General features: G+C 62.5%; 31 protein-coding genes and 1 pseudogene. 8 read left to right on the forward strand and 24 right to left on the reverse strand.

Translation table 11 applies throughout. The features are described 5' to 3' along the window. Positions 1 to 106 precede the first annotated feature (106 nt). From P0645_RS18490 to P0645_RS18505, 4 genes are all read right to left on the reverse strand, one after another. Positions 107 to 592 carry a hypothetical protein gene (locus P0645_RS18490; RefSeq protein ID WP_284166030.1) on the reverse strand — a complete coding sequence of 162 codons (486 nt, stop codon included), beginning with the start codon at positions 590 to 592 and terminating at the stop codon, positions 107 to 109. Then, a complete protein-coding gene (locus tag P0645_RS18495; RefSeq protein WP_284166031.1) occupies positions 589 to 11160 on the reverse strand; it encodes a PKD domain-containing protein in 10572 nt (3523 codons plus the stop codon). Before P0645_RS18495 ends, P0645_RS18490 begins: the two co-directional genes overlap by 4 nt. Positions 11161 to 11397: 237 nt before the next feature. Beyond that, positions 11398 to 12450 carry a helix-turn-helix domain-containing protein gene (locus tag P0645_RS18500; protein WP_284166032.1) on the reverse strand — a complete coding sequence of 351 codons (1053 nt, stop codon included), beginning with the start codon at positions 12448 to 12450 and terminating at the stop codon, positions 11398 to 11400. 112 nt (positions 12451 to 12562) lie between these two features. After that, positions 12563 to 15445, reverse strand: coding sequence for a Tn3 family transposase (locus P0645_RS18505; protein WP_284166033.1), 2883 nt, complete (start codon positions 15443 to 15445; stop codon positions 12563 to 12565). 120 nt (positions 15446 to 15565) lie between these two features. Between P0645_RS18505 and P0645_RS18510 the strand changes: the two genes are divergently transcribed. Beyond that, positions 15566 to 16177 (forward strand): recombinase family protein, encoded by a 612-nt coding sequence (locus P0645_RS18510; protein ID WP_284166034.1) that lies wholly within the window; start codon positions 15566 to 15568, stop codon positions 16175 to 16177. Between the two features lie 24 nt (positions 16178 to 16201). On the opposite strand, the gene P0645_RS18515 is transcribed toward P0645_RS18510, so the two are convergent. Next, positions 16202 to 16432, reverse strand: coding sequence for a hypothetical protein (locus P0645_RS18515; protein ID WP_284166035.1), 231 nt, complete (start codon positions 16430 to 16432; stop codon positions 16202 to 16204). A 3-nt stretch (positions 16433 to 16435) separates the two neighbouring features. Here P0645_RS18515 and P0645_RS18520 point away from each other — a divergent pair, with 3 nt between their 5' ends. Beyond that, complete coding sequence (locus P0645_RS18520; protein WP_284166036.1) at positions 16436 to 17080, forward strand: RING finger protein; 645 nt, start codon at positions 16436 to 16438, stop codon at positions 17078 to 17080. 349 nt (positions 17081 to 17429) lie between these two features. Here the strand turns inward: P0645_RS18520 and P0645_RS18525 are convergent, their stop codons facing one another. The 3 genes from P0645_RS18525 to P0645_RS18535 form a co-directional block, all read right to left on the reverse strand. Beyond that, a complete protein-coding gene (locus tag P0645_RS18525; protein ID WP_284166037.1) occupies positions 17430 to 17600 on the reverse strand; it encodes a hypothetical protein in 171 nt (56 codons plus the stop codon). Between the two features lie 151 nt (positions 17601 to 17751). Next, complete coding sequence (locus P0645_RS18530; RefSeq protein WP_284166038.1) at positions 17752 to 18171, reverse strand: hypothetical protein; 420 nt, start codon at positions 18169 to 18171, stop codon at positions 17752 to 17754. 247 nt (positions 18172 to 18418) lie between these two features. Next, entirely contained in the window at positions 18419 to 19138 is a 720-nt protein-coding gene (locus P0645_RS18535; protein ID WP_250045590.1) for a ParA family protein, read from the reverse strand. Positions 19139 to 19699: 561 nt separating this feature from the next. On the opposite strand from P0645_RS18535, the gene P0645_RS18540 reads away from it, so the two are divergent. The 5 genes from P0645_RS18540 to P0645_RS18560 all read left to right on the forward strand — a co-directional run bounded on the left by P0645_RS18540 (position 19700) and on the right by P0645_RS18560 (position 28264). After that, a complete protein-coding gene (locus P0645_RS18540) occupies positions 19700 to 20302 on the forward strand; it encodes a helix-turn-helix domain-containing protein (protein ID WP_284166039.1) in 603 nt (200 codons plus the stop codon). Then, positions 20289 to 22640: a relaxase/mobilization nuclease domain-containing protein gene (locus P0645_RS18545; protein ID WP_284166054.1), complete on the forward strand. Its 2352-nt coding sequence runs from the start codon at positions 20289 to 20291 to the stop codon at positions 22638 to 22640. The genes P0645_RS18540 and P0645_RS18545 overlap by 14 nt, the downstream gene beginning before the upstream one ends. Further along, positions 22633 to 24579: a type IV secretory system conjugative DNA transfer family protein gene (locus P0645_RS18550; protein WP_284166040.1), complete on the forward strand. Its 1947-nt coding sequence runs from the start codon at positions 22633 to 22635 to the stop codon at positions 24577 to 24579. Before P0645_RS18545 ends, P0645_RS18550 begins: the two co-directional genes overlap by 8 nt. Positions 24580 to 24759: 180 nt before the next feature. Next, positions 24760 to 26037 (forward strand): AAA family ATPase, encoded by a 1278-nt coding sequence (locus P0645_RS18555; protein ID WP_284166041.1) that lies wholly within the window; start codon positions 24760 to 24762, stop codon positions 26035 to 26037. A gap of 130 nt (positions 26038 to 26167) precedes the next feature. Continuing rightward, positions 26168 to 28264 (forward strand): S8 family peptidase, encoded by a 2097-nt coding sequence (locus P0645_RS18560; RefSeq protein WP_284166055.1) that lies wholly within the window; start codon positions 26168 to 26170, stop codon positions 28262 to 28264. A gap of 15 nt (positions 28265 to 28279) precedes the next feature. Here P0645_RS18560 and P0645_RS18565 read toward each other — a convergent pair whose 3' ends face one another. Genes P0645_RS18565 through P0645_RS18635 form a run of 15 tightly spaced genes read right to left on the reverse strand, consistent with a single transcriptional unit; the run spans position 28280 to position 40064 of the window. After that, a complete protein-coding gene (locus P0645_RS18565; protein ID WP_349775098.1) occupies positions 28280 to 28627 on the reverse strand; it encodes a ubiquitination-like system serine protease family protein in 348 nt (115 codons plus the stop codon). Between the two features lie 11 nt (positions 28628 to 28638). Then, positions 28639 to 29664 (reverse strand): TrbL/VirB6 family protein, encoded by a 1026-nt coding sequence (locus P0645_RS18570; RefSeq protein WP_284166043.1) that lies wholly within the window; start codon positions 29662 to 29664, stop codon positions 28639 to 28641. Beyond that, positions 29664 to 30083 (reverse strand): hypothetical protein, encoded by a 420-nt coding sequence (locus P0645_RS18575; RefSeq protein ID WP_284166044.1) that lies wholly within the window; start codon positions 30081 to 30083, stop codon positions 29664 to 29666. Before P0645_RS18575 ends, P0645_RS18570 begins: the two co-directional genes overlap by 1 nt. 17 nt (positions 30084 to 30100) lie before the next feature. Next, positions 30101 to 31135 (reverse strand): ATPase, T2SS/T4P/T4SS family, encoded by a 1035-nt coding sequence (locus P0645_RS18580; RefSeq protein ID WP_284166045.1) that lies wholly within the window; start codon positions 31133 to 31135, stop codon positions 30101 to 30103. 1 nt (position 31136) lies between these two features. Beyond that, positions 31137 to 32462: a TraB/TrbI/VirB10 family type IV secretion system protein gene (locus P0645_RS18585; RefSeq protein WP_284166046.1), complete on the reverse strand. Its 1326-nt coding sequence runs from the start codon at positions 32460 to 32462 to the stop codon at positions 31137 to 31139. After that, complete coding sequence (locus P0645_RS18590) at positions 32459 to 33172, reverse strand: TrbG/VirB9 family P-type conjugative transfer protein (RefSeq protein WP_284166047.1); 714 nt, start codon at positions 33170 to 33172, stop codon at positions 32459 to 32461. Before P0645_RS18590 ends, P0645_RS18585 begins: the two co-directional genes overlap by 4 nt. Further along, the gene (locus P0645_RS18595; RefSeq protein ID WP_284166056.1) at positions 33169 to 33816 is read right to left on the reverse strand and encodes a VirB8 family type IV secretion system protein; all 648 of its coding nucleotides are present in this window, start codon (positions 33814 to 33816) and stop codon (positions 33169 to 33171) included. The genes P0645_RS18590 and P0645_RS18595 overlap by 4 nt, the downstream gene beginning before the upstream one ends. 26 nt (positions 33817 to 33842) lie before the next feature. After that, positions 33843 to 34640 (reverse strand): type IV secretion system protein, encoded by a 798-nt coding sequence (locus P0645_RS18600; protein ID WP_284166048.1) that lies wholly within the window; start codon positions 34638 to 34640, stop codon positions 33843 to 33845. Beyond that, entirely contained in the window at positions 34637 to 35803 is a 1167-nt protein-coding gene (locus P0645_RS18605; protein ID WP_284166049.1) for a lytic transglycosylase domain-containing protein, read from the reverse strand. Before P0645_RS18605 ends, P0645_RS18600 begins: the two co-directional genes overlap by 4 nt. Positions 35804 to 35807: 4 nt before the next feature. Beyond that, a complete protein-coding gene (locus P0645_RS18610; protein WP_284166050.1) occupies positions 35808 to 36023 on the reverse strand; it encodes a hypothetical protein in 216 nt (71 codons plus the stop codon). Continuing rightward, positions 36020 to 38404, reverse strand: a complete 2385-nt coding sequence (locus P0645_RS18615; RefSeq protein WP_284166051.1) for a VirB4 family type IV secretion/conjugal transfer ATPase — start codon at positions 38402 to 38404, stop codon at positions 36020 to 36022. Before P0645_RS18615 ends, P0645_RS18610 begins: the two co-directional genes overlap by 4 nt. After that, entirely contained in the window at positions 38394 to 38672 is a 279-nt protein-coding gene (locus tag P0645_RS18620; protein WP_107326157.1) for a VirB3 family type IV secretion system protein, read from the reverse strand. Before P0645_RS18620 ends, P0645_RS18615 begins: the two co-directional genes overlap by 11 nt. A gap of 21 nt (positions 38673 to 38693) precedes the next feature. Next, positions 38694 to 38984, reverse strand: coding sequence for a TrbC/VirB2 family protein (locus P0645_RS18625; RefSeq protein ID WP_107326158.1), 291 nt, complete (start codon positions 38982 to 38984; stop codon positions 38694 to 38696). Then, a complete protein-coding gene (locus P0645_RS18630; protein WP_502855293.1) occupies positions 38981 to 39685 on the reverse strand; it encodes a lytic transglycosylase domain-containing protein in 705 nt (234 codons plus the stop codon). The genes P0645_RS18625 and P0645_RS18630 overlap by 4 nt, the downstream gene beginning before the upstream one ends. Before the next feature lie 19 nt (positions 39686 to 39704). Then, complete coding sequence (locus P0645_RS18635) at positions 39705 to 40064, reverse strand: hypothetical protein (RefSeq protein ID WP_284166052.1); 360 nt, start codon at positions 40062 to 40064, stop codon at positions 39705 to 39707. Positions 40065 to 40260: 196 nt separating this feature from the next. Here P0645_RS18635 and P0645_RS18640 point away from each other — a divergent pair, with 196 nt between their 5' ends. Next, complete coding sequence (locus P0645_RS18640) at positions 40261 to 40536, forward strand: hypothetical protein (RefSeq protein ID WP_284166053.1); 276 nt, start codon at positions 40261 to 40263, stop codon at positions 40534 to 40536. Positions 40537 to 40912: 376 nt separating this feature from the next. On the opposite strand, the pseudogene P0645_RS19365 reads toward P0645_RS18640, so the two are convergent. Then, positions 40913 to 41305 (reverse strand): annotated as a pseudogene (locus P0645_RS19365) (LysR substrate-binding domain-containing protein); the annotation flags it as partial. Positions 41306 to 41383: the final 78 nt, after the last annotated feature.

Genomic DNA, 41383 nt, shown 5'->3' on the forward strand with positions numbered 1-41383 from the left:
TCATATTCCCGCCCCGTGAAGCCATAATCCTGCGCCGCCGTCTCCAGAAGCGCCGTCCGCCCGGCCAAAGGCGTCATTGGTATAGGCATAGGCGGTCGTCACCAAACTAATCGGCGGCTTGACTGCTCGTTGGCTTCCTTCTAAGATCAAGTGGCACAAGCATAGTAAGCAGATCGAGCCTAATCACCGCAATAAGTTGATGATGGCAGTCAATAGCCAAGATATTCATGCCAAGCATTAGATTTTCCGCGGCAGCCATTAATACCGTCGGCACATCACGACCATCGACGGCAACCCCGGATGCCCATGGCTCGGCAAGCACATAAATCAACTCTCCGGGTGACGCTATTTCGGTCTCTGCAAATATATCCTTCACCTCCTGAGAGCTTTCAGGCAGGACGACCTTCGCATTATGATCTACCTCGGTCAGGTAGAATTTATTCTTCTTGAAGTCATGATACTTGTCCGCCAGCTCTATTATTCTATCCCCAGCGCTCGGGGTGACTATTTCATACGGGATCGTATTTTTTTTCAATTCTAGCAAAAAATCATCCCAGCTCTCACGGTCCGGGAAAATATCTGCCTTCCTCATTTAGTAGCACTCCTAACCCATTTCGGCAAACCTCCCGTAAACGAGAAAGTTCTCTTCCCCTTCTTTTTGCACCCTGCATTTATGTGTGGCCCATGGTTCTTACCTGAGCGCGTAGGGTATCCGGTATCATCCTCTATGCGCAGATACGATCCCCCTGCACCAAGCAAAGTTATCCCTCCATCCTTGCTTGGCGTTGATCCGATATTGCAGAAAGGCTGCCCGGAGAGGTCCTCCACATAATCGAGTGCTTGGTTTAGCGCCTGCTCGAAGCTCGCATTATGCCCCCACGCCTCCAGCTCGCCCGCGAAGTAGGTGTGGGCACCGGCGACCTCGAGATTGTGGACGAGCCTCGGGGTGTTGTCCAGTTCCGTCGAGACGACCGTGATCACCCCGCCGTCGGCATCCACGATCCGGTCGCCGGGGACGAGTTCGCCCGCCTGCACCCAGCCCCGGCCCTCGACATAGAGCGGATGCTCCGCCGTCACGCCGAGCCGGGAGCTCTGCCCCGACGCCTCCAGCCCCAGCCAGACCAGATCCGTCGCCTGACGCCCCATGATCGCGGCCACGGGATAGGGCCCGACCTCCCCCGTCTCCTCGTTCCGCGCGATCACCAGATCGCCCTCGCGAAGGTCCTCGATCCGGACCTTGCCCGACGGCGTCAGAACCTCGGTCCCCTCCGGGAAGGACGAGCCTGCCTGCATCAGCGCGCCGACCATCTCGTCGAGCGCCGAGCCGCAGCCGCAGGACGGCACGATCGCCTCGACCGCGCATTCGGCCGCCATCTGGGTGATCTGGATCTCCGGACTGCCGCTCATCAGCGCTGGCCCGATCTCGGTCAGCGCCGAGCCGATGCGGTTCGCAACGCACATCACCCCTTCTTTCACCGTATCGACCGCCGAGCGCGCCATCGCGGCCGTCCCGGGCGACTGGCTGCTGTTCTCCGACGAGGAGGTCAGCCCCGACGGGTCCGACCAGTTGGCCGGATCGTTCCAGGTATAGGCGTAGAGGTTGACGTCGCCCGCCGCGAAGCCCAGCGGATCGGCCTGCAGGAACCGCCCCACGCCCGGGTCATAGACCCGCGCCCGGTAATGGTAGAGCCCCGTCTCGGCGTCATATTCCCGCCCCGTGAAGCCATAATCCTGCGCCGCCGTCTCCAGAAGCGCCGTCCGCCCGCCGAACGCATCATAGTCATAGCGCGCCGCGACCGTCCCCGTCGCCTGATCCGTCACCGCGATCACGGAACCCTGACGGTCGGCATGCAGCGCATAGGCCCGGCCCGCGCCGGGGTCGGTCGAGGCGGCATAGTCCTCATACCCCAAGGGCTCGTCGATCTCCTGCCCGTGCACCCAGCGCCGCGCCAGAATGCCGTCGCGATATTCCAGAAGACGGTCGTGCCCGGTCACATCATACATCGCGCCGATGTCATAGACATAGGCGGTGATTTCGGCGCCCGGACCCGGGGGGGGGAGGGGGGTGGGATCCGGGGCCACGGTGGCAGTGGAGGCGACAAGGCTCGTGCCCGCCGCGAGCGGCGCCGCGGCCGACGTGCCGGCCCGGTCGGTGACCGCCGTCGTGTCGCCGTCGAACCGGTAGAGCCGCAGGAGCCCCGCCGTCCCCGGCGTGACATAGGCGGACCGCGCGTTCGCGATCTCTGCCGCCGTGCGTTCGACCGTCCAGATGCGGATGTCGTCGAACTGCCCCGCCGTCACCCCGGCCGCCGTCTGGCCGAGAAGGCCCACGTTGAAGGGTGCCGTGAACGCGCCCGCCGTCGCATCCAGCACACCGTTCACATAAAGCTTCATCGTGCCGTCCGCCGCCCGCGTCACCGCGTAATGGGTCCAGACATTCGCCGCCACGGGGGTTGCCGCGACGATCTTGTCCACCGCACCCGACCCCGGAGAATAGAGCCTGAGGCGCCCGGCGTAGAAGTTCAGGTCCTGCACCGGCTGGCTGGGATCGGACCGCAACAGCCCGTCGCGGTTGTCGATGCCGGGATCCAGCCGGACCCAGCCCTCGATGGTGAAGGCACCGGTGAGCGTGAGGTCGGGAATATCGATCCCTGCCTGCGCCGTGAGCTTCAGCGCCAGCGGATCAAGCGGCGGCCGATCGATCGGCGCACCCGGACCGTCCAGTACCTTGGCGATCCGCCGGCCTAGCGCATCATAGGCATAGCGTGCGCTGAGCGTGGCGTTGGCATAGCCGATCAGCCGGTTCTGGCTGTCGTAGACATAGCGCTCTACCGACCCGTCGGCCTTCGTGGTCCGGCTGATCCGGTTGCCCTTGGCGTCGTAGCTGTAGGTGAACGTGTCATCCTCCAGCAGCCGATTATGTTCGTCCACCAGGTAGATTGCCGAAAGGTGGCTGGCCGTACGGTTGCCCGTCGCGTCATAATCATAGTCCTCAGTCGGGACAGGGACACCGCCGTCCGCGATGGGCGTGCCTTCGGCGACGCCGAGCAGGCGGTTGGCGAGGTCGTAGGTCAGCGTCTCGGACTGGGCCGGCTCGGCAAGGTCGCGCAGGAGCTCGATCTGACCGTCGGGCGCATAGGCAAAGCCGGAGCGGGCGATGGCGACACCGTTCTGGAAATGCTCGAGCTGCTCGAGGCGACCCGAGGCGTAGGTTGCCGCGCTGGCGCGGCCATCGTCGGAGGCGAGGCTCGTCCGGCGTCCCGCCGGGTCGTAGGCCATCGCATAGGCTTCACCCCAGGGTGCGGTAATCGAGGTGACCTGGCCCTGTCCGTCCAGCGCATAGGTCCAGGCGCCGCCCAGCCCGTCGTTCAGCGACAGGCGCTGGCCGAGCGCATTGTAGCTGTAGGTGAGCGTCGTCGCGGGCTGCAGCCCGGCCCCTCCACCGGTCGAGACCGTCTCAAGCCGGTCGCGCAGGTCGTATCCGAGCGCAAGCGCGCTGTCATTGTCGGTGGCGCCGGTCAGGTTGCCCTTCTCATCATAGCTGAATCTCAGAATATTGTCGGGCGTCGTGACCGTGAGCCGCTGGCCGAGCCGGTCATAGGTCGCGGTCTCGACAGTGCCATCTTCGCGGGTGATCTCCACAAGATTGTCGCGGACATCGTACGCCATCTGGATGGTCTGACCGAGCGGGTTGGTGCGCGAGGTCCGGCGCCCGAGAATGTCGTAGGTGAAAAGGGTGACGTTGCCCTTTCCGTCCTTCACGCTGACGAGATTGTTGGCGAGGTCGTAGGTGAATTCCGACACGTTGCCGACCGCATCCTCCATGCGCGTAACACGTCCAACAATGTCATAATCGTAGCTGTCGGTCGCTCCCTCCGCGTCGGTCTCTGCAGTTATCTCGCCCGCGAGGTTGTACGTGAATTCGCGTCGGCCCGCAGCGGGGGTGATCTCCGCGATCTGGCGGTTCATCGGGTCATAAACGAACTCTGTCCGCAACCCTGTCTCGTCGGTGACCCCAAGCGGATTGCCCGAAGCATTGTAGTGGTAGGTCAGCGTACCGCCGATGGGTTGGCCAGAAGCGTTAAGCACCTCTTCGGTCAACGGATTGTTCCGGAAGTCATAGGTCGTGCGGGCTGTCCGCTCCTCTGGCAGGCCTTCGGCATCCTTCCGCTCGGTTACATTGCCGCGACCATCATATGCGAAACGTGTCACCGTACCGTCGGGGTGTTGAACAAAGCTCAGATTGAAATTGGCATTGTAGCTGCGGTTCTCGGTATTGCCTCGCTCGTCGGTTATTGCCTGCAAGAGGCCGACAGCATTGTAATCATAGTTTCTGACCTTGCCCTCGGCATCAACCGTCGAGGTCAGTTCACCGAAGCCGTTGTAGGCATAGGTAGTCACGGCCCCATCGAAGTCGGTAAACTTGGTCAAATTGTTGAAGATCGCCTCATACCTGTAGAGTCGTTCTCGCTGCAGCGGCGTGCCCACCGCCATTCGCATGGCAGTCATATTGCCGCGAGCGTCATACTCGAACTCATCAACTCTGCGTGCGGAGTCGACCGGCGCCAGGGCGGTCATCTGGGAATTCGTGTTGGCTTCTCCTGTCGGAACACTGACGCGCACCGCCAGATTGTCCTCATTGCGCTCGATGAGCGTCTGCCTACCCATCGGGTCGATGGTTTCAACGATCGCGCCGAACGCATTTACTACAACCTTGGTTACACCGCCCTTTTCATCCGTGTGGTAGGAAACACGGTCTTCCGGTTGAACGAATGCCAGGGGTTGCGGCGCGCTGTTTAGGTCCGCGATCCCCACCGCTGCGCCAGCCTCATTGCGGATTGTAGCGCCGCTCGGGAAGAGCGATCCGGCGTAAGTGCCGATTGAGGTGTAGGTGTGCTCGGTCGTGTTGCCTTGCTGATCGGTTACCGCAACGAGGCGGCCATTGTCGTCATAGCGATAGCGGACTGAGCTTCCTGTCGGCTCAATGACATCGGTAAGCTGCGCTGCATCATCATATTCAAAGGACGTGGTGCGACCATCTGGGTAGGTGATCGAGGCAACCCGGCCATTGGTATCGTAGCTGAAGTTTGTAACGCCCCCTACCTGGTCGGTGATCGTCGCCAAACGGCCATTGTCGTCATAGCCATATGTGCGACGATTGCCCCAAGGATCTACGGCCGCGGTCTGAAGGCCATTCGCATCAAACTCGACGGTCGAGCCATCCTTATAGAGTCTGACCCAGCTCCCATCAGCTTGCTTCGTAAGCTTTGAGAACTGCCCATCTCGCGAGACCAGGACGCCACTTGTCGAAGGTTTCGAGAAGTGCACGCGGACGTTGAAGCGGTCGATAGAAACCAGATCGAGACCACCGTCTTGATCCATATCGACGATTTCCAAACTATGCAGCGGGTAGTTCACGAGACCGGTTTCGTAGGGTTGGAAGGTACCATCGCCATTGTTCTTGTGAACCTGGACACCGATGCTGTCGGAGAGGATGACATCGACAAGTCCGTCGTCATTGACATCGGCGAGACTGACGTCCGCCGAAGCGGTGATTGTCGGCGGACGAGGGATTGCCGCGGGCGGTCCAAAGGTCCTCCCGTCAGTATTCAGATATAGGTAGGTCTGGTTGGGCTCACTGGTAACGAGGTCGAGCTGGCCGTCCGAGTTGGCGTCCACCAGGCGATGAAAATCGCCCTTCAAGTTGATCTGGAACTCACCCAGATAGGGAAGTTTCTGTTGATAGCGTCGACCACCTTCGTTGAATACAAAGTTAATCCCGACGCGGTTGCTGCGATAGGCAATGTCGGTGAAGCCATTGCCGTCAATATCGCCAATATCAAGTGATACAGGGCCCTGGCCATTACTATCGGTAGAGATTATCACGGGCGGGGACGAACCGCTGGGGCCGCCGTAGCTGACCTTCACGCGATCGATTGCGAAGATCCAGAAACCTTCGTTGACGATATAGATGATGTCATCATAGCCGTCCCGATCTAGGTCTGTAACCTTTACGTCGTAAGCGTCGCCAACATTAAGCGTCTCAAAGGCCTTGGCTAGGTGCCCATTGCCATCACTTAGCAGGTACCCATATCCGCGGCCAAACTGCAGCGTGTACGCGGCATCGTCTGCGCCATCATTGTTGAAATCACCGCTTGCAACGCCAGTAACATCCGGCCCGTAGCCACCGGTTTGCGGAACGCTGACGGGAGTGCCAACCTCGATCGTTTGTGCTTCTCGGACGTCACGATTTCCGTAATTCAGGAATGTGCGGATACTGCCGCTTCCCGACTCCGTTACTGCTACATCCACCAAGCCGTTGTTGTCGAAATCCCCGGTATCGAGACCAACGCCACCGTCGTTCGCAAACACAAGCGGATCGCTTTCGAATTCGCTCAGCGTCGGTTCCGGATCGAATGTGGTGGTGGAGTCATCGTCGATGATCGCGACGGAACCGTCGGGACTTTGGGCGAGATGCTGGAGGCCATCAATCGCCCAACCACGGCCGAAAAGGCTTTGGGTTTCGTTGTGGACGTAGACTTCCGCCTTGTGGCTGGCGCCGACCGTAGAACAGTCATAGGTCGCGAGCGCGCTGAACGCATATTTGTAGCGGCCGCTCGCAAGGCCGGTCGCGTCGAGCGGCGTCGATTGACGCAAAGTCAGGGCTTGCCCAATGAGCGGTGGGGTCAGCCCGTTCGCACCAACGCGGGGGTTCCAGGTCACTGTGTCGGTGATGTTAAGCCCGCCCAGCAGGATACGGCTTGACAATGTAACCGGCAGGGAACTGTCAGCTGCGATTGTGACGTTACCTGCAAGAATTGGAGCGGGATCTGCTGCCACGGAATGGTAGGCCAGTGTGATCGACTGGTCCTGGTTGAAGGCTGTGTAGCCCGGCAATGAATAGGTCTGCGCCAGGTCGCCGCCGAACATGCTGAGCTGAGCCATACCCTGCGGCTGATCCTCCGCTACCTTCGTTATCGGCGCTTTTGGTAGGAACGAGAAAAGGTTTCCTGGTGCTGGGTTTGAGAGTTCGGCGGTTACATTGGCGGCACCTTGTTCGACGGAAGCAGGCCCTGTTTTGTGGAAGGCGGTTCCCGCGGGTCCGAGCTGCCAGAGTTCGAGATTGGCGGTCTCGGGCAGATGGTCGTCGTTGGGCGCGGCGAGGGAGATGGGTTGGGTGAAGATGGCGCCGGGCGCGTCGAGCGCGTAAATATGGCAGGCCTTGGTGTCCTGCGGCATGGCCTCGTGCTCAAACAGCTTGGGCAGGCTGCCGAGGCAGACCTGGCCGTCGTAGGCACTGCCGCTGGTGGTCGTGATGCTGTCGGCGGGGATCGACACTGTGACGCCCGATATGGTGCCGGTCAGGTTTGTGTCTTTGCCGGCGACAACATCGGTGCATCCATCGTTCAGCGGTGTCAGCAGGAACTCGGGGTCTAGATCGCGGCGCTGGTCGGCCGTGACGGTGATCGTGCGCGTCGCCGGTGCGTAGCCCCCCGGCCCTCCCGCCGCTGACGGCTCGATCAGCAAGAGGTCGGCGCCTGCGGTCAGGCTACCGAAGCTGAACTGGCCATTTGCGTCGGTCGTGGTCTGGAGCGCGGCGTTCTGCAGCCGCACCGGAATGCCAGCCAGCGGTCGGTCCACGCCATTGGCCTTGTCGATGGCGTCGAGCACGAAACCATAGACCGAAGTCTCGCCTGCATTGGCGGGCACAACATTCAAGACGAGAGTTTGACTGTCCGTGAAAATGCCGTCCGATGCGCCGACGGTCACCTGATAGGTGCCGAGCTGGCTTGCCTCGGGTCGAAAGCGGATCCGGCCGGTCGCGGCATCGAGCACCATGCCCTGAACGAGCGGCAGGGGGCTCGCAAAATAGGTTACCCGGCCACCGTCTGGATCGACAGCGGAGAGGTCCAGCGCAAGTTCAAGGCCAACCTCAACCGTGTAGGAGGGGTTGAGATCGGACAGGATTGGGGGTTGGTTGGGTCGTTTGGCGGTGACCACGACCGAAGCGGTCTCGGTAGCAAGCCCATCTGAAACTATAACGCCAAACTCGTAATCGCCGGATTGGTCGACGGTGACCTCCAACTTGCCGCCGCCAAGGTCGTTCAGATCGGGATTGGCCCCAGACGGGGCGTTGATGACAGAGAACTGGAAGCTCAGCGCATCGCCATCCGGGTCAGAGGATCCGTCGGCCAGGAAAATCGCCGGTTGGCCGACGAACAGCTGGGCGGGTGCGACGAAGCTGGCAACCGGCGCCCGGTTCGGGACGGTCAGAGTCACTTCCGCTGGCGCGGATGCCAGCTCATGATCCCGGACGACCAGCCGGAATGTGTAGTTTCCAACTTTGTCTGGGCTAAAGCTCGTCACCGGAGCGAAGGGATCGGCGATCGCGGCAACGCTCCCGGCGGGGCGGCTCTCGATTGTCCATTCATGGGTGAGGCTGTCTCCGTCAGGATCGAAAGAGCCCGAACCATCGAGGCTGACACTCTCCCTGACAAAGACTGTCTGGGGCGAAAGGCTGGCCGCAGCGACGGGAACACTGTTTGGCACGAAGATCTCGAAAACCACCGGAACTGCATTCCAGACGGCGTCGTGTGCTTCGAGCTGAACGAGATAGCGCCCGGACACGTCGGTCTGGATCAAGACAGAGGCGCCGCTTGTAGCGCTTATGACCGCGTTGCTGCGTGCAGGGGCGCTCAGGATCGACCATCTGAAGCTCAGCGCATCGCCATCGGCGTCGCTCGCAACCGCGTTTGCTTCCAGAGAAACCGTCTCGCCGCGCTGCGCTTCGACAAGGGCTGGCCGCGCCAGAACAGGTCGCAGGTTCTGATTGCCAATGTAGAGTGTGTCGGGTAGCGAGATACCGGCAGTATTCTTGACCACCAGTTGCATGACAGCGGCACCCGGGCCGGTGCAGACCGGATTGTTGCGGTTGAACGGGTTGTTCTTGGCGCGATCGCTCGCATAGGAGGTTGCGCCGATCAGGGCATTCATGGTCTTGTTGCCGATCGGTGCGGTGGTGACGAAAATCGCGACCCTTCCCGGCAGGCGCCAGGTGCCATGGATCACACCGGCGCTGTCCTTCAGCGTCACCGACTGAGTTACGGTCGTCTTGTTTTCGACCTCCCAGACGAAGATATCACCACCTTGCAGGCTCTGCCGACCACGCGAAATCAGGCTGACAGAAATGCCCTGGTTGGGACTGGATCCGGCGGCGTCATCAGGCGCCCGGGTATCGAACTCACACAAGCCGCCACGGTCCGACCGCTTGAACTGATAGACCGGCGCCGTGGCGATCACGTCACGGAAGTGTCCGCTCCTTTGCGAAAGGGTCACCGAAGTGGTCGCAGCGGCGGGACTTGCAATCGCCGGCGTGCCGCCGTCACCGGTCAGACCGATGCCGGCCCAACGGTAGGTAAGGCTCGATCCGCTGGATTGCGTTCCGCTGACCGTGACCGAGCCGAGATTGCCGGCCTTCTGGTCAGCGCCTGCTTCGGCGACCGGAAGCGGTGCACCAACCACGACCGCGAGGGTCGTCGGAACCGAAACCTGTGTCGTATCCGACGCTTGCAGCTGGAAAATATAGAGGCCCGCCTGATCGGGGGTGAAGCTGGCCACAGCTTCGTTAGAGCCTGTCAAGGCGACCGCGCTCCCGGCCGGTGTGCGAAGAACGGACCAGGCATAAGTCAGCCGATCACCGTCCATATCGAAACTCTGGGTACCGTCGAGCTTGGCTGGATTGCCGACGATTGCCGAAACCGGCGCGATACGCGCAAAGGGCCGGGTTGAGGCACCCGCCCCAACGCTTATGAGGATCTGATCGGCCGAGCGGAACATCCCATCTTCGGCGGTCACTGAAACAAGATAATCCCCGTCAACGTCCGGCGTCAGCGTGACCGCGCCGTCGCCCGCCGCCCCAAGGCTGGCCGCAGAACTCGCCGGACGTATCAGCAGATTGCTGGCCGGAATCAGGCGGTTACCATCAATGTCCGTCGAGGCATAGGGCTCGATCTGCACGACCTCGCCCACCGCCCCCTTCAGTTGATCGAAGCGCGCCGAAGCGACGGGTCGCACCTGGCGACCACCAACCCCCTCATAAAGATCGACGCTCGCGGCCTCGAGCTCGGAACGGGTCAGAAGCGCGCCAACCACGCCGCGCACGGTGACCGACCCCGCGTCTCCCCCAAAGATGAAGGTCAAATCGCTCGAGGCGGGATCGCTCGACATCTTGGCGCTGGTCTCGTCCGACGCGTCGAGCTCGAGCGCGTCTGCGAGGTGCAGAAAGCTTTGCGGTGTCGCGAGCTGATAGGCCGTCCCGTCAATCGTAACATTGATCGTGTCGAATGGGGCGCCGGTACCCGTATCAAGATCGAATCCGTCGATGAAATCATCGGTCGCAACGCTGGCGAGCGAGCGGTCGCCAAGATCATGCACGTCACTTCCAGAACTGTTCAAGAAGGTCTGGTCATAGCTGTCGCGATAGATGTCGGTGCGTCCGGTTCTCGGTAGAAACTCCACATCATAGGTCGTCAGCGGCGAAGTCAGACCCGCAGCATCCTGCACCCTCAGGCCAATGAGATACCGCCCTTCGAGGTCCATGGTGAGGCGCGGCATCGCCGCAGTCGTGTTCGAAATGCGTGCCACACTCCCGGCAGGCGCCGCCTCGATCGTCCATTGATAGGTCAGCGGATCGCCGTTGACATCATAACTCGCGCTGCCATCGAGTTGCAGCGGCGTCGCCCCCCCTGGCAGACCACGCCCGCGCACAACCGCGATCGGCGCCAGATTGTCAGTCCCAAAGTCAACCTCGACAATATGCAGAGGCGTCAAGCCTGTCGTGTCAGTCGTCGCGAAGAACGATGCCTGCGCCCTGTATGTGCCCGCCGCATCCAACATAACCGTTGGTCGCAAATCGGCTGGATCACTGAAGTCCGCGACACTGGCAGCCGGACGCTCCGCCCAGCTCCACTGTACTCTCAACGCTTCTCCCGGTGCCGCTTCAAACCCATCGGTAGGATCCAGCAACACGGACTGGCCCACCCTCGCCGTCAGCGGCGCTCCATATCCGAGTGCATTTGCGGAAGCGGTTTGAGCGCTTGAGAGGCTGGGGCAGGAGAAGCATGAGAACAAAAGAACAAATCCAACAACCAAACGCATCATCCCAACCACTCCGACGGAAAACTGTTTGTATGCTGAAAGATGCGAAGCGAACCGCTAGGTCAACCAATCAGGGAGTGACAATCTATCGCGAAGACGGAAACAGTGGCCGCTAAGCTAAACGCACCCGTTGTATCGTGCTCTGTAGCTGATCGACCTAAACCGTGCATCACGGTGCCTCGCCATCCTTGCCATTGCCCGCGCGCCCTTATCCAGACGCCAACCGTTGCCTGCAGACGGCTAAGGCCTTTGCACCGTCCAGAACCTGAACCTTCCCTGCCCCGTGATCTCGCGGACAAGGCCAGTGGCCTCCAGCCAGGCAAGGCCGCGCTGGACGGCGGCGCGACTTTGGCCCGTCAGCCGTTCCGCCATCGGGGCCGAGACCAGCGGCCATTCGGTGAGGGCGTCGAGGAGAAGTGGCGGGGTGCGGCCGGACAGGGGTGCGGCAGCCGCCCCTGCCCTGCCCCGCCAGTCTTCCAGCATGTCGAGCGTCAGCATCGTGGCAGCGATCGCCGCATCGATGCCGTCGAGCCAGTGGCGCAGGCGGCGGGCGGGGGTTCCGGTCGCGCGCAGGCCCCCTGCCCCGCCGGCGGTGAGAGGTGCGAAGAGCGCGCCGCTGCGGCAGTCTTCGGCCGCGATCCGGGCGGCAGTGACGGCGGCTTCCAGCCGCTCGCCTTCGGGGCCGATCCCGGCCATCGGCCAGAGATGGAAGCCCAAGCAGGCGCGGGTCAGCGGGTGGAGGTCATGGGTCTCGGCCATCAGCTCAGTCCAGCCGGTGATGCGGTCTGCGAGGGGTGCCCCTGTTGTGCTGGTGTCATGGCGTCCGAGGAACGCGGCAAGGTCCGCGTCGGGCCCCGGCCCGCCCGAAAGACGGCGGAAGGCCCAGCCGGTCTTGGCGAGCGTTCTGTCCTCCTCCTCGACTGATCCGGTCCTGAGCACGATCCAGAGCCCGAGCCGGTCGGCCGGGATGCGGGCACCGGCGAACCAGCCGAGGTCTGCGGCCTCGGTCAGTGCAAGCCGGTGTCGCCAGCCGGGTGGTCCGCGACGGAGCCGGTCGTCCAGTGCCCCAAGCCGCATCGCGACCCGGGCAAGGCGCTTGGCCTCCACTGCCTGCGCCACGCGCCAGGGGTCGGGCAGGGTCGCTTCGGTTGGTTCCGGTCGCGGAAGAGGCGGCAGGAGATCGGGTTCGTCCTCGGGCGGCCCGGGCAGGAACCAGAGGTCGGCCTCATCGCTCTCCTCGGCGAAGCCGGGAGGCGAAGAAATAGCATCATTGTCAGATCGTTGACGTCGCATATATGCAGAATATGCCAGAAATGAACATTAGATAAGTGTTTTCCGCGGCCACCCCTGCCCTACTAGGGGTCTGATGCCGGAGAGTGCAGAATCCTACGCTAAGGCGATTTGATCACTTTTTTGACCACCTGTATTCACCGGTGAGAAGGATGTGGGCCCATCCGAGTGGCGAGATGTGCGCTAGCAGATCTGGTGAACAATCCAGACGGTCGCGTTGGCGCGCCGTGACAGCTTGGCCAAGGTGCTTGGTGTTCCAGTAAATGATGATAGCGGCGAGCAGGTTCAGCCCGGCCATTCGGAAGTGCTGGCCTTGGGCTGTTCGGTCACGGATTTCACCTTGGCGACCAATGCGCAGGGCGTTTTTCAGCGCATGATGCGCTTCGCCCTTATTCAGGCCGATTTGGGCACGGCGCTGCATGTCGGCATCCAGCAGCCAATTGATGATGAACAGCGACCGTTCGATCCGGCCGATTTCGCGCAATGCTACCGCAAGTTCATGCTGTCGGGGAAATGCAGCGAATTTTCGCAAGAGTTGGCTTGGCGGCATCGCGCCAGCAACCATGGTGGCCGCTGCGCGTAGGAGGTCGGGCCAGTTCGAGCTGATGACAGGTTCCCTGACCTTGCCGCCTATCAAGCCCGTCAGCTCTTTCGGGCAGGATGCCGGATTGAAGAGGTAGAGGCGCTTGGATGGCAGATCCCGGATGCGGGGGATGAACTGAAAGCCCAGAAGGGCGGTGACGGCGAAGACGTGGTCGGTGAAGCCGCCCGTGTCAGCATACTGTTCGCGGATTTTCTGGCCTGCGTCTGTCATCAACAGGCCGTCCAGGATGTAAGGGGCCTCGTTCACCGTGGCCGGGATGGTCTGGGTGGCGAAAGGGCCGAACTGGTCAGAGACATGGGTATAGGCTTTCAGACCGGGTTCATGGCCGTATTTGGCGTTGATCAGGTTCATCGCCTCGCCCTGGCGCGTGGTCGGGAAGAATTGTCCGTCACTCGAAGCGGTCTGCCCTGCGCCCCAGAACCGGGCCATCGGCAAGGCAGATTGACCTTCGATCACCATGGCCAGGGCGCGTGCCATCGCCTCGCTTTCCACATGCCAGCGCGACAGGCGCGAGAGCTGGAAATAATCATGGGTGTTCGTGGCCCCAGCCATTTTGCTGAGGCCAAGGTTCAGCCCTTCAGCCAGCAGCACGTTCAACATGCCGACCCTATCTTTGCATGGAACGCCGGTGCGCAGATGGGTGAAGGCCTCGGTAAAGCCGATCTCGTCATCCACTTCGAGCAGGAGGTCTGTGATCCTGATCTCCGGCAGGCGGTTGTAAAGATCGAGCACCATGGCATCGGCCTCATCGGGGACAGCCGCCGTCAGACGGTCGATCTTGAGCACGCCACCTTCGATAGAACCTCCCGGAATGGCACCCGCCCTGGCGGCGCGGGCCAGTCGTTCCAAGCCGTCGGCCAGGCGAGATTTTCGATCCGTGAGCCAGAGCTCCGGTTCAAACGGCATGGCCAGTTTTGGCGTGGCCGTGGCAACTTCTGTCGGAACCAGCGCGTCCTTGAGATCGCCATATCGGCGGGAATGTGTGAGCCAGATGTCGCCGGCACGGAATGCGTCGCGCAGGTGGCACAGGACCGCCACCTCCCAAAGCCGGTTCCCATCGTCGTGATTCAAGTGTCGATGCCATTTCGAAGCCCGGCGCAGAAAGGTCAGTGGCCGGGTAGTCGTCGTTTCCGTACCCGCGATGATGTCGGCGGCGGCAAGCAACGGTTCGGCCACCGGCGCCGCCTGAATATCGAGCGCCCGCAGCATGCGCGGCGCATAGCGTCGGAAGCGATGATACCCGTGAACAACATGTGCCAGTGGATCAGCCGCCAATGTGTCGGTCAGTTGGGCGGCGGTGGAAACAAGCCCCCTCAGCGATGACCAGCCTCCGGCGTTTTGAATGGCCTCGATCAGGGAGGCCTGATCTTCATGTGCTTCCAGCAGAGCTGATCCAAAATTTGAGAAGCCCTGCAAGGTGTCTTTCAAAGCAGCCTTGGCGTCATCTGCCCTAGCATCGCATACGCGTTTCGCCTCGCGCCACGTCTTCCCCACAATCCGGTCATGGCTTTCGACCACGGCATCGGCAATGGCACTGCGCCATTCCAGAGCGCAGACCGCGAGGATGGCAAGGCGGCGGTCGCCGGAGATATCCCGCAGATCTCCAGCGAAGTAACGTTCACCTTGCCGTCGGAGGCGCGCGATACGGTGGGGCGGCACACCCGACAGGACGGTTCGGTCCACGGCCATGGTCTGCAAGAATTCCAACCGGCCGAGCAGCCGGTTCATGTCGGCCGAGTTCTGGCCCACCTCAAACTGGCGCAGCCAGACAAAGCGGGTGACAGAACCGTCCGCCATTTCCGTCAGCAACGCGTCAAGTCGGCTGCACATCTCATCGTCCAGCCGGTCGGCAATCCGAGCGTCGATCCGTCGCTCTGCAGCAACGAGTGCATCCGCGCAAAGGCGTTCGATAACCGTAATCCCCGGTAGAATGGTCTGGGTCGCCCGGCATTGTTCCACGAAACGCCGCGCCAAGTCCTCGTTCGACCGGGCAGTTTCGGCTGTTCTCTCCAGCCAGGCCTTCAGGTCGCGCGATCCTCGGCCAGTGAACATCTTGTAGCCATAGAGTTCCCGCAGGGCCGCCAGATGTTCATGACGCGTTTCTTCGCGGCTTGCATATCCAGCCAGATCGTCTGACTTCAGCCCAAGCTGCGCAGCCAGGAAGCGCGTGATCTCCATTGGGATGACCTCGCCCGGGGTCAACAACCGACCGGGATAGCGCAATGCGCAAAGCTGGAGAGCAAACCCAAAACGATTGTGGGGGCGGCGGCGGGCGCGGATGATTTCCAGATCGTCGTCCGCAAGGGTGTAGTGGCGCAACATCGCCGTTTCATCGGTCGGAAGATCAAAAAGTACTGAGCGCTGACGCTCGGTGAGGATAGTACGATGCGTCATGTTCCTTTTGCTTTCTGCATATGGTTTGCGTATTGATGATTAAGATACTGAATAAGGAATTGTTCGGATGGCTGAAAGCGCGTCGTTTTCCAGGTCGTCTCAAACGAACGTTTGTGAAACATGCTGATCGGATATGCCCGCGTCTCAAAAGCCGACGGCAGCCAGTCCCTCGACTTGCAGCGGGATGCTCTGATCGCGTCAGGCGTCGAAGAAGACCAGATTTACTCGGATCTGGCATCCGGAAAGAAAGATGACCGCTCCGGTCTGGAGGCCTGTCTCAAGGCATTGCGTGAGGGCGATGTTCTGGTTGTGTGGAAGCTCGACCGATTGGGCCGGAGCCTGCATCACCTGGTCAAGACTGTCAGCATGCTGTCCGAGCGCGGCGTTGGCCTCAAAGTGCTCACCGGGCAAGGCGCGCAGATCGATACCACGACTGCGGCTGGTCGCCTTTCATTTGGTATCTTTGCGGCTCTGGCTGAATTTGAAAGCGAGTTGATCCGCGAACGCACAATGGCCGGGCTCCAAGCCGCCCGCGCCCGTGGCAGGAAAGGTGGCAGGAAGTTTGCGCTGACAAAGACTCAGGTCCGCATGGCCCAAGCTGCCATGGCCAGCCGCGACACATCGGTTTCAGAACTTTGTAAGGAATTGGGGGTCAAACCGGTCACACTCTACCGATATGTCGACCCGAACGGCAATCTGCGCGATTACGGGAAACGGGTTCTCACCGCTTAGCGTAGGATTCTGCACTCTCCGGCATCAGACCCCAAGGAGGCAGAGCGGCTTCACTGTCCCGCCTGCGGCCATACCGATCATAGCGATCGCTGGTGGACGCAGCAGCAGGTCGAGCACGCCAAGGCCGCTGCCATCGCGCAGTTCAAAGCACAGTTCAGCAAGGCGCTCAAAGCCGATTCTGCCCGGTTCAACCGGAGCAGGCCGCGCGGCGGCTTTATTTCGATGACGATGAAAGTGGATTCCCGGCCGCAGCATGTCATGCTGCCCCCAGCCGCCACCGACCCGATGGCGCTGAAGATCACCTGTCCGTCCTGTGCGTGCCGCTACGCAGTGATCGGGGCTGCGTATTTCTGCCCCGCCTGCGGGCATAGCGCTGCCGAGCAGGTCTTCGAGCAGACCATTGCAGGGATCAAGGCCACCCTTGGCGCGCTCGACCAGGTGCGCGCCGCAATGCCGGATCGGGACACCGCCGAAACCACCGTGCGCGTCGTGATCGAAAACGGCTTGCAAAACGCTGTCACCGCCTTTCAGCGTGTGGTCGAAGCTCTTTTTGTGGAGCTTCCCGCGCCTCCGAAGGCAAGGCGGAACGCATTCCAGAACCTTGCAGAGGGCAGTACCCTTTGGCAGCAGGCGACGGGGCAGGGCTATGGTGCCCATCTCGACGCCCCTTCCCTCGACCAACTCGCGCGGGCGTTCCAGCAGCGCCATCTGCTTGCCCACCGACAGGGGCTTGTCGATGAGGAGTATATTGCCAAGAGCGGTGACACCCGCTACCAGCCCGGCCAGCGCCTTGTACTTCGCAGCGAAGGCGTCACCGAGGCCGTAGAGCTTGTCGAGAGGCTCGTTGCGGGGCTTCGGGATGATGCGAGCAGTGCCCGTTCAGGGCAGAGGTCTTCACCGTAGATACTGGTAGGGGCGCGGCGCCACCACATGAGAAGGCCACCGGCCTCCAGTCTGCCCTTGCCGCTCCGAGAACCGTGCGCGTGCGTTCACGGATGATCGATCCGTTGCCTCTATGATCCCTCGCCGCAAAAGCTACGCCTTCAAAGGAGCCGCAGTACTGCGGCTCGGTAGGTTGGACGGGGGGGCTGAAAGAAAAGAAACTGGGCCGGTCGGAATGGGTCCCGTTCCAACGCATGAGTTATAGAAGTCCAGTCTATAACTCATGACGCGCAGAATTTGGCATGGCCTGCTGTGCGACCGGCACTCCGCGCCGCCCTTGATTGCCTGGCCCGCAGTCAGATCATGCCTGTCAGGCGGCCTCGACCATCGGCTCGTAGCGCACGTCGGGCATGGCATCATCGAGCCAGGCAGGCTGCAGGTCGCCATTGTTCCATTGGTACAGGTAGCCCACAAGCGTGTCGGTCTTCTTGCAGAGGATGCGCATGATCGGTTCGGCCGTAAGCCGCGGAAAAGTGGTCACGATGTGCTCCTCTCAAACTGACCTCAGGACTTGTTAACAACGAGGCCGCAATATCGTTTTGAACGTCTTAGGGATGGGTTTCTGCAACTGCAAGATGAAGTCGGCGGCTTCGGCAAGAACCCACCGACAAAAGGACAAGTTGTCTTTATAGTCAGGTTTCTGGCGTATCCTTTTCTGCATTCTGCGCTGCAGCGCGAACGGCGATCTCGTCCAGAAGTATGTCGATCTCTGCCCAGACACGGGGCTCCAACTGCCCGCGGATCAGGGTCCATTTGCTGAGCACGTCGAGCGGGTCGTGGGCGCGCAGGAGGGCGGTCAGCGCAGGGGCATCGACCGCCAGCGAGGTGCGTGCGCGCCATTCGGTGATCCGTGTCCGCTGCTCTTCCGACGGGGGGACGAACTCGGACCCAAGCTCCCAGTTCTTGACCGCGCGGCGCAGGGCGGCGCGGATGACATGGGCGGGATCGACGCCGCAATCGATCAGGGCTTCCTCTTGCCGTTCCAGCGCATTCACCCGGATGTCGATCTTGCGCGTCGCCGGACTGTGCCGCGTTCGGGTTGGCGATGACATGACCGCATGCTCAGCGGGTCCAGTTGCCTCCTGTCTGGCTTGATGAGAGGGCGCAGGCTGCGTCCTTGGCGGCGAAGCAGCGTGATCGTCTAGGACTGCGGGCTGCACGCTACCAGGTTCTGGCATCACCTCCGCGAGCCGCACCTCTACCCTTCCCGGGTCTTCTTCCACCTCTGGACGCAGAGATGCGGCATAGGTCGGGTCGGGCCGTGTGATGGTCGGGATCTTCTTCCTCACCGCCCCGTCCTCAAGCCGCGAGGATGTTGTTGAGGATGTCGGTCGCTTCTTCGAGGGCCTCGACCACATGGCGCACATGGGGCCGCATGAGGGGGTTCGGATCGGCCTGCTTTTGTAACGCCACCGCGTGCAGGAGGCCTTTCTCGTCCATCTCCTTGTAGACGTTCCGCCGCATCATCACGGTCTCGACCACCGGGAACCGCGCGATCGCCGCTTCGATGAGGGCGGCATCGGCGCGCGTAGTCTTGGGGTCTACCATGTTCAGAACGACATGGTGGCGCGGCAGGCTTTCGGGGTCATCGACGCGAGCGCGGAGCTTTTCGAACCAGTCGGCGGTCTGCGCGCCGACATCGAGATCCGAGGTCGAGAGCATCACGGGCGTCACGATGTGATCGGCCAGAACGGCGATCCCGTCCGACCACTCGGCCCCGACGCCTGCCGTATCGATGAAGATGAAATCCGCCGAGTCCGCCGCATAGACTTGCTCGATCCGGCGATCCACGGCGCCCACGCTTTCGACAGTCGCCGAGCGCAGCAGGGGCGATCCCAAACCCGCGGCTTCAGCCCGCTTGTGCCATGTGCCGAGCACGCCGGTGCTGTCGGTATCGATCAGAAGGACGCGACGTCCGGCGGCAACGGCAGCGCTGATCAAGGCGCGCGAGAGCGTGGTCTTGCCACTCCCTCCCTTCCGGGCCATCGCAGCGATCACCACGAGATTGTCGTTCGGCATGGGTGCGGACCTCTCGCAATAATGGTGAAACGCAGCAAAGATGTTTGCGCGTCGCTAACCCCTGCGCGTGACGGCGTCAAGCAGAAGACGGGATACGGGCTGCCTCAGGCGGAACGCGGGGCGCATGGTGCGTCGCGCGGGGGGCGGACGACACGCTGCACGCGGCAGCCGACGTTATCCTGTCTGCGCGATGCAGGCTCCAGATGACGTGCGACTTTCGACATGGCCCATTGTCCGTGTTGCAGAAAACGCGACGCATTCCGCACAGGACGTGTGCCATCCGGCACCACGCGTGATGCAGGCGGCACATGCCATCGGGCACTCGCCAGAAGCCGTACTGCAGGGCGCGCAAAACGCAGTCCAAAGGACGCGATGCGGGGTGCAGGCAACGTGGGACGCGCTGCGTTGAGCGCCTTGCGCGCTGCATTTGCCAAAGGACGTCAAATCGGCCTGTCTGGCCGATTTTCTACATTGAGTACAAGCCCTTGGTGCCTTCTCCGCTTGTGCTGGGAGAAGGCGGGCTTGTACGAAGTTGGCAAGAAATAGGAACGTATACTTCACATGGGGCACAGTCGCAGACTGACCGATCAGGAGCGCCGTCAGATCGTCCGAGAGCGGGCGAAAGGCGTCTCCGTCAGTGCGATCAGTGCAGCACTGAAGGTCTCGCCCAAGACCGTCTACAATGTGCTCGGCCGGGGCCGTTCCGCCGTCTCCGCCAACGACAGCCGCACCCGCGTGCTGACCATGCGGGTCACCGAGCGCGACCTTCGCGGCTTCGATGCTGCTCTCGCGCGGCGTGGGATCGCGCATCGTTCGGACGCCATGCGATGCCTGATGCTCGCGGCCAACGATCTCTTTCGACCGGACAACGGCATGACAGATGAACTGAGGGGGTTGAGCGCGGCGCTGAACCGGGTCGGCAACAACGTGAACCAGGTTGCGCGCCGCCTGAACGAGGCGAAGCTCAAAGGGGAGCGTCTGCCCTATACCCCCGTCAGCCATGCCGAGATCCGCGATCTCGCGGTGCTCGTCTTCGACATGGCCGACCAGATCCAGGAGATGTTCCGCGCGCGGCGTCGCGATCTGGACCTCGAGGTCACCAAGGCGCTCGCCGGTCTGGCACGGCAGGAAGCGGCGCAGGTGGCCGAACATGGCGCGGAGTGAGGCGCACGGCGTCGGGCCCGCCCTCTTCGATCGCGACTGGAGCCGGGTCTCAGGCAGTTGGCAGGGGCTTGCGAAGAAGGCGCAGATGGTTCGGGCGGCGCGCGGCTACTCCCCGGCCATCTTCAAGCCGATCTCGAAGGGCGGGTGCCACACCGGCGCGCAGCTGAAGGCCCAGCTGACCTATCTCACCACCAAGTCGAGCCACATCCTCGACAGCCGCGGCACCCATGATGGCAAGAAGACCCTGACCGAGGCCGAGATCGACCGGGTTGTGCGGCGCTTTGAAAACCAGTGGGGCGAACGGCACAGCCCCAAGCTCGGCCATACCTCGCATCTTCTGATGGCCTTTCCCGTCGGCACCAGCGGCGAAGAGGTGCGCGCGATCACGGAAGCCGTTTGCGAGAAGTTCTTTCAAGGTGAGGGGTCGCAATTCGACTATATTGCTGCAATACACCAAGATCGCGCGCATCCACATGCGCATATCGTTCTGAACCGCCGCAGCAAGGATGGCGAAATGTTCTTTCTCGGGAAGGATCACCACTTCAACTACGACGCCTTCCGGATGGCGATGGTCGAGGCGGCGCAGGTCCACGGGATCCGGCTCGAGGCGACACGGCGTCTTGACCGGGGGGTCACGACCTACCGCGCCGAGATAGACGAGGTCTACAAAGCCCGTGACGAGGGCCGACCGCCGGTCGAGCGCCAGCGCACGGGGGCCGACCTGGCCGCAGCCCTGGAGACGGTGGCGCGAAACGCGCTGACGTATCGCGGCCTGTCGGTCGAGGCGTCCCGGTCGAATTTCGATGACGTGGCCGAGGCGCTCGAGCGGGCCAGCACTATCCTTGCGAGCGGCGGTCAGATCCAATCTGACGGAGCCATCTACATGTCCCAAGACGAAACGGCGTTCGACACGCTGATCACCGAGTTCACTCAAAACATCCGTCAGATCGAAGCGGCGATCGACCGGGCGCCCGCAGCCGAGCGGCCGGAAATCGAGCGCAAGCTCACCGATGTGCTGGCCTCGGTCGCGCATCTCAATCCGCTTGGAGACCGCTCGGCTGCGCTGCTCGATGCACCATCCCGGGACGGGGTCTATGTGCGGGCCAACATACGCGAGGACCAGATGGGGCGCCTCGACGACGATGCGGTTAAGGCGCGCCTCAGCGAGGCGCTGCAGGGCACGGGCATCGATCCCGAGGCGGTTGCCGCCCGCATGCGTGAGGGTGCCGCCAATGCAGCCCTCGAACGGCAGTGGCTCGCGCAGGATCTGCGCGCCATCGCCACGGCGGGCGACCTTGATCTGGAGAAGGGCGAGGGTCGCGAGGAAGCGCTGGACCGGCTGGAAGCCGTTCACGTCCGCCTAGGCGATACTCTGACCGATGCGCGCATCTTGCGGGCGGTCGAAGATGTCGATGAGGCGGAGGATGCCGAGGTCTCGCTTACCGAGCGTCTGACGCCACTGGGCCGCGATCTCGACCACGCGGGACCGGACGCCTTCGCCCCGTCCGAGCGGCAGGACTTCCAGCAGCTGGTCGCCCAGTTTCGCCGGACGGATTTCACTCATCCGTTCTCGGATGACCCGTCCGTGCGCAGGGCGGGTGCTGTCGAAGTGGAAGCAGCCCGCGCCGCCTTCAACGCCTATGCAAAGCGATCGCCCGATCACGCCGAATTGGCCTCGATGGCTTGGGACAAGATCACCGACAGCCGCAAGCCGCAGGAGTTCGCCGTCGAGGAGAAGGATCGCAGGCTCCACGCGGGCGACATGGACCTTGCTCTGCGCGATCCTTCGCAACATCTTGGTCCGATCACCGAGGATGACCGCACCCTCGCGCGCTACCGCGCGGAAATGCCCGATGAAGAGTTCGGTACCGCGGTGCAGGATGAGATCAACCGGCTGCGCGCCATGGGGGCCTCACGCGCCTTTATCAGTGAGCGTAGCTTCGACATCGAGGACCAAGCGCGGCAAGACTATGCCGAGCGGCGCTTCATGGCCGAGACCGCCCCTGATGTGATGACCTTCCTCCGGCGGGCCGAGGCCGAGAATGGCACAGCTCTCTCCGAAACAGCCGGGCAGCGCCTGATCGAGCAGGTCGACAGAAACCTCGCGCCAAACGCGGTCACCGCCCTGCGCGCCGGCCATGCAGATGTGCTGGACAAGTTCACCGAACATCCGCTGCGGCAGCTGGAGCTCGCGAAGGCCTATCTGGAGAGCAGTGAGGTGACTGCCCACGGACCCGCCATGGAGCGGGTTCTGGATGCCTTGGCCGAGGAACAGATCGAGGCGCAGCGCGCGCGTCACGCCGCGGCCCATGGCGAAAAAGGGATCACCCATGGATAAGGGCAAGATCGCGGGCGGGATCCTGAGCCTGACGCTGGTTGGCCTCGCCATCGGCTATGTCGTGGCAACAGGCTACCTGACCATCCGCTATGGGCTGGCGACGAACGCCTTCGACTTCACCCTGCTCGCGCGCGAGTATCGCGCCCTCGGAACAAACGCCCCTCGGGACTTCCTCTGGGTGAACCTGATCCTCTCAGGCTTTGGCATCGCTGCGTTCATGTTGAGCGTCACGCTTCTGGGGGAGGCCCTGACGCGCTTCGGCACGACCCATTGGCAGACCCGGAGCGAGATGAAGCGCAACGGCTTCTTCGCCAAGCCGGGCGGTGGCTTCCTTCTTGGCAAGCTCGGCACCCCGAATTCACGACGCCCCTTCCTCGTGTCCAAAACCTTCCCGCATGCGCTGATCGTGGCGCCCACGGGCCGGGGCAAGGGCGTGGGTTTCGTGATCCCGAACCTGCTCACCTACAAAGGCTCGGCCGTGGTGCTCGACGTGAAGGGGGAGAACTTCCGCGAGACCTCACGCTTCCGCGCAAGTATGGGCGACAAAGTCTTCCGTTTCGCGCCGACCGACTGGGACCGACCCACCCACCGCTACAACCCGCTGGCGCGCATCGCCGCCATGACCAACCCCGATCGGCAACAGATGGAGTTAAAGCTGACCGCGAAGCTCTTCCTGCAGACCGACAACGAAAAGCTGAGCGGTCTTCTGGCAGGCGGCATCGACCTCTTCGTGGCGGCCGGTCTTCTGGCCTTCGAGCGAGGCGTACCGACCATTGGCGAGATCTACCGCATCACCGCCTCGGGCGGTGACAAGCAGAAGGAATACCTCAAGCGCGCGCAGGAGGTGAAGAACACCTCGGCCAAGCTGATCTTCGAACGCATGGCCTCCACCAACAACGACACCCTGACCTCGTACCTGTCGCTTCTGATGACCTCGGGTCTCGACACCTGGGACAACCGGGCGATCGACGCAGCCACCGCGACCTCGGATTTCTCCTTCCGGGACATCCGGCGCCGCCCGCATGCGATTTATCTCGTGGTCGAGTCCGAGATGATCCGCCCGCTGGCCCCACTGATCCGACTCTTTTTTTCGGACCTGATCGCCTCGCTGCAGGCGCAAGAGCCGGGCGATGACGAGCCCTGGCCCGTGATGATCATGCTCGACGAGTTCGACCGGCTCGGAAAAATGCCGATCGTCGCCGAAAGCATCAAGACGCTGCGCTCTTTCGGGGGCAACCTCGCCATCGTCACCCAGACCATCCCTGCGCTGGACGAGATCTATGGCGAAAACACCCGCAGGTCGCTGCAGGGCGGCGCAGGCGTGAAGCTCTACCTCACCCCGTCCGAGCAGAAGACGATCGAGGAACTGAGCCAGGCTGTCGGCAAGACCACCAAGCGCGTTGTGACCAGGTCGCGTGCGGTCGGGCGCAACCCGTTCGAGGGGCGGAGCGTCTCCGAGCGGACAGAGGACACGCCGCTTCTGACCGAGGATCAAGCCCGGCGGATGGACCTCGACGAGGTGATCCTCGTGATTGATGCACAGATGCCGATCCGTGCGCGGCGGATCAAGTATTTCGAAGACCCGGCGCTGAAGGTGCTTCACGCGGGGCAGGCGGGGAGTTTCCCGTACCCGGATGAAGACGGACTGCGGCGGGATCGGCAGATGACCGAGACGCGGGAAACGGTGGAGAAGCTGAAGCAGGAGCTGCAGGAGGTGAGGGCGGCAAATGTCGCACGGGAAGCCGGCCCGAATCCGCCGAAGACTGATCCTGTCAGTTTAGCGAAGGCACGCGGTCGCGCGGCCCGCGCAGCTGCGAGTGGCGGTGGCCAGGGACAGCTGTCACTTGATATCGAGGGATTGGGTATTTCGAGCACAGACCGTACGGCGCTGGCTTCGGCAGTTCAAACTACGAGAGCAATTATCGCTCGGTACGGGTGATCTGCATTGGAGGCGGGATGCTCCCTTATCGGACGTCGAGAAAGACGTACGCCCGTAGGATAGTCGCCGTCCAGCCTATCGCCTTCCCATAAATGACGCGCAAAGCGGCTCTGGAGCCTCAACGCGCCGTCTGCCCTAACCCTCGGCATCTCTAGAGAATTCTGCACAGCGCTGGATAGATTGGAGATCGCGCGCCCCGCGCCCCACTCTGACGCCCAAGTCTGCGGGTGGGGACTTCCTCCACTGAGGCAACAACGTGGAAGAAAAATTGCTGGTATTTTAAAAATTCTTCCACTACAAGTGGCGAAAACCATCAAAAGATACAGGGCTCTATTAACGAATATGGCGGAATCAGAAAAAAAAGTAGACGATTTCATCCACCTGGCGCGGATCGCCTTATCTGATCGCCAGCAAGATGTGCACGCGTTTCTTCATCGCGTTGCCAAACGGACCGAAGATCGAGACCTGGCGAGCGCGCTTGTGGAGCTATTGCGCAAGCGCCCGACCCGCTCATCAACCTTGCGCCGCTCTCCGACTGTGGCCCTACCCGTAGATACGGATAGCCGGTTCCAGCTGTTGCGGCAGGAAGAACGCCCGATACTTCCGCATGAACCCATTTACGCCGACGCCGTGCGAGACATGCTCAGACGTCTGGTCAACGAACGAACGCAGATCGAAGCGCTGACGGATGCGGGGTTGGAGCCGACGCGTACGGTCCTATTCACAGGCCCGCCGGGAGTCGGCAAGACGATGGCTGCGCGCTGGGTCGCACGCGAGCTAGATAGGCCGCTTTTGATTCTGGATTTATCAGCGGTGATGAGCAGCTATTTGGGGCGGACGGGCACAAATTTGCGTCACGTTCTCGACTATGCGAAATCGATCGACTGCGTGCTCCTGGTTGACGAGTTGGACGCTATTGCCAAGCGCCGTGATGACGCAGCAGAAATCGGCGAGCTGAAGCGCCTCGTGACAGTATTACTGCAACAACTCGATGACTGGCCGTCGTCAGGTTTGCTCTTGGCAGCGACCAACCATGCCGAACTGCTCGATCCCGCCGTGTGGCGGCGCTTCGAGGAGCAAGTCGCGTTTGGCCTGCCCGAACGCGAGGCGGCGCGTGCCTTCGTCAACGGACTTCTGGAGCTTGTTGAGCCCAAGGCGAGCGAATGGTCAGACGTTCTGTCGGTTGCGCTGGCGGGGCAGTCATTCAGCGACATCGAGCGCAAGGTGAACAGCGCTCGACGCTCGGCCGCGCTCAATGGCAGGAACATCAGCGATCATCTGGCCACATTGTTGACGGTCAGCGATCGCTCCAAGAGTGAACGCATCGACTTGGCGGTGCAGCTCGCTGAATCCGGTCTCGTGTCACAGAGGCGTGCGCACGAACTGACAGGCGTGGCACGCGAGACAATTCGCGATCGCCTGCGTTCGAAAGAATTTCTAGGAAAAGATTTGGGGTAAGGCGTTGGCGAAGCAGAACTTTCTTCTAGGTCGCGGCGAGCGCCTGACTTCGGATGTGACGGTCAAGAGCGGGGGTGGCCCTAAGGCCGCTCCCTACACGTTCGAAGAGGCGAGGCGCCGTCTGGTGCCGATGCTCGATCAAACAGTCCTCGATCTTGATCGACTGCCAGCCGATGCCTATCCAAACGATCAAGCAATTGTCTCACTGACCCTCAACCCCGAGTACACTGCCAAATCTTACTTCCCAACGGACCTAATGCGCGACGTGGGGATCGAAGTCGTCGGCAGCCGCCCTCGAAAGGTGAAGCCCGAGAAGCGCTCGCGCGACCGTGAGCCGGTCGACGCTATGACGACGGAATTGTTCGCCCGCGGCTCGCGAGCAGCACTGCGGAATTGGAGCGCGGGTCTATCCCACTGGGCGTCCAATCGCCGAGGTGCAGATGACCTGGGATCCATCGAGGCCATCGCGGCCCCGTCACCGCGCGACAAAATTAAAGGCAATATGCCGAGTGAGGGTATTCTTCCAATGGAAGTCGTACTTCACGCGGACGGCATGGAGGGGGAGGCAGACATATTAGCTGTTTTCCAAAGGTTCCTTCGCTCCCGCGACATGCCGATCGAGTTCGGACGACGATTTTATGCCAAGGGTCTTTGTTTCTTGGAACTGGACGCCCCTGCAGAGCGAGCCGAAGAGGTCGCGACCTTTTCAACTGTGCGCGCTCTGCGCAGGATGCCAGAGCTACGTGTCCTGCGCCCCATGATCCGGTCGCCCGGTCTGCCGACCGCGCGCCCAGATCTACCTTTCGACTCTCCGATTTCGAACGACGTGCGCGTTGCGATCTTCGACGGTGGCGTGCCCTCAGGTCATCCGATCACGCAATGGGTTACGCCCTACGAGCTACACGGTATGCGCCCCCCGAGTCTGGAGTTTCACGAGCACGGCGTAGCGGTAAGCTCGGCGGCCCTGTTCGGTACGCTTGATCCGCGCCGTCCTGCACCTCTCCCGTTTGCACCGATCGACCACTACCGGGTCCTCGATGATGACCCGGCCCAAAACCTTCATGAGCTTTACGAGGTGCTCGAGCGAATAGAGGGCGTTCTGTCTACCCAAACCTACGATTTCATCAACCTGAGCATTGGTCCGAGTCTGCCTATTGAGGATGATGACGTGCACGCTTGGACAGCCGTCCTTGATGATCGCTTGTCAAACACATCCACACTGGCGGCCGTAGCGGTCGGAAATGATGGGGATGGAGACGCGATCCTCGGCCTTGATCGCATCCAAGTTCCAGCAGACTGCGTGAATGCCCTAGCTGTGGGTGCTTGCAACACGCCCGATAAGGATTGGGCGCGTGCGCCCTACAGCTCGAAAGGACCAGGTCGTAGTCCCGGCCTAGTAAAACCCGATCTGGTCGGGTTTGGTGGCTCGATTGAGCGACCGTTCTTGGTGTTAAGTCCTGACATGAAACCCACCATTGTCGGTACGGGAGGAACATCATTCGCGACACCGAGTATCGTACGCATGGCGACCGGAGTGCGGGCACATTTCGGCGCCAACCTGAATCACCTCGCGATCCGTGCGCTGCTTGTCCACACTGCTGAGCGCAGAGACCACGACGTGCGCGAAGTGGGTTGGGGTCGTGCAGCGCAAGAGCTCGACGACATTGTACTGTGCGCCGATGATGAGGTGCGCATCGTCTATCAGGGTGAGATATCCCCAGCGAAGTATATCCGCGCCGCAATTCCGGTTCCCTCTGGTGAAATCGCGGGCATGGTTTCCCTCTCGGCGACGGTTGTCTATAAGTCGCAGACGGATCCTCACCATCCAGGCAATTATACCAGAGCGGGCCTCGAAGTTACGTTCCGCCCACATGAAGAGCGCTACACCCGGGACGGGCAGGTACATCCGGACTCGAAGTCATTCTTCGGCTTCTCGCCGAACGGTGCCGGGGAGGAAGAGCTGCGCCGTGATGCGATGAAATGGGAGAACTGTCTCTACGCGACGAAACGAATGCGGGGAAGTTCGTTGCTGAACCCTGTATTTGACATTCACTATAATTCGCGGATTGAGGGCCGAAACTTCTCTAGTGCACCGAACCTGCCTTATGCGCTCGTCGTGAGCGTACAGGCCAAGGGTATCGCCGACCTATACGATCAAGTCGTGCGGAAGTACGCTACACAGTTAGAGCCGCTGCGGCCGATACTCGAGGTGCCGATACGCACATAGAGAAGCTACTGCCAGTCATCGTGATTGGTGGCAGCTGTCCTTACACCAATCTATCTTCTCGTGCCGAACCCAGAAGTGACACCGGCACTCGTTTGTTTGCCGGACCGAGGGTGAAATTGTCGGGCGCATCAGCCAATCTGACATGGCCGTCCACTTGGGCCTCCGGTTCTTGCTGAGGGACAGCTTGATGGTCTCACCGCACCCGCCGGGGCAGTGGAAGCAGGCCCATTTGTCGACGCGATCACGCATGATGGTCATCTCCCCACGCACAATTTGATCCGGCGTCGGGTGTGTGGGTGTTACCTTGGCGACCAGCTCACTTCGCGGAATGAGACGGAAGAGCTCGAGGTCCCCCCAAATCATACTCGGGGCATCTAGTCGTTCAATCGTTTTGCCCGTTCCGCAATCTTGACGATTCGTACACTCGCTGACGTTGCGGCTGTTCGTACCGCTGTCGGGCTCTGAACTACACCTCTCCCGATGGCCTCTCCAGTGGTCAGCGCACCGACCCGCGACCTGCCCTTGACGCCGGCCGTGTTGAAGATCCCCCGCATGATCCCGGCCGAGCCAGAGACCACAGCGGGTGCCGCAGCCACCATCAGGTTTCCAGAGATCCCCCGCACGATCAGGGGCGTCGCTGCGACAAAACCCTTCGCCAGGAACACCATCACGAAGAACGGCACAAGCGAGCCGATGTTGGTGGCTGAGTTCGGGTCGCCGAGCTGGGCCAGCAGCGAATTCGCCATGCCGACCACGGTCGAGAACATGGCGGCGATGACGATGGGGTAGAAGGCGTAGCTGATCGTCGTCGAGACCCACCTGTGGAAGAAATCCTTGGTCGCATCGAAGAGCGACAGAGCGATCATGATCGGCGCGAGGCCCAGCATCAGGGTCAGCATCATCTTGGCGAAGATGAGGACGATGCCGGTCATGAAGCCAAGGAGGCTCAGGAGCACCAGGCCGATGCCGCCGAGGATCGCGCCGGTCATCCAGTTCAGGTTGTTGCCGATCGCGTTCAGGTATTGGCTGAACTCCGTGATGAGATCATCGAACTCGGCGGCAAAGTACGTGGCCCCTGCCCCGCCGCCACCGACCGAGGAGATCAGGACCCCGGCGACATAGTCGAGCCCGCCGATAACGGCATTGGCGACCGCGTTGAAGTTGGCCCAGTTGAAGGCAAAGAGACCTATCAGTGTCAGCTTGATCAGGTACCAGAAGAAGCTGGCCCCATCCATGCTGCGGAACTGGAAGGCCATGTTGATGCAGACGCCGATCAGCGAAAGCGTGACCATCAGCAGGACGATCGTGCCGGTGTTGCTGGCCACAGCCCCGAACTGGGACTCGGCCGCATCGGCAAGGAAGCCGTCGGCCGTTCCGACCATCCAGCTGACGATGCTCATTACCAGTTGCCTTGCGTTTCGCAGATATCCTGGACGTCGCGGGCAATTTGGTTCTGCTCGTTCCGAATGGCCAGCCGAGCTTGAGTGTGCTCCGCCTGCGTGCTTGTCGCGAACCGTTCCTCGTACTCGGCGGAGGCGGCATCCCATGACGGAAAGCGCACATCACAGCCGCAGTCGCCAGTTTCCTTGATCGCCTCCCAGGACCGCAACTCGTAGAGCCGCATCAACGTCAGCACCTTATAGGCCTCGCGCGGGTGGACCTCGTCCATCCAGGTCGGCCGTGCGGGCCGGTCGTTGCAGATCCGGTATTGCTGGGGCGCGATGGTCACTGTGAGATCGTTCGTGACCTGAGGCGAGGTCTGGGCGGCGAGGGGCGCGGCCAGCAGGGTGACAGTTGCGGCGAGGATGGTATGGCGCATGGGGATTTCCTTTCGGGTCATTCGGCCGCGACAGTTGGGCGCTTCGTGCCCTCGGTCGGACCCGTGTTCTGGTTTGGATGTCTTGCCTGCCCCGGCAGGAAGAACTCGGTGATGCCGCGGGCGCCGTCGTGGCGGCCCGCCTGGACGATCACGTCGATGGAGCCCTCGATGTAGTCGACCATATCGGCATAGGTCATCGGCACATCGGTCTTGAGCGCGGCAATGGCGAGGCGACGGACAGCGAGTTGCGGTGTTTCGGCATGCAGCGTCGTCAGAGAGCCGCCATGGCCGGTGTTGATCGCCTCAAGGAAGGTCATGGCCTCGCGACCACGGACCTCGCCCAGCACGATCCGGTCCGGCCGCATCCGCAGGGTCGAGGCCAGAAGTACATCTGCGCTGCGGGCTTCGGTGTCGCGATCGGCGATCAGCGTCACGGCATTCGGCTGTTCGGGGCGAAGTTCGGCAGCCTCCTCAATGGTGATGATCCGTTCTTTTGGTGGAATCAGCGAGAGGATCTTGCGCGCCGCCACCGTCTTGCCGGTCGAGGTGCCGCCCGAGACGATCATGTTGAGCTTGTTCTCGACGCAGAACCGCAAGGCGGCGTCGATGTCGCCGGAGGCCACTACATCGCGCAGCGCGGCATTCCGTTCGCGGCGCAGGCCTTCGAGGCTGCGCTCCTTGCCGTAGAGGAAGCCAAGCTTGATCGCCTCCAGCGGCAGGGAGGAAAAGAACCGCAACGAGATGGAGAACCCGCCCTCGACGGCCGGGGGCTGGATCACCTGCGCGCGGATTGGACGGCCGCGATAGAGGATCGAGACCGAGACGATGGGCTTCTTCTGGCTGAGCGTGGTCGAGGCGGCCGAGGCGATCTGGTTGCCGAGGTCTTTGATTTCGGTCTGGGTCAGCGGGGCGCCGAGACCCCGCATGAAATGATCGCCCTGCAACTCGCCCCAGACCTTCCCGTCGGGGTTGATGCAGATCTCGATCGTGTCGTCCCGTTGCACGGGTGCGCCCAGACGGTCGAGCGAGGCTTCGAGATAGCTCGCCGCCATGTCAGAAGATCTCCAGATCGCGGTCGACCATGACCGTGATCCGGGTGCCCTGATCGACATAGATCACGGGGCGGATCGCGAGATAGTCTTGCATCACGCTTTGGGTGCTGTCGCGCAGGTCCGTGCCCACGTCACTCGCGATGTCGGCCGCGGCCTCATCCTCGATCTGACCGGCAGCGGCCGCGGGCAAGGCCCCGATCAGCGAGATCAGCGCGGCGGAGCCGAAGCGCTGTGCAAAACGAGTATCGACAAAGCCGGTTGTGCCGGTGCGGCCAAGCTCATCCCCACCGAAGGCGCTGATTTCCACGGTTTGGTTGTCGGGCAAGATGATGCGGTCCCAGGCCACCATTACCCGCGACTGCGCGAGCGCCACATCGGAGCGGTAACGCCCCACAAGACGTGCACCGCGCGGGATCAGAACCCGTGTGCCATCGAAAGAGTGGACGTCCTCGGAGACGATGGCGCGGATCGCGCCGGGCAGCGTGCTGTCCAGCGCCGTCTCGGTCACGGCCTGGATCATCGTGCCTTGCACGACGGTGTTGCCCGGGTTCACGATCACTTCCGCCCGCGTCACCGGGGCGGGCCTTGCGCCGGCGCGCACGAAAGCTTCGTCTTCATTCAAGCGCGCGGCCTCAATGCTGTTCTCTTGGTCGGTCCCTGCCCCCATCCCGGAAAACGCGATCATGGGCGAGGCGATGCGCTCGGCCCGGGCCTCGGCTTCCGCGATGCGGCGGCGCTCAAGTTCGGCGAGCCGCAGCTCCTCCTCGTTCGGCCCGAGGTCCGTCGGCGCGGGCGGCGTCAGCCGCGCGACTTCGAGATCCATGCGCAACTGGTCAAGCTCGCGGTCGCGTTCGGTCAACTGCCGTTCGAGCGCGCGTTGCGCCTCAGTGGATGCCTCCTGCAGCGCCGCGATCTGCGCCGTGAGATCGGCGATGGCCTGCTCTGCCCCGCTGTCCGATGCCTCGACGGGACGCGCGCGCAGGTCTTCGAGTTCCGCGCGCAGCGTGGCGAGGCTTTCCATCAGCGCCAGTTCCGACTCGGAGGGACCGGTCTCAGCCGGGGGCGGCGGGGCAGGCTCGACGACGGGCATGGGCGCGAGGTCACCGAAGCCCGATCCTGCGGTCTGGAACTCTTCGGGGGCTGCGGTCGGCAGGGGCGCTTCCGGCGATGGTTGGAGGGTGGCCCAGGCCAGACCGCCCACAGCAACGATCCCGGCCACGCCGAGTATGGCGGCCAGCGGGGAGGGCCGAGCGGCAGCGCGCTTCTTGTCGCCTGTCGCTTCAAGGGCCGCGAGGCGCGCGGCGAGGTCTTCGGTGTCCTGGCTCATGACGTGGGCCCACCCATATCCTGAACACAGACCTCGTCTTCGCCGAGGCGCAGCACCCATTGGCGGTTCACGCCCGAGACACGGATCACACCGTCCTCAAGCGCGGTGCTGTTCACCGCTCGCTCGCCGCCATTGGCATAGCGGAAGATCGCCGGGACCGGCGCGTTCCGCGCGAAGCGGAAATAGGTGAAGGTGCCATCATCCCAGATGGCCGTCGGTGTGAACTCCTCCCGGGCGCTGACGGCATAGTTGGCATTCGGCGCATCGGCCGCGACAGCGCGCGCCGGTTGAACGCGGCTTTCGGGATAGCGGAACTGCACGACGTAGTGCGGGGTCTCGCGCGCCTCGACCACGTGGAAGTAATAGGAGCGGCGGTTCGTGTAGACCGTGATGTTGGTCGCGACACCCGAGGCCGCAGGCTTGATCGCGAAGGCGCGCCCGCCGGGCACGCCGTCGAACTGGAAGCCGACCGTGTCGCCCGCGATGATCGAGCGGATGGTCTCGCCCTCACCGAACTCGACGGTGGTGACCCGGGTCAGGGTGGTGACGATCCGGTAGACCTGCCCCTCGGTCCAGGTGGCAACCCGGACGCGGTTGTCATGGGGACCGGGGCGCGGCGTGGTCTCGGCAAGGGCTGCGGGTGCGGAGAGCACGAGGGCACCGGCGACGAGCAGGGCGTGAACAGGGGCAAGAACGGGAACAGAGGTCATTCGGAACGGTCCGATCGGATGGCATATTGGGTGACGGTGAAGCCGAAAGGGTTCTGCCAGACATCGTCGATCGTGCGGGTCCGTTCGGGTTGGAAGACAAACATCAGCGTCGCGGTGAAGGATCCGTCCTGCGCCCCTTGCGGGCTGGTCAGGCGCTTTCTGAGGCGGACCTGGGCGCGGTTGTCGCCGATCAGCGTGATCGAGGCGATCTCGACAGCCATCTCGGCGGCGGGGCCGTAGCGGGTCGGCGGATAACTCTCCTGTCCCGAGGTCCACATGGCGCGCATGCTGGCCTCGGCCGCGCCGGTGGATTGCGCCAGCACGCGGCGGACGCGCAGATCGTTGTCGAGCTGGTTGTAGGCCTCGCGGTCGAGGATGTAGCGGTAGATCTGTGCCTCGATGATCGCAGGCCGCTCGGCAAGCGAGACCGTTTCGACAGTGGCGTTCGGCAGAGCGAGACCGGTCGCGGGGTCATAGGGCACGACGACGGGCGGGGGCGTCTCGACCATCAGGGCGACAGCCGCAGCGGCAAGGCAGCCGAAAAACCCGAAGCCAGCCCCGCCAAGGCCGATCATCCGCCAAAGCTGCTCCCGGCGCAAAGCGCCATGGATCAGTTCCTCCTCGACCAGTTCGCGCGTGCTCATGCTTGCCGTCATGTCCGGTGCCTTGGTCATGGCCGCAGGCTCGGCAGGGTGAAGTCCATGTAGCGGCGCTCTTCGGCGACGGTGGCGGCATCGACCACGCCCGCATTGCCCGCGCCGAGGGTCTGGATGGCCTCAAGCTCCCACATCCGCGTCATGGCGATGGCCAGTTCCGCCGTGACGCGGGTGTTGTGATCCATCGACTCCTTGAGGTCCTCCATGTCGGGGATCATCTCGACCAGACGTTCCACCCGTTCGAGAGACTGTTCCGCCTCTGCGTGGCTGTTCTGCGCCGCCGCCGACATCACAGCACCTGTGGTTGCCCGCGTGGCTACGCCTTCAGCGCCCGGATTGCCGCTGGTGGCGATTTCGCGGAGTGAATCCTCGTCGAACCCGGCACTTGCCAGCGCCTGTTCCATCTGCGTGCGCATGGGCCCGGCATTGGGCCCGATGAGAGCGCTCCAATCGCCCGCCTGGATGCCCCGGATCAGGCCAGGGATGTCTTCGAAGTTGGCCTCAAGCAAGGTGTCGAGGTCCCCGCCCATGGCAAGCCCGAGGATGCTGCGCGGCCCGGTGAGCGAGGCATACATCTCGTTCAGCTGATCGAGCTGGCTTTGCAGCATGTCCAGTTGCTCCAACGCATTGTCCAGAAGATCCGTCTGGATCCCGAAATCCTGCAGCATCTGCTGAAGCTGACGGATTTCCTGGGCAATGTTCTGAGTGTCCACCGTGGGCACACCCTGTGCAGTGACGGGCCCCGCGAGGGCGGTGGTCAGCGCGAGGGTCGCGGCGGTGGTGGTAAGGGAACGGTACAAGCGCCGGATCATCGCAATGTCTCCTGGGTGAAATCCATGTATTGCCGCTCGGCAGCTTGCGCTGCCGCCAAGGCGATCTGCTCGGCGCTGAGTGGCTCGGTTCGGGCGGCCTTGATCCGGGTCCGGATTGCGACCAGCCGGGCCAGTTCGGCCCGGGCATAGGTGTTGAGCGCGATGGCCTCGTGGAGATCCTCGGTCTCACCAATGCGGGTGATGATGTCCTGAACCCGCAGGGCGGCGGCACGGACCGAGACCAGCGAATAGTCGCCATAGACCCCTGCGCCGTGGGCCGAGAGGCTGAAACTCGCGTTGGCGAGGAGCACAGGGTCGATGGTGCCGAGCGCATCGATGCCGCCTACGGCCGCGAGGTAGCTGTTGTACTGCTGCGGAATCACCACGACATAATGCTGGGTTTCCGCGAAGGGTGGCACACCGCCATAATCCTGCACATTGCCCGGCCCGGCGTTATAGGCGGCGAGCGCATGGATAATGTTGCCATCGAACATGTTCAGCATTTGTGCGAGGTATCGCGCACCGCCGGTGACCTGCAGATAGGGATCGTCGTAATAGGCCGGGTAGATCCCGAGATCGCTTGCGGTGGCGGGCATGATCTGCGTCAGCCCGAAAGCCCCAACGGGGGAGCGTGCCCCGATCTGGAAGCGGCTTTCCTGCCAGATCAGCGCCTGCAGCAGGCAACGCCATTGCACGAGTGAGAGCCCCGCGCGGCTTACGCCGGGCAGGCTATGGGTGTCGCGCGCGGCGCGGATGATCAGCTCCTCGATCCCCTCCCTGGCATCGCCGAACATCCGCGCTGCCGCTGGATTGGTGTCCTCGGGCGCATAAAGACTGGCGGCCGCGCTTTCGACGTTGTCTACCGCCCCCTGCCCCGCCTCGAGCCCCGCCACGGTTCCGGCCACGTCTCCAGCGCCAAGCGACATCGCATCCATGAGCACTTCGAGCGAGGCGAGTTGCTGGCGTTCGATCTCGGCCAGTTCCTCTTCGCGGGTCAGCCGGTCTTGCTGCAGTGCGAGATCCTGATCGGTCTGCTCAAGGATGGCCTGCCGCTCTGCGAAGAGGCGCAGATCGAAGGTCGGCACGCCTTGGGCGACCGCTGGCCCCAGTGTGGGACCTGCCAGTGCAAGACTGACCATCGAGAGGGGGAGCCAGGTCCGCATGCGATTAGCCGCCCGCCCCCAGCATCACGAAATCGCAGGCCGTGTCGCGCCGCGTGACCTCCGCGCCCATGGTCGAGATCGTCGTCGTGGCGGTTGCACCTCGTGCGGGCGTATCGCGAAAATTGAAGCAGTTGGCTTGCGGGGGGTTATGCTGCGCACAGGCTGTCAGGGTCAGGCCGAGCCCGAGCAGCACGACGCTGCGAATGATGAAACGGGTCATGTCACTCTCCAGAAATCAGGACGTTCGCGATAATCAGCGCCGACAAGTGCTTCGCCCTTCTCCATGCCGCCAAGGATGGTCACGAGCGGGCCGAGCGCGCTGAGATCGGCATCGATCACGACGGAACCACGGTCGTCGCGTACAAGCGCGAGCCGCGAGGCCGAGCCGACGCCCAGAAGCACGTCGAGCTCTTTCTCGGTCAGGCCGAGCATCGCGTAGTCAGCGGCGGAAGCACGAATATTGGGCAAGAGCACCTGCGTCGGCACCGCTTCCACGATGGTCTTGCCGGTGCGCGTGCGCTCGAGCTGGCTGGCATATTGCGTCATCATCACGACGACGGCGTTCTGCTTGCGGGCGGTCACCAGCCAATTGCTGAGTCGCTCCGCAAAGTAGGCGTTGTCGAGGGCTTTCCATGCCTCGTCGATGACGATGATGGTGGGCTTGCGGTCCTCGATCACCCGCTCGACCCGGCGGAAGAGGTAGGACAGGACCGCCATGCGTTCCCGCTCGCTCTCGGAATCGAGGATGCCGGTGAGGTCAAGGCCCGCGACGTCCCCGTCGATGCTGAAACTGTCCTCGGCATTGGCCCCGAAGATCCAGCCGTAGCGACCCTCGGCCGTCCATTCCTGCATCCGCTCGAAGAGATCGCCTTCGTCATCGGTCGAGACCAGCAGCGAGGCGAAATCCGACCAGTTCCGTAGGCCCGCATGTCCTGCACTGGCGTTCTGGCGCACGACTTCCTGCAGTCGGTTGGTCTGAACCGGGGTCAGCGGTCGATCGCGCCGCTCCAAGAGGCTCGCGAGCCAATCAGCAAGCCAGGCCTGGCCGCGGGCATCGATCTCGGTTTGCAGCGGATTGAGCCCCGTGGGGCGCCCCGCCCGCACGGTCGAATAGCTGCCGCCGAGCGCGCGGACGGCCATCTCCATCCCCGCGCGATAGTCGAATACGAAGACCCGCGCACCTGCCCGCCGTGCCATGGTCATCAGGAAAGCCGCCAGGACGGATTTGCCCGACCCGGGGCGGCCGAGGATCAGGGTGTGGCCACCTGTGGGCTCACGGTCCGGCGCACCTTGTTCGTGAAAGTTGAAACGGAACCCGCTGCGCTCAGGCGTCGGGAAGAGTGTGATCGGTACGCCCCAGGGAACTTCCCGCCCGGTTTTGCCGAGCGGTGTGCGGTGGAAGGTGGCGAGATCGGCGAAGTTGTGGTTCGTGATTGCGGCCTTGCGGCTGCGCGCCCCTGTGTTCCCCGGATGCTGCGCCATGAAATGCGCCCGCGCCCCGAAGGCCTCCGAGATCACATTGATGCCGGAGGTGGCGGAGATGTTGCGGATCTCGGCCGCGATGTCGTCAAGGGCAGCTTGGCTGCGCGCGTAGACGGCCACCGTCATGTGATGCTCGCCGAAGATCAGGCGTTTTGATTCCAGATCGTCCTGGGCGAGTTCCAGTTCCTGCGCGAGACTAACGGCCCCGTCATTGGCGGCCTGCATCAGGCGCAACTGCCGCTTGATGCGGCCCGCCATGATATTGGCGTTGATCGGCACAAAGGAATGGGTGACCACCATGTCGACGGGCAGATTCAACTCGTCGAGCATCAGGCTGTCGGTCTTGGCGGGGTAGTTCTTCACCGCGAAGATCGCGCCGAGCTTGTCGCCGACGGCACCGTCGGAAAGCGCGATGGTCGTGCCACGGAAGGTGACGCGGGTATTGGCCACATCCTCGGCGATCACACCGAGGCGCGACCGGGGGAAGAGCGGGTGCTCCTCGCCCGTGTTGAGTGAACCGAGGAAGCCCAGAAGCTCGCCGGTGCTTGCTGCCAGCAGGCGGGGCTTCAGCTCGTCAAAGGACGACAGCAGAAACCCCACGACCTCGTCGAGCTTGCGCAAGCGCCGGGTCGTGTCCGCTGCGTGACGCGCACGCGACGCGCCCAGACCGAAGGGCAGACGGCTGCCCGCCTCCGGGCGCTTCAGCACGGTCAAGGTCAGTGTCTTGTCGCGCAGGCCGGATTGACCCAGATGTGCACGCCAACTTTTGTCGACTGCGGCGGCAAACCCCTCGCCCGGGATGGACGGTAGGGTCACATCGACCGCTTTTGACACCTTGTGCAGGTAGAAGGAAAACTCCGTCCCCACCTGCGCGACGATCCCGGCGAGAAGCCCGCCGATGCGGTCGAGATGCCCATCCTCGCTCGTGGTGCTGTTCACCCCTTCGATCCGGATGCATTGCATCAGCTCGTTGCCCCGCGTCCGGATCGTCCGGTCGGTCACGAGGCTGACATAGGGCAGCATCGACGAGAGCCGCTTCTCGCCCTTGACCCATGCGGGTAGCGCGGTCAGCGGATCGAGGGCGCCTTCCACGTCACGGGCAACTCCATCACGGGGCATAGCTGTCGCCCCCGTGGATCTTGCGGTTTGTCGTGGGCGGGGTTTCCTGCAAGGTGATCACCAGGACATCGAGAAAGTTCGGATCCCAGTCTGCGGCTTTCCAAAGCGCCGGCCAGGCCAGCCCCGCGAACACAGCCACCACCCAGCTTTGCACCCAGAGGAAAAGGAGCGTCGAGCCGAAGAGCCAGACCATGGCGTACATGATCGGCAAGCCCATCAGCTTGGGCGGCCTGAGAAGGCCGATGAACACGCGGGACTGGTCGGACATCGCCAAGAACTCCAGACTTGCTCAAGTCGTCCAGATGGCGGCGACGATGGTGGGTGCTGCGGCAATGCCCGCGATCGCGACCACGACCCAGAGCGCCTGACGGAAATCCAAGATTCCGAAGAGCCAGGAGAGGAATACGCCGATCAGCGCGAGCGTGCCGATCACGATGCCCAACGGGCCGGTGATCGCGTCAACGATGCCTTGCAGCAGCGTCTGCACGGGCGAGAGGTCGATGCTTTGGGCCAGCGCCGGGCCCGCCAGCACGATGAGGGCCATCGCGCCGAGCGCAACAAAAGAAGGTTTGGACGTCACGAAAGGTCTCCTCTCAGCCGCTGGAACACGGCTGTCACACGGGCCACATGGCCTTGGGTTTCTCGAAAGGGGGGAATGCCGCCATGGCGGGTGACCGCATGGGGACCGGCATTGTACGCCGCAAGCGCCAGCGCGGGATCGCCGAACTGCTCAAGCATCATCAGAAGGTAACGCGCCGAGCCGTCGAGGTTCTGGGCGATGTCATGGGGATCAACGCCGAGATCGCGCGCGGTATCGGGCATGAGCTGGCCGAGCCCGATGGCTCCAACCGGGCTCAGCGCACGCGGGTTATAGGCGCTCTCGACCTCGATATTGGCGCGGTAGAACAGCGCCCAATCGGTGACCGACAGGCCCGCCTGACGCAGGGCATCATGGCTGCCGTAACGCAGGGCCGTGGTCTCGATGGCGTGCAGGATTTCGGGTGAGGCGCGGACGGCACGCGTGGCGACCGCTGCGGCAGCCGTCACATCTCTCAGGGGAGCATCATCCCCATGGGACTGCGGTGCGGCAAAGAGAAAGAGACGATCAGGAAGGGGCCCATTCTGGGCATCATCTTTGCCGGTGAACGAGCGCAAAGTGCTCGTGGTCTCGGTCGTGTCGATCAGTCGGCCATCGGGACTGACCTGGAAAATGAAACCGTCGGCCCCATTCTGTGCATACGCGGCCAAGGGTGCGGAACAAACACCTGTACCGAGTAGCACGACAAGCGCAAATGCGCGGTCAGTTGTCCTTGACCAGAACCGGACCGGTCCGGGTGTCAGGCGTGCGTCCGGGCGCTGCGTGGCGCTCACGGGCGCCTTCGACGAGCGGGATGCTGGCAGTCGTGCAGCCCATGTCGGCAAGGAAGCTGACAAGGCCGACGATGGTCTTGAAATCGCGCAGCTTGAGGACGCTGCGGCTAGTGACGAGCATCTTGTCGTCCCCCCCATCCGGGGCAACCGCCCGGATGACCCAGGCGCCGTACCAGCTGTTGTGGCGCTTCTCGGCGCCTTCCTTGCAGACCACCTCGATGAGATAGCCTTCGGCAAGGAGTCCGCGCAGCCCGTCTTCTGTAACCACATTCGGTGCTTCTTCTATCATGGCCAACCCTCCGGTCCTTTTTTCTGCGTGAGGTGCAGTCTCGGGCCCACGGGGTCGCAACACCGCGGGCGATACAAGACAACATGAACGATAGCAAGACAATTAAAACGACTTGACGCAGATTGCCTTGCTCCGATAACGGTGATAGCTGACAAAGTCGTGATCTTAAAGGCGGCAAAGGAGTTTTGCCCTGCACATGTCCTGTGCGTGCAACATCCCCCTGGCGCTGCTGATCACCGTCCTTGTGGTGGGTGATCCGGCCCATGCCTGCATCCCGCCAGAACGGCCGTTCCTGCCCGCGTCCCAAGATGACATGCGCGCCTATGCGGACCTGATCCGAGGGGATTTCGAAGCCTATATCGCCGATGTGCAGGAGTATTTCCGCTGCATCGACGAGGAGCGCGCGCGGGCCTTTATTGAGGCCAGGGAAGTGAGCGAGGAATACGGGCGGTTCATCGAGGCTGTCGAGTAGTAAGTGAGGATGGTGTGAAAACTGGTAAAGAAACTGACACTTTACTCACCTCCAAACGTTCCATGCCAAAGTCTCCGTATGTCGGTACCGTTGCTTGCAGCCCGCAGGCGTACCCAAGAACCACGTGGCCGCTATCCTTGCACCAGTCGATGTTTCCTTACGAATACAAGAGCGACACTGGCAATCGTTAGTCTGCCTGACCGAGGGTGAGATCGTTCGGCCATTTAATCAATCTGACATGGCTGTCCATCCGGGCCTCCGGTTGTTGCTGAGAGACAGCTTGACGGTCTCGCCGCACTCACCGAGGTAGTGGAGCAGGCCCATTTGTCGAGGCCTTCGCGCACGATAATCGAACTCTCAACATTAGGCCGGGTACTTAGCTCGGCAACTGGCAGGCCTGCTCCAGAACGTCCATTAACATCCTCATGCGCTTATTCAGGCGGCGGTTCGCGCTGTGCAAGACATAAATGCCATAGTCTTCGTGTTTCAGGTGTTCCAGGACCGGGACCAAGCGGCCTGCTATCGCATGTTGCTCCAGCATAAATAGCGGTAGTCGGATGATCCCAGCGTCTCGCAGTGCTGCATCAACGAGAAATGAGCCGTCGTTCGATCTTAGTGCGGGGCTAAAGGTTACCGCGCGCTTTCGGCCCTCTTCTTCAAACTTCCAGGTTGCCCTTCGCGCACCGCCGTAGTGTAGAAGCGGGTGATCGGTCAGTTGATCCAAGGTTTTAGGGAGACCTTCCGCTTCCGCATAGGCTCGGCTGGCGAAAAGACTATGTCGCGTGGCATTGTTGCATAAGTCACCCTTGAGGAAAGATAGCCCCTTTCCCCTTCATTATCAGCCCAC

Source organism: Frigidibacter sp. SD6-1 (genome assembly GCF_030143255.1).
GTDB lineage: Bacteria > Pseudomonadota > Alphaproteobacteria > Rhodobacterales > Rhodobacteraceae > TMP-24.

What these genes read in the sequence shown, in the direction of transcription:
- P0645_RS18490 (WP_284166030.1), bottom strand. Translation starts at nt 592, where the DNA reads ATGAGGAAGGCAGATATTTTCCCGGACCGTGAGAGCTGGGATGATTTT.
- P0645_RS18495 (WP_284166031.1), bottom strand. Translation starts at nt 11,160, where the DNA reads ATGATGCGTTTGGTTGTTGGATTTGTTCTTTTGTTCTCATGCTTCTCC.
- P0645_RS18500 (WP_284166032.1), bottom strand. Translation starts at nt 12,450, where the DNA reads ATGCGACGTCAACGATCTGACAATGATGCTATTTCTTCGCCTCCCGGC.
- P0645_RS18505 (WP_284166033.1), bottom strand. Translation starts at nt 15,445, where the DNA reads ATGACGCATCGTACTATCCTCACCGAGCGTCAGCGCTCAGTACTTTTT.
- P0645_RS18510 (WP_284166034.1), top strand. Translation starts at nt 15,566, where the DNA reads ATGCTGATCGGATATGCCCGCGTCTCAAAAGCCGACGGCAGCCAGTCC.
- P0645_RS18515 (WP_284166035.1), bottom strand. Translation starts at nt 16,432, where the DNA reads ATGCTGCGGCCGGGAATCCACTTTCATCGTCATCGAAATAAAGCCGCC.
- P0645_RS18520 (WP_284166036.1), top strand. Translation starts at nt 16,436, where the DNA reads ATGCTGCCCCCAGCCGCCACCGACCCGATGGCGCTGAAGATCACCTGT.
- P0645_RS18530 (WP_284166038.1), bottom strand. Translation starts at nt 18,171, where the DNA reads ATGTCATCGCCAACCCGAACGCGGCACAGTCCGGCGACGCGCAAGATC.
- P0645_RS18535 (WP_250045590.1), bottom strand. Translation starts at nt 19,138, where the DNA reads ATGCCGAACGACAATCTCGTGGTGATCGCTGCGATGGCCCGGAAGGGA.
- P0645_RS18540 (WP_284166039.1), top strand. Translation starts at nt 19,700, where the DNA reads ATGGGGCACAGTCGCAGACTGACCGATCAGGAGCGCCGTCAGATCGTC.
- P0645_RS18545 (WP_284166054.1), top strand. Translation starts at nt 20,289, where the DNA reads ATGGCGCGGAGTGAGGCGCACGGCGTCGGGCCCGCCCTCTTCGATCGC.
- P0645_RS18550 (WP_284166040.1), top strand. Translation starts at nt 22,633, where the DNA reads ATGGATAAGGGCAAGATCGCGGGCGGGATCCTGAGCCTGACGCTGGTT.
- P0645_RS18560 (WP_284166055.1), top strand. Translation starts at nt 26,168, where the DNA reads ATGCTCGATCAAACAGTCCTCGATCTTGATCGACTGCCAGCCGATGCC.
- P0645_RS18565 (WP_349775098.1), bottom strand. Translation starts at nt 28,627, where the DNA reads ATGATTTGGGGGGACCTCGAGCTCTTCCGTCTCATTCCGCGAAGTGAG.
- P0645_RS18570 (WP_284166043.1), bottom strand. Translation starts at nt 29,664, where the DNA reads ATGAGCATCGTCAGCTGGATGGTCGGAACGGCCGACGGCTTCCTTGCC.
- P0645_RS18575 (WP_284166044.1), bottom strand. Translation starts at nt 30,083, where the DNA reads ATGCGCCATACCATCCTCGCCGCAACTGTCACCCTGCTGGCCGCGCCC.
- P0645_RS18580 (WP_284166045.1), bottom strand. Translation starts at nt 31,135, where the DNA reads ATGGCGGCGAGCTATCTCGAAGCCTCGCTCGACCGTCTGGGCGCACCC.
- P0645_RS18585 (WP_284166046.1), bottom strand. Translation starts at nt 32,462, where the DNA reads ATGAGCCAGGACACCGAAGACCTCGCCGCGCGCCTCGCGGCCCTTGAA.
- P0645_RS18590 (WP_284166047.1), bottom strand. Translation starts at nt 33,172, where the DNA reads ATGACCTCTGTTCCCGTTCTTGCCCCTGTTCACGCCCTGCTCGTCGCC.
- P0645_RS18595 (WP_284166056.1), bottom strand. Translation starts at nt 33,816, where the DNA reads ATGAGCACGCGCGAACTGGTCGAGGAGGAACTGATCCATGGCGCTTTG.
- P0645_RS18600 (WP_284166048.1), bottom strand. Translation starts at nt 34,640, where the DNA reads ATGATCCGGCGCTTGTACCGTTCCCTTACCACCACCGCCGCGACCCTC.
- P0645_RS18605 (WP_284166049.1), bottom strand. Translation starts at nt 35,803, where the DNA reads ATGCGGACCTGGCTCCCCCTCTCGATGGTCAGTCTTGCACTGGCAGGT.
- P0645_RS18610 (WP_284166050.1), bottom strand. Translation starts at nt 36,023, where the DNA reads ATGACCCGTTTCATCATTCGCAGCGTCGTGCTGCTCGGGCTCGGCCTG.
- P0645_RS18615 (WP_284166051.1), bottom strand. Translation starts at nt 38,404, where the DNA reads ATGCCCCGTGATGGAGTTGCCCGTGACGTGGAAGGCGCCCTCGATCCG.
- P0645_RS18620 (WP_107326157.1), bottom strand. Translation starts at nt 38,672, where the DNA reads ATGTCCGACCAGTCCCGCGTGTTCATCGGCCTTCTCAGGCCGCCCAAG.
- P0645_RS18635 (WP_284166052.1), bottom strand. Translation starts at nt 40,064, where the DNA reads ATGATAGAAGAAGCACCGAATGTGGTTACAGAAGACGGGCTGCGCGGA.
- P0645_RS18640 (WP_284166053.1), top strand. Translation starts at nt 40,261, where the DNA reads ATGTCCTGTGCGTGCAACATCCCCCTGGCGCTGCTGATCACCGTCCTT.